General features: G+C 68.2%; 53 protein-coding genes and 1 tRNA gene (2 of these 54 cut by a window edge). 24 read left to right on the top strand and 30 right to left on the bottom strand.

Annotated elements, in window-relative coordinates; all coding sequences use genetic code 11:
• The 7 genes from DD542_RS06575 to DD542_RS06545 form a co-directional block, all read left to right on the top strand.
• Positions 1 to 128 carry the 3' end of a hypothetical protein gene (locus tag DD542_RS06575; protein ID WP_127804572.1) on the top strand. The gene continues 502 nt to the left of window position 1, outside the view, so 128 of the gene's 630 nt are visible here — the last part of the coding sequence; its start codon lies beyond the left edge, outside the window; it ends in the stop codon at positions 126 to 128.
• Entirely contained in the window at positions 125 to 646 is a 522-nt protein-coding gene (locus tag DD542_RS06570; RefSeq protein WP_127804570.1) for a TlpA disulfide reductase family protein, read from the top strand. Before DD542_RS06575 ends, DD542_RS06570 begins: the two co-directional genes overlap by 4 nt.
• Positions 647 to 894: 248 nt before the next feature.
• Positions 895 to 1353 (top strand): acetyl-CoA carboxylase biotin carboxyl carrier protein, encoded by a 459-nt coding sequence (gene accB / locus DD542_RS06565; protein WP_066153454.1) that lies wholly within the window; start codon positions 895 to 897, stop codon positions 1351 to 1353.
• Between the two features lie 15 nt (positions 1354 to 1368).
• The gene (accC, locus tag DD542_RS06560) at positions 1369 to 2718 is read left to right on the top strand and encodes an acetyl-CoA carboxylase biotin carboxylase subunit (RefSeq protein ID WP_066153451.1); all 1350 of its coding nucleotides are present in this window, start codon (positions 1369 to 1371) and stop codon (positions 2716 to 2718) included.
• A 16-nt stretch (positions 2719 to 2734) separates the two neighbouring features.
• Positions 2735 to 3619, top strand: coding sequence for a 50S ribosomal protein L11 methyltransferase (gene prmA / locus DD542_RS06555; RefSeq protein WP_127807304.1), 885 nt, complete (start codon positions 2735 to 2737; stop codon positions 3617 to 3619).
• A 48-nt stretch (positions 3620 to 3667) separates the two neighbouring features.
• On the top strand, positions 3668 to 4705 hold the full coding sequence (locus DD542_RS23890) for a zinc-ribbon and DUF3426 domain-containing protein (protein ID WP_127804568.1): 1038 nt from the start codon (positions 3668 to 3670) through the stop codon (positions 4703 to 4705).
• Between the two features lie 18 nt (positions 4706 to 4723).
• Positions 4724 to 5605, top strand: a complete 882-nt coding sequence (locus DD542_RS06545) for a carbohydrate kinase family protein (protein ID WP_066153445.1) — start codon at positions 4724 to 4726, stop codon at positions 5603 to 5605.
• 66 nt (positions 5606 to 5671) lie between these two features.
• Here the strand turns inward: DD542_RS06545 and DD542_RS06540 are convergent, their stop codons facing one another.
• The 8 genes from DD542_RS06540 to ccsA all read right to left on the bottom strand — a co-directional run bounded on the left by DD542_RS06540 (position 5672) and on the right by ccsA (position 15873).
• On the bottom strand, positions 5672 to 6259 hold the full coding sequence (locus tag DD542_RS06540) for a histone (protein ID WP_127804566.1): 588 nt from the start codon (positions 6257 to 6259) through the stop codon (positions 5672 to 5674).
• A 190-nt stretch (positions 6260 to 6449) separates the two neighbouring features.
• The gene (locus DD542_RS06535; RefSeq protein ID WP_127804564.1) at positions 6450 to 7598 is read right to left on the bottom strand and encodes a ribonucleotide-diphosphate reductase subunit beta; all 1149 of its coding nucleotides are present in this window, start codon (positions 7596 to 7598) and stop codon (positions 6450 to 6452) included.
• Between the two features lie 141 nt (positions 7599 to 7739).
• Positions 7740 to 10586: a ribonucleoside-diphosphate reductase subunit alpha gene (locus DD542_RS06530; RefSeq protein WP_241559695.1), complete on the bottom strand. Its 2847-nt coding sequence runs from the start codon at positions 10584 to 10586 to the stop codon at positions 7740 to 7742.
• A 332-nt stretch (positions 10587 to 10918) separates the two neighbouring features.
• The gene (gene ampD, locus DD542_RS06525) at positions 10919 to 11539 is read right to left on the bottom strand and encodes a 1,6-anhydro-N-acetylmuramyl-L-alanine amidase AmpD (protein WP_127804559.1); all 621 of its coding nucleotides are present in this window, start codon (positions 11537 to 11539) and stop codon (positions 10919 to 10921) included.
• Positions 11520 to 13001, bottom strand: coding sequence for a sigma-54 dependent transcriptional regulator (locus tag DD542_RS06520; RefSeq protein ID WP_127804557.1), 1482 nt, complete (start codon positions 12999 to 13001; stop codon positions 11520 to 11522). Before DD542_RS06520 ends, ampD begins: the two co-directional genes overlap by 20 nt.
• A gap of 6 nt (positions 13002 to 13007) precedes the next feature.
• Positions 13008 to 14801 (bottom strand): ATP-binding protein, encoded by a 1794-nt coding sequence (locus DD542_RS06515; protein WP_084397475.1) that lies wholly within the window; start codon positions 14799 to 14801, stop codon positions 13008 to 13010.
• 27 nt (positions 14802 to 14828) lie between these two features.
• Positions 14829 to 15065 carry a PP0621 family protein gene (locus DD542_RS06510; protein ID WP_127804555.1) on the bottom strand — a complete coding sequence of 79 codons (237 nt, stop codon included), beginning with the start codon at positions 15063 to 15065 and terminating at the stop codon, positions 14829 to 14831.
• A gap of 4 nt (positions 15066 to 15069) precedes the next feature.
• Positions 15070 to 15873 carry a cytochrome c biogenesis protein CcsA gene (gene ccsA / locus DD542_RS06505; RefSeq protein ID WP_127804553.1) on the bottom strand — a complete coding sequence of 268 codons (804 nt, stop codon included), beginning with the start codon at positions 15871 to 15873 and terminating at the stop codon, positions 15070 to 15072.
• Positions 15874 to 16020: 147 nt separating this feature from the next.
• Here ccsA and ffh point away from each other — a divergent pair, with 147 nt between their 5' ends.
• On the top strand, positions 16021 to 17391 hold the full coding sequence (ffh, locus tag DD542_RS06500) for a signal recognition particle protein (protein ID WP_066158836.1): 1371 nt from the start codon (positions 16021 to 16023) through the stop codon (positions 17389 to 17391).
• A gap of 46 nt (positions 17392 to 17437) precedes the next feature.
• Entirely contained in the window at positions 17438 to 18064 is a 627-nt protein-coding gene (locus tag DD542_RS06495) for a hypothetical protein (protein ID WP_127804551.1), read from the top strand.
• Positions 18065 to 18113: 49 nt separating this feature from the next.
• Here the strand turns inward: DD542_RS06495 and mdoH are convergent, their stop codons facing one another.
• The 11 genes from mdoH to DD542_RS06440 all read right to left on the bottom strand — a co-directional run bounded on the left by mdoH (position 18114) and on the right by DD542_RS06440 (position 30263).
• Entirely contained in the window at positions 18114 to 20096 is a 1983-nt protein-coding gene (gene mdoH / locus DD542_RS06490; RefSeq protein ID WP_127804549.1) for a glucans biosynthesis glucosyltransferase MdoH, read from the bottom strand.
• Positions 20069 to 21529 carry a glucan biosynthesis protein G gene (locus tag DD542_RS06485; protein ID WP_241559774.1) on the bottom strand — a complete coding sequence of 487 codons (1461 nt, stop codon included), beginning with the start codon at positions 21527 to 21529 and terminating at the stop codon, positions 20069 to 20071. The genes mdoH and DD542_RS06485 overlap by 28 nt, the downstream gene beginning before the upstream one ends.
• A 297-nt stretch (positions 21530 to 21826) precedes the next feature.
• The gene (locus DD542_RS06480; RefSeq protein ID WP_127804546.1) at positions 21827 to 23224 is read right to left on the bottom strand and encodes a sigma 54-interacting transcriptional regulator; all 1398 of its coding nucleotides are present in this window, start codon (positions 23222 to 23224) and stop codon (positions 21827 to 21829) included.
• A complete protein-coding gene (locus DD542_RS06475; RefSeq protein WP_164868358.1) occupies positions 23221 to 23910 on the bottom strand; it encodes a hypothetical protein in 690 nt (229 codons plus the stop codon). Before DD542_RS06475 ends, DD542_RS06480 begins: the two co-directional genes overlap by 4 nt.
• A complete protein-coding gene (locus DD542_RS06470; RefSeq protein WP_127804544.1) occupies positions 23900 to 25318 on the bottom strand; it encodes an ATP-binding protein in 1419 nt (472 codons plus the stop codon). The genes DD542_RS06475 and DD542_RS06470 overlap by 11 nt, the downstream gene beginning before the upstream one ends.
• Positions 25319 to 25322: 4 nt before the next feature.
• Positions 25323 to 26666, bottom strand: coding sequence for a tRNA (N6-isopentenyl adenosine(37)-C2)-methylthiotransferase MiaB (miaB, locus tag DD542_RS06465; RefSeq protein ID WP_127804542.1), 1344 nt, complete (start codon positions 26664 to 26666; stop codon positions 25323 to 25325).
• Between the two features lie 119 nt (positions 26667 to 26785).
• Positions 26786 to 27151, bottom strand: a complete 366-nt coding sequence (locus tag DD542_RS06460) for a hypothetical protein (RefSeq protein WP_241559693.1) — start codon at positions 27149 to 27151, stop codon at positions 26786 to 26788.
• 81 nt (positions 27152 to 27232) lie between these two features.
• Positions 27233 to 27793 (bottom strand): YaeQ family protein, encoded by a 561-nt coding sequence (locus tag DD542_RS06455; protein ID WP_066158810.1) that lies wholly within the window; start codon positions 27791 to 27793, stop codon positions 27233 to 27235.
• Positions 27794 to 27867: 74 nt separating this feature from the next.
• Positions 27868 to 27944: transfer RNA gene (locus tag DD542_RS06450), tRNA-Met, on the bottom strand.
• A gap of 36 nt (positions 27945 to 27980) precedes the next feature.
• Positions 27981 to 29399, bottom strand: coding sequence for a VWA domain-containing protein (locus DD542_RS06445; protein ID WP_127804540.1), 1419 nt, complete (start codon positions 29397 to 29399; stop codon positions 27981 to 27983).
• 75 nt (positions 29400 to 29474) lie between these two features.
• A complete protein-coding gene (locus tag DD542_RS06440) occupies positions 29475 to 30263 on the bottom strand; it encodes an enoyl-CoA hydratase (RefSeq protein ID WP_127804538.1) in 789 nt (262 codons plus the stop codon).
• A 152-nt stretch (positions 30264 to 30415) separates the two neighbouring features.
• On the opposite strand from DD542_RS06440, the gene DD542_RS06435 reads away from it, so the two are divergent.
• From DD542_RS06435 to DD542_RS06420, 4 genes are all read left to right on the top strand, one after another.
• Positions 30416 to 31222 carry an enoyl-CoA hydratase-related protein gene (locus DD542_RS06435; protein ID WP_127804536.1) on the top strand — a complete coding sequence of 269 codons (807 nt, stop codon included), beginning with the start codon at positions 30416 to 30418 and terminating at the stop codon, positions 31220 to 31222.
• 2 nt (positions 31223 to 31224) lie between these two features.
• Positions 31225 to 31665, top strand: a complete 441-nt coding sequence (paaI, locus tag DD542_RS06430; protein WP_079364478.1) for a hydroxyphenylacetyl-CoA thioesterase PaaI — start codon at positions 31225 to 31227, stop codon at positions 31663 to 31665.
• Entirely contained in the window at positions 31662 to 32957 is a 1296-nt protein-coding gene (gene paaK, locus DD542_RS06425; RefSeq protein WP_127804534.1) for a phenylacetate--CoA ligase PaaK, read from the top strand. The genes paaI and paaK overlap by 4 nt, the downstream gene beginning before the upstream one ends.
• Before the next feature lie 124 nt (positions 32958 to 33081).
• Entirely contained in the window at positions 33082 to 33654 is a 573-nt protein-coding gene (locus DD542_RS06420) for a hypothetical protein (RefSeq protein ID WP_079364480.1), read from the top strand.
• Between the two features lie 16 nt (positions 33655 to 33670).
• Here the strand turns inward: DD542_RS06420 and DD542_RS06415 are convergent, their stop codons facing one another.
• The 4 genes from DD542_RS06415 to DD542_RS06400 are packed head-to-tail and all read right to left on the bottom strand — an operon-like array spanning position 33671 to position 37900.
• The gene (locus tag DD542_RS06415) at positions 33671 to 35482 is read right to left on the bottom strand and encodes a M61 family metallopeptidase (RefSeq protein ID WP_127804532.1); all 1812 of its coding nucleotides are present in this window, start codon (positions 35480 to 35482) and stop codon (positions 33671 to 33673) included.
• The gene (locus DD542_RS06410; RefSeq protein ID WP_127804530.1) at positions 35479 to 35952 is read right to left on the bottom strand and encodes a DUF3429 domain-containing protein; all 474 of its coding nucleotides are present in this window, start codon (positions 35950 to 35952) and stop codon (positions 35479 to 35481) included. The genes DD542_RS06415 and DD542_RS06410 overlap by 4 nt, the downstream gene beginning before the upstream one ends.
• A gap of 29 nt (positions 35953 to 35981) precedes the next feature.
• The gene (locus tag DD542_RS06405) at positions 35982 to 36695 is read right to left on the bottom strand and encodes a DsbC family protein (protein ID WP_079364482.1); all 714 of its coding nucleotides are present in this window, start codon (positions 36693 to 36695) and stop codon (positions 35982 to 35984) included.
• A gap of 44 nt (positions 36696 to 36739) precedes the next feature.
• Entirely contained in the window at positions 36740 to 37900 is a 1161-nt protein-coding gene (locus DD542_RS06400) for an FAD-dependent monooxygenase (RefSeq protein ID WP_127804528.1), read from the bottom strand.
• A 33-nt stretch (positions 37901 to 37933) separates the two neighbouring features.
• On the opposite strand from DD542_RS06400, the gene DD542_RS06395 reads away from it, so the two are divergent.
• Positions 37934 to 38839: an MOSC N-terminal beta barrel domain-containing protein gene (locus DD542_RS06395; protein WP_127804526.1), complete on the top strand. Its 906-nt coding sequence runs from the start codon at positions 37934 to 37936 to the stop codon at positions 38837 to 38839.
• Between the two features lie 17 nt (positions 38840 to 38856).
• Here DD542_RS06395 and DD542_RS06390 read toward each other — a convergent pair whose 3' ends face one another.
• The 4 genes from DD542_RS06390 to DD542_RS06375 all read right to left on the bottom strand — a co-directional run bounded on the left by DD542_RS06390 (position 38857) and on the right by DD542_RS06375 (position 43156).
• Entirely contained in the window at positions 38857 to 39780 is a 924-nt protein-coding gene (locus tag DD542_RS06390; RefSeq protein WP_127804524.1) for an AraC family transcriptional regulator, read from the bottom strand.
• Positions 39777 to 41840 carry a molybdopterin cofactor-binding domain-containing protein gene (locus tag DD542_RS06385; protein ID WP_127804522.1) on the bottom strand — a complete coding sequence of 688 codons (2064 nt, stop codon included), beginning with the start codon at positions 41838 to 41840 and terminating at the stop codon, positions 39777 to 39779. The genes DD542_RS06390 and DD542_RS06385 overlap by 4 nt, the downstream gene beginning before the upstream one ends.
• A complete protein-coding gene (locus DD542_RS06380; RefSeq protein ID WP_127804520.1) occupies positions 41837 to 42307 on the bottom strand; it encodes a (2Fe-2S)-binding protein in 471 nt (156 codons plus the stop codon). Before DD542_RS06380 ends, DD542_RS06385 begins: the two co-directional genes overlap by 4 nt.
• A gap of 135 nt (positions 42308 to 42442) precedes the next feature.
• On the bottom strand, positions 42443 to 43156 hold the full coding sequence (locus tag DD542_RS06375; protein WP_066158766.1) for a nucleotidyltransferase family protein: 714 nt from the start codon (positions 43154 to 43156) through the stop codon (positions 42443 to 42445).
• A 66-nt stretch (positions 43157 to 43222) separates the two neighbouring features.
• Between DD542_RS06375 and ychF the strand changes: the two genes are divergently transcribed.
• Complete coding sequence (gene ychF, locus DD542_RS06370) at positions 43223 to 44314, top strand: redox-regulated ATPase YchF (RefSeq protein ID WP_066158763.1); 1092 nt, start codon at positions 43223 to 43225, stop codon at positions 44312 to 44314.
• Positions 44315 to 44322: 8 nt separating this feature from the next.
• Positions 44323 to 45096 carry an RNA pseudouridine synthase gene (locus DD542_RS06365; protein WP_127804518.1) on the top strand — a complete coding sequence of 258 codons (774 nt, stop codon included), beginning with the start codon at positions 44323 to 44325 and terminating at the stop codon, positions 45094 to 45096.
• On the opposite strand, the gene DD542_RS06360 is transcribed toward DD542_RS06365, so the two are convergent.
• Entirely contained in the window at positions 45069 to 46253 is a 1185-nt protein-coding gene (locus DD542_RS06360) for an MFS transporter (RefSeq protein ID WP_127804515.1), read from the bottom strand. The two genes, DD542_RS06365 and DD542_RS06360, sit on opposite strands and share 28 nt — an antisense overlap.
• A gap of 33 nt (positions 46254 to 46286) precedes the next feature.
• Entirely contained in the window at positions 46287 to 46769 is a 483-nt protein-coding gene (locus DD542_RS06355; RefSeq protein ID WP_127804513.1) for a YqaA family protein, read from the bottom strand.
• Positions 46770 to 46912: 143 nt separating this feature from the next.
• Between DD542_RS06355 and dusB the strand changes: the two genes are divergently transcribed.
• The 7 genes from dusB to DD542_RS06320 all read left to right on the top strand — a co-directional run bounded on the left by dusB (position 46913) and on the right by DD542_RS06320 (position 53322).
• Positions 46913 to 47953, top strand: a complete 1041-nt coding sequence (dusB, locus tag DD542_RS06350) for a tRNA dihydrouridine synthase DusB (protein WP_127804511.1) — start codon at positions 46913 to 46915, stop codon at positions 47951 to 47953.
• Positions 47950 to 48186, top strand: a complete 237-nt coding sequence (locus tag DD542_RS06345) for a helix-turn-helix domain-containing protein (protein WP_066158749.1) — start codon at positions 47950 to 47952, stop codon at positions 48184 to 48186. The genes dusB and DD542_RS06345 overlap by 4 nt, the downstream gene beginning before the upstream one ends.
• A gap of 36 nt (positions 48187 to 48222) precedes the next feature.
• Positions 48223 to 49821 (top strand): bifunctional phosphoribosylaminoimidazolecarboxamide formyltransferase/IMP cyclohydrolase, encoded by a 1599-nt coding sequence (purH, locus tag DD542_RS06340; protein WP_127804509.1) that lies wholly within the window; start codon positions 48223 to 48225, stop codon positions 49819 to 49821.
• 151 nt (positions 49822 to 49972) lie between these two features.
• The gene (locus DD542_RS06335) at positions 49973 to 50194 is read left to right on the top strand and encodes a hypothetical protein (protein ID WP_127804507.1); all 222 of its coding nucleotides are present in this window, start codon (positions 49973 to 49975) and stop codon (positions 50192 to 50194) included.
• 66 nt (positions 50195 to 50260) lie between these two features.
• The gene (istA, locus tag DD542_RS06330; protein WP_127804505.1) at positions 50261 to 51787 is read left to right on the top strand and encodes an IS21 family transposase; all 1527 of its coding nucleotides are present in this window, start codon (positions 50261 to 50263) and stop codon (positions 51785 to 51787) included.
• On the top strand, positions 51780 to 52163 hold the full coding sequence (locus DD542_RS24185) for an ATP-binding protein (protein WP_277750666.1): 384 nt from the start codon (positions 51780 to 51782) through the stop codon (positions 52161 to 52163). Before istA ends, DD542_RS24185 begins: the two co-directional genes overlap by 8 nt.
• A gap of 169 nt (positions 52164 to 52332) precedes the next feature.
• Positions 52333 to 53322, top strand: coding sequence for a hypothetical protein (locus tag DD542_RS06320; RefSeq protein WP_127804503.1), 990 nt, complete (start codon positions 52333 to 52335; stop codon positions 53320 to 53322).
• Between the two features lie 10 nt (positions 53323 to 53332).
• Here the strand turns inward: DD542_RS06320 and DD542_RS06315 are convergent, their stop codons facing one another.
• On the bottom strand, positions 53333 to 54871 hold the full coding sequence (locus DD542_RS06315; protein ID WP_127804501.1) for an AMP-binding protein: 1539 nt from the start codon (positions 54869 to 54871) through the stop codon (positions 53333 to 53335).
• An 88-nt stretch (positions 54872 to 54959) separates the two neighbouring features.
• Between DD542_RS06315 and DD542_RS06310 the strand changes: the two genes are divergently transcribed.
• Positions 54960 to 54988: the start of a bifunctional aminoglycoside phosphotransferase/ATP-binding protein gene (locus DD542_RS06310; RefSeq protein WP_127804499.1), read on the top strand. 1516 nt of this gene lie beyond the right edge of the window; the window shows 29 of its 1545 coding nt (coding positions 1-29); it begins with the start codon at positions 54960 to 54962; its stop codon lies beyond the right edge, outside the window.

The raw sequence follows: 54988 nt of genomic DNA, 5'->3' as shown, positions 1-54988 counted from the left end.
TGCTGGACCACGACGCCTTGCGCGGCGCGCTCAGGCCGGACGCGCAGGGGCGGCGCCCCAGGGGCGATGCACAGGAGGTGCGCGCCTTGCTGGCCGCAGACTCCGGTTCCCAGAGGGCAGCAGCATGAACCGGCGGACCTTGCTGATGGGGGGGCTGGGCGCGGCGGCTGCGGCGGCTGGTGCGGGCGTGGCCTGGTGGCGGCTGCGCCCGGGGCCGGTGCTCGGTGAGGCCGAAAACCAGTTCTGGGCGAGCGCGTTTCCTGATGTGTTGGGCGCTCCGGTGTCCATGGCGGGCTTCAGGGGGCGCCCCTTGCTCGTGAATTTCTGGGCCACCTGGTGTCCGCCCTGTGTGGAGGAGCTGCCGCTCATCAACACCTTCTACCGGGAGCACTCGGACCGCGGCTGGCAGGTGCTGGGGCTGGCGGTGGATCAGGCCGCTCCGGTGTCGCGGTTTCTGGCGCGGTTGCCGCTGGACTTTCCCGTGGCGCTGGCTGGCTTCGCCGGTTCCGACATGGCCCGAAGCCTGGGCAACCCCAGCGGAGCCTTGCCTTTCAGCGTGGTGTTTGACGTGGACGGGGCTGTGCTGCACCGCAAGCTGGGCAAGGTCAGTGCCGAAGAGCTGGCACAGTGGGCCCTTCTGGTCTGAGTCCGCCACCGGACGGGCGGTGCCCGTCAAACGTTGCGAACAGAATTAAAAAGCGGTTAAAGTCCCGCCAACTTTGACCAGTTCACGGGCCTGCCGCGGCCCGCCACCCGCTTCTTCGGGTGTGACGAGCGGCACTTCTGGTGTGGTCCGCCTCGTGTACACTGCGCACCCCGGCAAGACGGCAGTGCTTCGTTTGATCGAAAATAAGCGAAGTTTGACCAACTTGACTGCAATTCGTTGGAGAAATCATGGATCTTAGAAAACTGAAGACACTGATCGACCTGGTGTCCGAGTCGAACGTGTCCGAGCTGGAAATTACCGAAGCCGAAGGCAAGGTCAGGATCGTCAAGAGTGCTCCAGCGGCCGCAGTGGCCCAGGTTGTCGCCGCAGCGCCTGTGGCGGCGGTCGCAGCCCCCGTAGTGCAGGCCGTGGCCGATGCCGCGTCTGCAACTGCCGCTGCGCCGGCTCCGGCAGGGCACACGGTCAAATCGCCCATGGTGGGCACCTTCTACCGAGCGTCCAGCCCGGGTGCCAAGCCGTTTGCCGAGATCGGGCAGGCCATCAAGGAAGGCGAGACCATCTGCATCGTCGAGGCCATGAAGATCCTCAACGAGATTGAGGCCGACAAGAGCGGCACCATCACGCAGATCCTGGTCGAGAACGGCCAGGCGGTGGAATACGGCCAGCCGCTGTTCATCATCGAGTAAGGGGATCCTCGCCCCATGTTCAAGAAAATCCTCATCGCCAACCGCGGCGAAATCGCCCTGCGTGTGCAGCGTGCCTGCCGCGAGATGGGCATCAAGGCCGTGATGGTGTATTCCGAGGCCGATCGAGACGCCAAGTACGTCCGGCTGGCCGACGAGGCGGTCTGCATCGGCCCGGCGCCATCGGGTCAGAGCTACCTCAGCATGCCGGCCATCATCTCGGCCGCCGAGGTCACGGACGCAGAAGCGATCCACCCCGGCTACGGCTTCCTGTCGGAGAACGCCGATTTCGCCGAGCGCGTTGAGCGCAGCGGCTTCACCTTCATCGGCCCGACCCCCGAGTCCATCCGCATCATGGGCGACAAGGTCTCGGCCAAGCAGGCCATGATCCGCGCTGGCGTACCCTGCGTGCCGGGGTCCGAAGGCGCGCTGCCTGACGACCCGGCCGTGATCAAGAAGACCGCCAAGGCGGTGGGCTACCCGGTGATCATCAAGGCCGCGGGCGGCGGTGGTGGTCGCGGCATGCGCGTGGTGCACACCGAGGCGGCGCTGCTGCACGCAGTGCAGACCACCAAGGCGGAAGCCGCGGCGGCCTTCGGCAACCCCGAGGTGTACATGGAGAAGTTCCTCCAGAACCCCCGGCATATCGAGATCCAGGTGCTGGCCGACACGCACCGCAACGCGGTCTATCTGGGCGAGCGCGACTGCTCTATGCAGCGCCGCCACCAGAAAGTGATTGAGGAAGCGCCGGCGCCGGGTATTCCACGCCGCCTGATCGAAAAGATCGGCGACCGCTGCGCGGCGGCCTGCAAGAAGATCGGCTACCGCGGTGCGGGCACCTTCGAGTTCCTGTACGAAAACGGAGAGTTTTATTTCATTGAGATGAACACCCGTGTGCAGGTGGAGCACCCGGTGACCGAGTGGATTTCGGGTGTGGACATCGTGCGCACCCAGATCGCGGTCGCAGCCGGCGAGAAGCTGCCGTTCACGCAGCGCCAGATCCAGCTCAAAGGCCACGCCATCGAGTGCCGCGTCAACGCGGAAGACCCCTACAAGTTCACCCCGTCGCCCGGGCGCATCACCACCTGGCACATGCCTGGCGGGCCGGGTGTGCGCGTGGACTCGCATGCGTACACCAACTACTTCGTGCCGCCCAACTACGACTCGATGATCGGCAAGATCATCGTGCACGGCGATACGCGCGAACAGGCGCTGGCGCGCATGCGCACCGCCTTGTCCGAGTGTGTGGTCGAAGGCATCAAGACCAACATCCCGCTGCACCGCGAGCTGATGGTCGACGCCAGCTTCGTGGCCGGCGGCACCAACATCCACTACCTCGAAGAGTGGCTGTCGCAGCGTGAGCGCTGACGTGTCCGGTGGCTCGCTGTACGAACTGGTGCTGCTGGTGCCCGAGGCCGGTGTCGAGCCGGTCGGTGATGCCTTGGTGGCGCTGGACGCGCTGAGCGTCTCGGTCGAGGACGCCGATGCGCTGACCCCGGCCGAGCAGGCGCTGTTCGGTGAACCCGGCATGCCGCCACCCAAAGAAGGCTGGAACCGCTCGCGCGTGGTGGCGCTGTTTCCGGACGAGGCGGCGGCGCGCGAGGCGGCGGAGTTGCTGCTGCCGCAAGACTTCTTCGAGGGCTCGCAGGTGATGGGCGTGCGCGCCGTGGTGGACCAGGACTGGGTGCGCCTGACCCAATCGCAGTTCGATCCGGTCGAGATCACCCCGACCTTCTGGATCGTGCCGACCTGGCACGAGCCGCCTGCCGCTGCGAAGGAAGTGATCCGCCTGGACCCTGGCCTGGCCTTTGGCACGGGCACCCACCCGACCACCCGCATGTGCCTGCGCTGGATCGCTGCCCATGCACCGCAGGGACAGCGCGTGCTCGACTACGGTTGCGGCTCAGGCATCCTGGCCATCGGCGCGGCCAAGTTCGGCGCCGAACCCATCGTGGCGGTGGACATCGATCCGGCCGCCGTCGAGTCCACACGGCTCAACGCCGATGCCAACGGCGTGGTTCTGCGCACCGGCTTGCCCGATGCGGTCGACGGGCACTTCGATGTCGTGCTGGCCAACATCCTGGCCACACCGCTCAAGGTGCTTGCACCCCTGCTGTGCGAACGCGTGAAGGCGGGTGGTCATCTGGTGCTGGCCGGCATTCTGGCCCGGCAGGAGGACGAGTTGCGGGAGGCCTATGCGCCCTGGGTGCAGCTGCGCGTGAGCGACGAGGAAGACGGCTGGATTCTCATGACCGCCCGCAAGGCGTGAAGCGTTCCTGCCGCCGGGCGTGATGCGGGTGCCTGCAATAATTGCCGCATGAGTTTCACCACCCGCTGTCCGGCTTGCGGAACGACCTTCCGGATCGTTCCCGACCAGCTCAAGATATCCGACGGCTGGGTGCGTTGCGGGCATTGTTCCGATGTGTTCGATGCCACGCTGTTCCTGGAGGGAGACCCGGTGGCTGTATCCGCACCGGTGCAAGCCCCTTCCGTCGTCGCCGCCTCGCCGCCTCCAGTCCCTGTGGCGCACGATGACGCGGATGAGGAATGGCTGCTGCACTCGAAGCCATCGACCGACGAGCTGCCGTCAGGGCCGGGCCCAGCAAATGCCGACGACGGGTTTTCCGACGAGTTGCGCCGGTTCGCAGCGCAGGCCAAAGACGATGTCCAGGCTTCGGAAGTCTCCGTCGCACCCCCGGCTCCTGAGCCAACGTCTACCGAAGAGGCGGCGGCGACGGACGTGAGTCCGCCTCCTGCGCGCCCTCCGGTGGCGGCAACACAGCCACCGCCGGTGGCGGCGGAACCGGTGCGGGATGACGATGTGCCCGTGCTGACGGAACCCAGCTTCGTTCGGCAGGCCCGGCGGAAGGCTTTCTGGCAGTCCCCGGGGGTGCGCGTGTCCCTGGTGGCGGTGTGCTTCGTGCTGCTGGCCGGGCTGGTGGCTCAGTGGGCCGTGCACGACCGGGACCGGCTGGCGGCCCGGTATCCGTTCAGCGCGCCCCTGCTGGCGATGCTGTGCCGGCCTCTGGACTGCAGCATCGGTCCGGCCCGCGAGATCGAGGCGGTGCTCATCGACAGCTCCAACCTGGTGCGTCGCCTGGGCAACTTCTATTCATTCGACCTGGTGCTCAAGAACAGCGCCGCGCTGCCGCTGGCGGTGCCCGCGCTCGAACTGAGCCTGACCGATGCTCGGGACAACGTGATCGTCCGGCGGGTGTTTCTTCCGGCCGAGCTGCCGGGAGCACCAGAGGTGTTGCCGGCGCAAGGTGTGGTCTCCATGAGCCTGCGGCTGTCCATCGCTGACAGCGGTGTGTCTTCCATGACGGGCTACCGTGCCCTGGTGTTCTATCCCTGATTCCTTTTTCTTTTCATCATGTCCATCCTCATCTGCGGCTCCCTGGCGTTCGACACCATCATGACCTTCGAGGGGCGTTTCGCCGAGCAGATCCTGCCCAGCCAGCTGCACATCCTCAATGTGTCCTTCCTGGTGCCCGGCATGCGCCGGGAGTTCGGCGGCTGTGCCGGCAACATTGCGTATGGGCTGCGGCAACTGGGGTCTGATGCGGTGCCGCTGGCCATGGTCGGCAACGATGCGCAGGACTACCTGTCGCGGCTGCAGGGCCTGGGTGTGGACACGCGCTTCATCGGCACGACGGCGGACAACTACACCGCGCAGGCGATGATCATGACCGACCGCGACAACAACCAGATCACGGCGTTCCACCCCGGCGCCATGTCGCAGGCCCATGAAAACCGTGTGCCCGTTGACGCCGGCATCCGCCTGGCGATCGTGGCACCGGATGGCAGGGACGCCATGCTGGAGCATGCGCAACAGCTGCACGACGCGGGCATTCCCTTTGTGTTCGACCCCGGTCAGGGCCTCCCGATGTTCAACGGCGACGAACTGCGCCACTTCGTATCGATGGCCAGCTGGGTGGCGGTCAACGACTACGAAGGCAAGATGCTCAGCGATCGCACGGGCTTGAGCCTGTCGGAGATCGCTGGCCAGGTTCAGGGGCTGGTCGTGACGCTGGCCGAGCACGGCTGTGACGTGTATGCAGAAGGGCGCCAGACCCGGGTGGCTGGTGTGTCTGCGAGTGCGGTGGTGGACCCGACCGGTTGCGGTGATGCGTTCCGTGCCGCGCTGCTGCACGGGCTGTCGCAAGGTTGGTCGCTGGAGCGTTGTGCGGAACTGGGCAACCGCCTGGGGGCCACCAAGATCGCCAGCAGGGGTGGCCAGAACTACACGCTCTGACTGGGCGCGGCAATGAAAAAGCCCGGCGTTTTCACGCCGGGCTTGTCAATCATCCCGGAGGATGAATCAGGGCTTGCTGGACGTGGGGAACGGCCAGGCAGCCTGAGGGTTCAGCTTGGTTTGCGCTGCAGGGGCCGCAGGGGCTGCCGGCTTCTTGGCCGGCTCAGCTTTTTTTGCGGGGGCTGCCTTTTTGACGGCAGCCTTCTTGGGGGCAGCGGCTTTCTTGGCCGGAGCTGCGGCCTTCTTCGGCGCAGCTGCCTTCTTGGCCGGAGCGGCCTTCTTCGGTGCAGCAGCCTTCTTGGCCGGAGCGGCGGCCTTCTTCGGTGCAGCAGCCTTCTTGGCCGGAGCGGCCTTCTTCGGCGCAGCAGCCTTCTTGGCCGGAGCGGCCTTCTTCGGTGCAGCAGCCTTCTTGGCCGGAGCGGCCTTCTTCGGTGCAGCAGCCTTCTTGGCCGGAGCGGCCTTCTTCGGTGCAGCAGCCTTCTTGGCCGGAGCGGCCTTCTTCGGTGCAGCAGCCTTCTTGGCCGGAGCGGCCTTCTTCGGTGCAGCAGCCTTCTTGGCCGGAGCGGCCTTCTTCGGTGCAGCGGCCTTCTTGGCCGGAGCAGCGGCCTTCTTCACAGCGGCCTTTTTGGCCGGGGCTTTTTTCGCAGTTGCCATTGTTTTCTCCTTGATCAAGTTGCAAAGAGCACTTCGCGCGGCAAATCTCCGCGGAAGTGATTCAGGGACCTGGCGCCGTGGATGCATCCACGAAAGGCGCCAAGGCCTTGAATCTTGTGACAAAGCCCTGCCCCGGACGCTGGAACGTCTGGGGCAGGGCTTTGTGGTTCGGTGAGCATGGGATGAGGCATCAGTCCCAGGACAGCGCTCCGCCGGACTGGTATTCGATGACGCGGGTCTCGAAGAAATTGCGTTCCTTCTTGAGATCGATCATCTCGCTCATCCAGGGGAACGGGTTCTCTTCGTTCGGGAACAGCGGCTCCAGGCCGATCTGCGTGGCACGGCGGTTGGCGATGTAGCGAAGGTAGCCCTTGAACATGGAGGCGTTGAGCCCGAGCACGCCGCGCGGCATGGTGTCTTCGGCGTACTGGTATTCCAGGTCCACGGCCTTGAGGAACAGCTCCTTGATCTCGGCCTTGAACTGCGGGGTCCACAGCATCGGGTTCTCGAGCTTGATCGCGTTGATCAGGTCGATGCCGAAGTTGCAGTGCATGGACTCGTCGCGCAGGATGTACTGGTACTGCTCCGCGGCACCGGTCATCTTGTTCTGGCGGCCCAGCGCGAGGATCTGCGTGAAGCCGACGTAGAAGAACAGGCCTTCCATCAGGCACGCAAACACGATCAGCGACTTCAGCAGCGTCTGGTCGGCCTCGGGCGTACCGGTCTTGAAGTTGGGGTCCATGATCGCATCGATGAACGGGATCAGGAACTCGTCCTTGTTGCGGATGGACTGGACCTCGTGGTACGCGTTGAAGATCTCACCTTCGTCCAGGCCCAGGCTCTCCACGATGTACTGGTAGGCGTGGGTGTGGATGGCTTCTTCAAACGCCTGGCGCAGCAGGAACTGGCGGCACTCGGGCGCCGTGATGTGGCGGTAGGTGCCCAGCGTGATGTTGTTGGCGGCGAGCGAGTCGGCGGTGACGAAGAAGCCGAGGTTGCGCTTGACGATGCGGCGCTCGTCTTCGGTCAGGCCGTTGGGATCCTTCCAGAGCGCGATGTCGCGGCTCATGTTCACTTCCTGCGGCATCCAGTGGTTGGCGCAGGTGGCGAGGTACTTTTCCCAGGCCCACTTGTACTTGAACGGCACCAGCTGGTTGACGTCGGTCTGGCCGTTGATGATGCGCTTGTCGGCCACATTCACGCGGCGCTGCTCGCTGCTGTGCGCGGCGGAGGAAGAAGCGGGGGAGGACACTGCAGCTTGCGCACCCGATGAGGTGGGTGGCAATGTTTGAAGAGCGGGCTTCGAGGAGGGAGTGACTTGTTCGTCCCAGGTCAGCATGGTGGTGTCCAATTCAGCGGATTATCGAAGTGTCGGCATGAAATGCAAAGGACTCATGCGCGCGATGAATGCTTTGTGTTGCGGTGTCGCATCGAAAAAGCACACGGTGCGACACCTTCATCACGCGCATGAGCGCAGGCATCACTGGCAGGCTTCGCAGCCCGGGTCGTCGATCGCGCAGAACTTGATGTCGGTCGCGGGCTCGGAGGCCATTGCTGCAGCAGGTGCCGCGCTCATCGCAGGCTCGCCACCATGGGCCGACACCGCGTTGAGCTGGCCGGTGCGACCGGTGGATTTTTCAGCGTGCGTGGCCGAGGTGGTGCGCAGGTAGTAGGTGGTCTTGAGACCGCGCAGCCAGGCGAGCTTGTAGGTCTCGTCGAGCTTCTTGCCCGAGGCGCCGGCCATGTAGATGTTCAGGCTCTGCGCCTGGTCGATCCACTTCTGGCGGCGTGCGGCGGCTTCCACCAGCCACGTCGGCTCCACCTCGAACGCGGTGGCGTAGAGCGCCTTCACGTCCTGCGGCACACGGTCGATGGGGCGCAGCGAACCGTCGAAGTGCTTGAGGTCCATGACCATCACGTCGTCCCACAGGCCCAGGCGCTTGAGGTCCTTGACCAGGTAGCCGTTGATGACGGTGAACTCGCCCGACAGGTTGGACTTGACCGACAAGTTGCCGAAGCAGGGCTCGATGGACGCGTCCACGCCGATGATGTTGGAGATGGTGGCGGTCGGCGCGATGGCCACGCAGTTGGAGTTGCGCATGCCGTCCTGCGCGATCTTCTTGCGCAGCGCGTCCCAGTCCAGGCTGGCCGAGCGGTCCACGTCCACATAGCCGCCGCGCTCGCGCGCCAGCAGGTCCAGCGTGTCGGGCGGCAGGATGCCCTGGTCCCACAGCGAGCCGCGGTAGCTGCTGTAGCGGCCGCGCTCGCGTGCCAGCTCGGTCGAGGCCCAGTAGGCGTAGTAGCAGATCGCTTCCATCGAACGGTCGGCGAAGTCGACCGCCTCGTTGGAGGCGTAGGGAATGCGCAGTTCGTACAGTGCGTCCTGGAAGCCCATCAGGCCCAGGCCGACCGGGCGGTGGCGCAGGTTGGAGTCGCGCGCCTTCTTGACCGCGTAGTAGTTGATGTCGATCACGTTGTCGAGCATGCGCATCGCCGTGTTGATCGTCTTCTGCAGCTTGGCGTGGTCGAGCTGGCCGTTGCTGAGGTGGCGGTGCAGGTTGACCGAGCCGAGGTTGCAGACGGCGGTCTCGGTGTCGCTGGTGTTGAGCGTGATCTCGGTGCAGAGGTTGGAGCTGTGCACCACGCCGGCGTGCTGCTGCGGGCTGCGCACGTTGCAGGCGTCCTTGTAGGTGATCCAGGGATGGCCGGTCTCGAACAGCATCGAGAGCATCTTGCGCCACAGGTCGGTGGCCGAGACCTTCTTGTAGGGCTTGATCTCGCCGCGGGCAGCCTTCTCCTCGTAGGCCAGGTAGGCCTTCTCGAAGTCGGCGCCGAACAGGTCGTGCAGGTCGGGCACGTTGTTGGGCGAGAACAGGCTCCACTCGCCCTTTTCCATCACGCGCTTCATGAACAGGTCGGGAATCCAGTTCGCCGTGTTCATGTCGTGGGTGCGGCGGCGGTCGTCGCCGGTGTTCTTGCGCAGCTCCAGGAATTCTTCGATGTCCAGGTGCCAGGTTTCCAGGTAGGTGCAGACCGCGCCCTTGCGCTTGCCGCCCTGGTTCACCGCGACGGCGGTGTCGTTGACCACCTTCAGGAAGGGCACCACGCCCTGCGATTCACCGTTCGTGCCCTTGATGTGGGCACCCAGGGCGCGCACACGGGTCCAGTCGTTGCCCAGGCCGCCGGCGAATTTGGACAGGAGGGCGTTCTCCTTGATCGATTCGTAGATGCCGTCGAGATCGTCGGGCACGGTCGTCAGGTAGCAGCTGGAGAGCTGCGAGCGCAGCGTGCCGGCATTGAACAGCGTGGGTGTGGACGACATGAAGTCGAACGAGGACAGCACCTCGTAGAACTCGATGGCGCGGGCTTCGCGGTCGATCTCGTTGAGCGCCAGGCCCATGGCCACGCGCATGAAGAAGGTCTGCGGCAGCTCGATGCGGCTCTTGCGCACGTGCAGGAAGTAGCGGTCGTACAGGGTCTGCAGGCCGAGGTAGTCGAACTGCAGGTCGCGCTCGGGCTTGAGCGCGGCGCCCAGGCGTGCCAGGTCGAACTGCAGCAGCTTCTCGTCCAGCAGCTCGTTCTGCACGCCCTTCTTGATCGCCTGCGGGAAGTAGTCGGCGTAGCGCTCACCCATCTGTGCGGCGGGCACCTCTTCGCCCAGCACTTCCTTGACCACGGTGTGCAGCAGCAGGCGCGCGGTGGCGTAGGTGTAGTCCGGGTCCTTTTCGATCAGGGTGCGCGCGGCCAGGATGGCGGCCTTGTAGACCTCCTCGATCGGCACGCCGTCGTACAGGTTGCGTTTGGTCTCCGCGACGATGGGATCGGCCTTGACGTCCTGGCCCAGGTTGGCGCAGGCGGCCTCAATCAGGCCCTGCAGGCGCGCAATGTCCAGCGGCACACGCTGGCCGCCATCCATCACATGCAGCGTGGCTTCGGCGGGCTTGGCCGCTTCGGCCTGATGGGCGCGTTCCTGTGCCCGGCGCTCGCGGTACAGAACGTAGGCGCGGGCGACCTCGTGGTGGCCACCGCGCATCAGGCCTAGTTCGACATGGTCCTGCACGTCCTCGATGTGGAAGGTGCCGCCGCCGGGGCGCGAGCGCATCAGTGCGCGCACCACCGTCTGGGTCAGCGCGTCCACGGTCTCGCGCACGCTGGCCGACGCCGCGCCCTGGGTGCCGTGCACTGCCAGGAAGGCCTTCATCATGGCCACCGCGATCTTGCTCGGCTCGAACGGCACGACCGCGCCGTTGCGACGGATGATCTGGTACTGGGTCAGCACGGAGGCGCCAGCGGGCTCGGTGGTGGAGCCGGTGCTGCCGGTGGGCATGTGGGGGGTGTTCGGGGAGGCTGTGGGCGTGGCGGTCAGCATGGTTCCTCTTTCGTTTGTGTTGTGGCGCCGAAGGTTCGGCTGGTGCGGCGCACACTATATCTGGTGCCTGGTGGTGGTTCAAGCCACTACCGGTAGTGTTTTGATAAAAAGTGCATGCTGGTTTTCGTCTGGCAAAAAGCCATCGGAAAGGCGGTGCGTTCAGGCCTGGCGTGGTGCGGCGCCGGTGCGTGGCTTGGACTCAGGAACCGAGCGCCGACGCGCATTTCGTGCGGATTCCGCGCGGAAATCCGCGTCTTTGCTGGCAATGTGCGGAGCGACGTTGGCGCCGGTCAGGCGGTGGAGGCGTCCGGATCGAATGTGGCGATCACACACTCGGGAAAGCACCGATGGTCCCAGGCCAGGCAGCGCTGCAACCGTGCCCAGTCGAAACCGGGGCCGGGGTCGAGCTTGCGACCGGGGGCGATGTGCTCGTGGCCGGCGATGTGGGTGATCGGGTAGCGGTCGGCCAGTTGCCGGCACAGGTCGGCCAGCGCACGGTACTGCGCATCCTCGAAGGTCTGGCCTTCGAGGCCCTCCAGCTCGATGCCGATCGAGTCGTCGTTGCAGCGCTCGCGGCCGCGCCAGCACGACACCCCCGCGTGCCAGGCGCGCCGGTCCGCGTCCACGAACTGCACGACCTGCCCGTCGCGGCGCACGAAAAAGTGGGCCGAGACCTCCAGCCCCCGGATCTGCTCGAAGTAGGGGTGGGTCGACCAGTCGAGCCGGTTGGTGAACAGCCATTCGACTTCCGGCCCGCCGTACTGCCCGGGTGGCAGGCTGATCGAATGCAGGACGATGAGGTCGACGACGGCGCCCGCGGGGCGGTCGTTGGCGTTGGGCGAGAGCACCTGCCGCGCGGTGCGCAGCCAGCCCCCCGACCAGTCGCCTGTTTCAGGTGGTGCTGTCGTCATCGTCGGACGGCATGGTGATGCCCAGGCGCTGGATGCGGTAGCGGATCTGCCGCAGGTTGAGCCCCAGGCGGTTGGCCGCGGCCGTGCGGTTGTAGTCACATTCCTTGAGCGCCTTGAGCAAGACCTGCCGCTCCTGCTCGTCCAGGTAGCCCTGCAGATCGTCGGGAATGGTGTCGGGCTGGGGGGTGGGCACCTCGGCGGCCTCCACCGGTTCGCTGGGCGGCCGGGTGGCCGTGAAGCCGGCGTCCACATCGCCCGGGTCCGCGAAGTCCTGCGCCTGCAGCTGGCTGCCGGAGCTCAGCGCCAGCGCCCGCTGCAGCAGGTTCTCCAGCTCGCGGACGTTGCCCGGCAGTTCGCGGGCCTGCAGCCAGGCGAGGGCATCGGCAGTGAGGGTGGGGATCGGCTGGCCGGATTCGCTGCAGATGCGCTGCAGCAGGGCATCGACCAGCCCGGGCAGGTCTTCCCGCCGTTCCCGCAGCGGTGGTGTGCGCAGGCCGATCACGTTGAGCCGGTAGAACAGGTCCTGCCGGAACTCGCCGTCCCGGACCAGGGCCGCGAGGTCCTTGTGGGTGGCGCTGACCAGCCGCACGTCGACCGCTTCCTCCTGCACACCGCCCAGCGGACGCACGCGCCGCTCCTGGATCACACGCAGCAGCTTTGCCTGCATGCCCAGCGGCAGGTCGCCGATCTCGTCGAGGAACAGGGTGCCGCCGCGGGCCGCCTGGAAGTAGCCTTCCCGGTCGTGGCTGGCACCGGTGTAGGCGCCTTTGCGCGCGCCGAAGAACTCGGCCTCGATGAGGTTGTCCGGGATCGCCCCGCAGTTGACGGCCACGAACGGTCCGTCGGAGCGGTGGCTGCACTCGTGCACGGCCCGCGCCACCAGTTCCTTGCCGGTGCCCGATTCGCCGAGGATCAGCACCGGGGCCATGCTGGTCGCCACTTTTTCGATGCGCTGACGGATCTGCTGCATGCTCGCCGAGGCGCCGACGATGCGCCGCAGCGCCTGCACGCCGGCCGGCGGCGGGGGGGCGGTGCGCGGGGGGTCGTTCACCGTGCCGCGGCGCGGCGCGCCGGCCGCCGGATGGCGCTGGCTGTGCAGGGCGGCCTGCACTGCGGCGCGCAGCTGCTTGAGGTCCACCGGCTTGGTCAGGTAGTCGAAAGCCCCGCTCTTGAGCGCCTCGACCGCGTTTTCGGCCGACCCGTAGGCCGTGATCACGATGGTCTTTTCGGTGCGCTGCTGCTCGCCCAGTTCGCGCAGCAGCTCCAGGCCCAGGCCGTCGGGCAGGCGCATGTCGGAGATCAGCACATCGAAGCGCCGCTGGCCCAGCCACTCCCGGGCCTGGGCGAGGTCGGGCGCCGACACGACCTCATGGCCTTCGCGCAACAGGGTGAGTTCGTACAGGGTGCGCAGGTCCGGTTCGTCGTCGACGACCAGCACACAGGCGGTGGAGGAGGCGGACATGGGCACTCAGAGCGTGGACAGGGACGGTGGTCCGTTGGTGGACGGGCGCGAGGGTGGGGGCACCGAGTCCCCCGGAGGATAGGTCAGGCTCTGCTGGACCGGGGCCCGCACGCCGCCCTGCAGGGTGGGGACCAGGATGTAGAACTCGTTGCCCTCCTTCTGGTCGAGCCGGCTGCGCTGGTAGGCGATCTGCGCGCCGTAGCGCTCGCACAGCTCCCGGCAGATGTACAGGCCCAGTCCGCTGGACCGGCTCTCGGAAGAAAAGAAGGGTTCGAACAGGTGCTTGAGCACGCCAGGCTCCAGCGGCGCGCTGTCGCTCCACACCGAGATGCGCACCCGGTCCGACCCGCTGGGCTGCGTGATCACCCGCACCGATGAGGGGCGCCGGCTGGCGTGGCGCAGGGCGTTGTCCAGCAGGTTGATCAGCAGGCGCCTCAGGTGTTCGGGGTCGAACGCGATGTGCGCGCCTGGCGCGTGCGGGTGCACACCCAGAACGCCCTGCGCCTGCGCCCCGCGGTTCCATTCATGGGTGATGTAGCGCACCGTCTGGTCCAGGGGCAGGGCCGGCGCCGTCTCGCCCTGGCTGGGCTGCGCACGGGCCACATTGAGGATGTCGTCCACGATCTTGGCCAGGCGCTGCGCGTTCTGGTCGATCATGCGCGTCAGCCGCTTCTGCCCGGCCTCGGTGACTTCTTCGTCCAGCAGCGCATTGGCCTGCGTGATCGCCGACAGCGGGTTGCGGATCTCGTGCGCCACCGCGGCCGACATGCGGCCCATGGAGGCGAGTTTTTCTGTTCGCACGCGCGCCTCGACCTCGCGCAGGTCTTCCAGGAACAGCACGCAGAGCTCGATGGGGCGGGCGCTCTGGGCGCTGGTCAGCCGCGTGCGCGCGAACAGGCGGTGGGTGGTGAGTTCGTCCAGGTCCACCCGGACCTCGGATTCGAGCTCCTGGCCCCGCAGGAAGGTCTGGTCCACCAGCCGCGCCAGCTCTTCCCAGCCGGAGCGCGCCGACAGCAGCAGCTTGGCGGCATGGGGGTAGGCCTCGCCCATGAGCATGCCCTGCGCCGCGGGATTGGCATTGCGCACCACACCATGGCGGTCGACCACCAGCACCCCTTCGCTCAGGCTCTCGATGATCAGTTCGTTGACCTGGGCCTGTGCGCGGGCCGCGGCTTGGCTGCTGCGGGCGCGGGCCTCCTCGCGTGCCAGCCGCTGCGCCAGCTGGCTGGCCAGGATGGCGACCAGGAAAAAGCCGGTGCCCGTCAATCCAGACTGCAGGAAGCGCGAAGTCGACACCTCGCTGAGCAGCGGGGCGCTGATCGCCGCTTCGCCCAGCAGGTACAGCGTCACCACGGCGGCGGTGGCCAGTGCCAGGGTCATGGAGCCCAGGATGGCCGCCATCAGCACGGGCAAGGCGAACAGCGGCGTGTAGTTGATGCCGGCCTGCTCGAAGTACTGCAGCACGCCGAAGGCGGCCAGGTCGACCCCGATGGTCAGCAGCCATTGAACACCCAAGGCCTGTCCCGGGGCCGGGGGGCGGGTCGAAAACAGCACGGCCAGCGCCGCACTCAGGTGCAGCGCGCACACCGCCACCAGCCACGATGGCCCGGCGCCCGGGCTGCTCAGCAGAAACACCTGCAGCGCCAGCAGCACGAAGGCGATGAGCACCCGGGCCCGCATGAAAGCGCGCCACAGGCGCACATAGGCCCGCACCTGGTGGTGGCGGTCCTGCGCGCTGTTGCCGGCTTCCAGCGTGGAAAACCAGGAAGGGGCGAACTGGGAGGACGGTTCCTTGGGCATGTCAGGGCGGTGGCCGCGTGTCGCGCATTACCGCACCGAGGCCTCGTGCTGGCGGCGGTGTTCTGCGCAGCAGTACCGGCCCCGGGTGCCCTGCACGACCTCTGCTTCGGGCACATGGGTGCCGCACTGGGCGCAGGCGATCATGGCCACCGGGCCGCGTGGCGCCCTGGGCTTGGGCGTGTCGTCGCGTTCTGCGGTCTGGCGGTTGTTGCGCCAGATCCAGAAGGCGAACAGCAGCACCAGCAGGACAAGCAGGTATTTCATCGGGTCACCCGGCGCGCTGCAGCACCACTTCGAGCACGAAACGCGAGCCGGCATAACCCAGCAGCAGGAATCCGGCCCCCAGGTAGAGCATGCGGATGGCCACCCGGCCGCGCCAGCCCAGCCGCCAGCGCCCGAGCAGCAGCACGCCCATGGTCAGCCAGGCCAGCGCCGAGAAGGCTGTTTTGTGGTTCCACACCCAGCGCTGGTTGAGCAGCTCGGAGAACCAGGCACCCACCAGCAGGGTCGCGGTGAGCAGCACGAAGCCCGCGGCCACGAAACGGAAGGTCAGCCGTTCCAGCGTCAGCAGCGGCATGGCGGTGTCGCCGGTGTCGCCCATGCGCATCGCCTTGTCGGCCCGCTGCATCAGCCAGGCGTGCACCACCGCGGCGGCGATGAGGCCATAGGACGCGATGCCCAGCGCCCAGTGCAGCGGCATCCAGCTCGACGGCAGGGCGTGGTATTGCGAGCCCGGGAAAAACAGTGCCAGCAGCACGGCCAGGGTGCCCAGCACGGCCAGCGTCCAGCGGGCCTTGAGCTGGGGGTACATGCGGCTCTCGATCAGATAGACCGTGAGCACCAGCCAGGCCGTCACCGACAGCGCCGGGGCAAACCCGAACCGGGCCGGCGTCTCCATCAGCGCCGTGCCGAGCACGAACAGGTGCAGCACCCACGCGGTGGCGAGCACGTTGCGGGTCTGCCGCTCGCTCAGCCGGGGATGCGCCCAGGCCAGAAAGGCATACGCCAGTGCCGCCACCGCCGACAGCAGCGCCGCAGGCGGGTTCGAGGTGAGGGCTGGCAGGAGGGTCATGTCGGGGAATGGAGGCCGGTGGCCAGTGGGCGGGCGGCTAAAATCGCCACTGGAGTTTAAAGCGTCTTGGCCGTGCGAACCGCCGGTTCCGCCACGCGACCGGGCCCTGGCGTCCCGCCGCCACCACCCCCACTTTCTCACCGCACCATGGCCTCAGCCCTTTCCGACCGCCTGTCACGCATCGTCAAGGAAATGCGGGGCCAGGCCCGCATCACCGAGAGCAACGTCACCGACATGCTGCGCGAGGTGCGCATGGCCCTGCTGGAGGCCGACGTGGCGCTGCCGGTGGTGCGCGATTTCATCGCCCGCGTGAAGGAAAAGGCCCTGGGCCAGGACGTGGTGGGTTCGCTCACTCCCGGGCAGGTGCTGGTCAGCGTGGTCAACCGCGAACTGGCGGCCACCATGGGCGATGGTGTGTCGGACATCAACCTGGCGGCCCAGCCGCCCGCGGTGATCCTCATGGCGGGCCTGCAGGGCGCTGGCAAGACCACGACCACCGCCAAGCTGGCCAAGCACCTGATCGAGAAGCGCAAGAAAAAAGTGCTGACCGTCTCGGGCGACGTCTACCGACCGGCCGCCATCGAACAGCTCAAGACGGTGACGGCGCAGGCCGGGGCCGAGTGGTTCCCGAGTTCACCCGACCAGAAGCCGCTGGACATCGCCCGGGCCGCGCTGGACTACGCGAAAAAGCACTATGTCGACGTGCTGCTGGTCGACACCGCCGGCCGTCTGGCGATTGACGAAGCGCTGATGCGCGAGATCCAGGAATTGCATGGCGCGCTGAACCCCGTCGAAACCCTGTTCGTGGTCGACGCCATGCAGGGCCAGGACGCGGTCAACACCGCCAAGGCCTTCAAGGACGCGCTGCCGCTGACCGGCATCATCCTGACCAAGATGGACGGCGACTCGCGCGGCGGCGCGGCGCTGTCGGTGCGTCAGGTCACGGGTGCGCCGATCAAGTTCGCCGGTGTGAGCGAGAAGATCGACGGCCTGGAGGTGTTCGACGCCGAGCGCCACGCCGGCCGCATCCTGGGCATGGGCGACATCGTGGCCCTGGTCGAGCAGGTCACCGCCGGCGTGGACATGGCGGCAGCGCAGAAGCTGGCAGCCAAGGTCAAGAGCGGTGGCGACTTCGACCTCAACGACTTTCTCGACCAGTTGCGGCAGATGAAGCAGATGGGTGGCCTGTCCAGCCTGATGGACAAGCTGCCCGGCAACCTGGCCGCCAAGGCCAGCGAGGCCGACCTCAGCCGCGCCGAGAAGGACATCAAACGCAAGGAGGGCATCATCTGCAGCATGACGCCCAAGGAGCGCAGCAAGCCCGATCTCATCAAGGCCACGCGCAAGCGCCGCATCGCCGCCGGTGCCGGTGTGCATGTGCAGGAAGTCAACCGCCTGCTCAAGGAATTCGAGCAGATGCAGGGCATGATGAAAAAGATGAAGGGCGGCGGTCTGATGAAGATGATGAAGCGCATGGGCGGCATGAAGGGCATGCCCAAGCTGCCCGGCATGGGTTGACCGAAGTCAAGCGGGTCACGCCCTCCCACGCCCATACTCGCGTCCCATGTGGACGGCTCTGAACCTGTTGATGGCGGTGCTTTGTGTGGCGGTGGCCCTGTGGCTGCGGCCCTGGCGCATGCTGCGCGGCCCGCTGTTCACGCCCGCGCTGGCGTCCCTGGTGCTGCTGCCCTGGTTGTGGCTGTTGCCGCAGAAGATGCCGCAGGGCCTGCAGGTGCAGCTCTCGGGTGCCTGCCTGCTGGTGCTGATGCTCGGCTGGCCGCTGGCGGTGCTGGTGCTGGCGGGCGTCGCGGCGGTGGTCTGGGTTGTGGGCCAGGCTGAACCGGTGGTGGTGCTGCAGCAGTGGGTGTGGACCGGACTGGTGCCGGCCACGCTGGCGCTGGGCATCGGCGCAGTGATGCGGCGCTGGCTACCGCCCAACCTGTTTGTGTACACCCTGGGCCGTGCGTTTCTGGGCACAGCCGCCGCGGTGTTTCTCTCCGGCCTGCTGTTGGAGGGCCTCCAGTGGCTGGCCGGCGAGCCCGCCCGTGACCTGTCCCTGGTCGCGCGCTGGCTGATGGCCTGGGGCGACGCCTTCCTGACCGGCATGTTCGGCGCCATCTTCGTGGCCTTCGTGCCGCAGTGGCTGGCGACCTGGTCGGACCAGCGCTACCTCCAGCCGCCCAAGCCATGAAAAAAGCCGCCCGGGTGGGGCGGCTTCGCGGTACTCGCAGGCGTGTGATTTACGCGGCCTTCAGCGCCAGGCGGCTGGCGTGGCGCCAGGCGCGGCGCAGCACGGCGGGTGACCACGACTCTTCGGGAATCAGCAGCGCGCCGCGGTTGCGCACCCAGGTGCCCAGTCCCACGTGGCCGGTCAGCACCGTGACGGGCACCGACAGCAGCAGCGGCAGGGCCACCGGCAGCAGCCAGGGCAGGGCGTCGGGGTTGATCAGGCTGGCCAGCGCCAGCAGGGAGGCCACGACCAGCGACACCGGTGCCAGACGCGCCAGCGCATCGCCCCAGGCCACGCCCACGGCTTCCCGCGGCGGCGATTTCCACTCCAGCTTGATGCCGGTGATGGCGACCACGACAAAGATGGAGTGCCCCACCATGCGGATGGGGGCCAGCAGCACCGCCATCACGCTTTCCAGCACGGCGCTGCCGAGCAGCAGGCCGGTGCCGCCATAGCTGCGCTGCTCGCCCTTGAGCAGCACCGCCAGCACGCCCAGCACCCGGGGCAGGAACAGCAGGCACAGGGTCCAGGCCCAGAGGCCGCCGGCCTTGCCGGGCATCGCCTGCCAGGCGTCGGGCAGGCTGGGGCCGGAGACCAGCATGGCCATGCCCAGCAGCAGGAAGGCCAGCCACATCGGGGCCGAGAGGTAGGACATGGTGCCGATGGCGAACATGGCGCGGTGCACGCGGTGCAGGCCGGGTTCGGCGATCAGGCGCGCGTTCTGCAGGTTGCCCTGGCACCAGCGGCGGTCGCGCTGCAGCTCGGACAGCAGATCCGGCGGCTGCTGCTCGTAGCTGCCGGTGAGGTCGGAGACCAGCCAGACGTGGTAGCCGGCGCGGCGCATCAGGGCGGCCTCGACGAAGTCGTGGCTCATGATGCCGCCGGACATGCCACCCGTGCCCTTGATCGGCGCCAGCGCGCAGTGCTGCATGAAGGGCTCGATGCGGATGATGGCGTTGTGGCCCCAGTAGTGCGACTCGCCGAGCTGCCAGAACTGCATGCCCAGGGTGAACAGGCGGCCGGTCACGCGGCTGGCGAACTGCTGGGCGCGGGCGTGCAGGGTCTGGTGGCCGATGGCCTGGGTGGCGGTCTGGATGATGCCGGCGTCGGGGTGGGCTTCCATCAGCTTGACCAGCGAGGTCAGGCAGTTGCCGCTCATCACGCTGTCGGCGTCCAGCACCACCATGTAGCGGTAGTCCTTGCCCCAGCGGCGGCAGAAATCGGCCACGTTGCCCGCCTTGCGGTGGGTGCGGCGCTTGCGCAGGCGGTAGTAGACCTCCACGGCCGGCTGGCCGGGCTGCGACACCAGGGCGGCGCGCAGCTGTTCCCAGGCTTCGCGTTCGGCGGCGATGGTCGAGGCGTCGTTGCTGTCGGACAGCACGAAGACGTCGAACTGGCGCGCGTGGCCGGTGGACGCCAGCGACTCGCAGGTGGCGCGCAAGCCGGCGAACACGGTGGCCACGTCCTCGTTGCAGATCGGCATGATGATGGCGGTGCGCGCCTCGGGGTTCATGGCGTGGTCGCGCACCGAGGCCGCCGAGATCGAGTGCCGGTCGCCGAACAGCATCACCCAGGCGCCCATCAGCGCGGTGACGAAACCGGTCACCACCCAGACGGAGAGCACGACGAACAGCACGGTGTACAGGCTCTGCAGCCAGGGCGAGCTGCCGGAGGGGTGTGCGGCGCTGAACAGCACCGCGGCCAGCACCGTGCTCACCACGGTGAGCAGCAGGAAGGCCAGGCGGCGGCGCTCGGCCGCGCGTTGCCATGCGGCCATGGGCACGACGCTGCGGGGCTCGCGGGGCGGCAGCAGGCGGCTGGCCGTGGCCAGCACGCCGGAACCCAGGCCGTTCCAGAAACCGCGCCAGGGGCGCGGCGCCATGGAGCCGCGGTTGAGCGGTGGCGCGGTCACCGCGTTGGGGTGGCGCTCTTCGCGCAACAGGCTGCGGGCGTGCAGGGGCGCGCTCACTCGGGCAAGACGGCGTGTGTCCATGTTTCGCTCAGGGTGTTGTTCTGGTGTTGGAGGAAGACGCGCAGCTCGACCGGACGGGCCGGGTCGAGCCGCTCGACGCGCAGGGTGACGCGCCAGCCGCGCTGGGTCGGGTTGGGGTAGGCCAGGGCTTCGACGATGCGGCCGTTGGCGTCGGCGCTGGCGACGGCGCGCACGGCGGCATCGGCCGGCAGGGCTTCCAGCGCCGGGCCGGCGAAGTCGAGCACGAACTGCGGCTGGCGCTGCTGCTCGCTGGCGCTCAGCTTGGTGTAGCCGTAGCCGCGGCGCGACTGCACCACCCATGCACCGGGCGGCGTCTGCTGGGCCTCGCCCTGCCAGGACAGCTCGTAGGCGAAATCCAGCGGCTGGCCGGGCGCCGGCAGCGTGGCCGGCACCCAGTAGGCGACGATGTTGTCGTGGGTCTCGTCGGGTGTGCGCAGCTGCACCAGCTCGACCCGGCCGGCGCCCCAGTCGCCCAGCGGGCGCACCCAGGCGCTGGGCCGGCGCTCATAGCGGGCCTCGATGTCCTCGTAGCTGGCGAAGCGCCGGTCGCGCTGCATCAGGCCGAAGCCGCGCGGCTGGCGCATGGTGAAGCTGCTGACCGAGATCTGGGCGGGGTTCTGCAGCGGGCGCCACAGCCACTCGCCATCGCCGGTGTGCATCATCAGGCCGTCGGAGTCGTGCACCTCGGGGCGGAAATCGTTGTCGTTGGGCTGGTTCTCGCCGTGCAAAAACATGCTGGTCAGCGGCGCCAGGCCCAGGGTGTTCACCGGGCCGGCGCCGGCGCGCAGGAACAGCCGGGACGTGACGGTCATGGTGGTGCTGGCGCCGGGGCGGATCACGAAGCGGTAGGCACCGCTGGCGCGCGGCGAGTCGAGCAGGGCCAGCACGGTGACCTCGGTGGCGCCGGGCGCCGGGCGCTGCAGCCAGAAGTCGGTGAAGCGCGGGAATTCCTCGCCCTGGCCGCCCACGGTGTCGATGGCCAGGCCGCGCGCCGACAGGCCGTACTGCTGGCCGGCGCCGAGCGCGCGGAAGTAGCTGGCGCCCAGGAACACCACCAGTTCGTCCTTGTAGGCCGGGTTGTTCAGTGGGTAGTGCAGGCGGAAGCCCGCGTGCCCGAGGTCGCCCCAGGCCGTCGGGTCGACGGTGTTGCGGCCCATGTTGTAGTCCGCGCTGCGGTAGGGCAGGTCGGTCACGCCCTCGGGCGCGAGCTCGTGCAGGCGCACCGCCCGCTTCTGGTAGAGGCCGAGGTGGAAGAACTGGGCCTCGAACGGCAGCGACTGGTCGCGCCAGAGCGAGCGCTCGGTGCGGAAGCGGATGTCCCGCATCTGGTCGTAGTCGAGCGCGGCCAGGTCCTCGGGCAGCTTGTCGCCAACCGGTTGAAACGGCGTCTGGGCGCGCTGGCGGGCGAGTTCGCCCAGGGCGTTCCAGTCCATCGCCTGAACCGCGCTCCAGCCCGCGGCCAGGCATGCAAACAGCAGCGCGCCCAGGCCTCGCTGGAGCGCGCGCGAAGAAGAATGACGGGAAGTGGTGGACCAAGGCATGCCCTTTAAGGGCAAACCCTATGCCAGGTCGAAAATTTCCAATCGAATCAACGGCTTGTGATGAAGGGCAGGAAAAACCACCGGTTTTGGCCGGGAAAAGGGGCGCGCACAGGCCCTTTTTGTCGCTGTTCGGCGACAGTGCCAGCCAGGGGAGAAAAAAAACCGTTGTGAATCAACGGTTTTGGCTTGTCACAAAGTAGCGACAGGGTCTGTGCCGTCGCCGCCGTCCGCGTCGCTCTTGAACAGCCCGGGGGTCAGGGCGTGCTTCTGCAGCAGGCGGTAGAACTCGGTGCGGTTGCGCTGCGCCAGCCGGGCCGCGTCGGCCACGTTGCCGTCGGTCATCTTCAGCAGGCCCACCAGGTACTCGCGCTCGAAGCGCTGGCGCGCCTCGGCGAAGCTCAGCACCTCCACCGAGGGCGTGCGCAGCGCGCGCTGCACCAGGGCCAGCGAGACCAGGGGCGTGGTGGAGAGCGCGCAGACCTGTTCGACCACGTTGTAGAGCTGGCGCACATTGCCCGGCCAGCTGGCCATGGTCAGCGCCTTCAGGGCCTCGGGCGCAAACCCGGAACTGCGCTTGCCGTACTTGGCGGCCAGCTGCGCCAGAAAGTGGTTGGCCAGCAGGGGAATGTCCTCGCGCCGCTCGGCCAGGGTCGGCAGGTGCAGCGTCACCACGTTGAGGCGGTAGTACAGGTCTTCGCGGAACTGGCCCTGGGCCATCGCCGTTTCGAGGTCGCGGTGCGTGGCCGAGATGATGCGCACGTCGACCGGGATCGACTGGCTCGACCCCAGCGGGCGCACCGCCTTCTCCTGCAGCACACGCAGCAGCTTGACCTGCAGCGCTGGGGGCATGTCGCCGATCTCGTCGAGCAGCAGGGTGCCGCCGTCGGCCGCCTGGAACAGGCCCTTGTGGTTGGCGTGGGCGTCGGTGAAGGCGCCCTTCATGTGGCCGAACAGCTCGGATTCGAGCAGGGCCTCGGGAATCGCGCCGCAGTTCACCGCCACGAAGGGCTTGCGCGCGCGCCGGCTGGCGCGGTGGATGGCACGCGCCATCAGCTCCTTGCCGGTGCCGCTGTCGCCGCGCAGCAGCACGCTGGCATCGCCCTGCGCCACCAGGCGCGCTTCGGCCAGCAGGTCGGCCATGCGGCTGGAGCGGCTGACGATCTCGGCGCGCCAGGTCTCGTCGGCCGGGCTGGCGGGCAGCGTGGGCGCGCTCAGGGCCAGGGCCTGGGCGATGCGCTCCAGCAGCTCCTTGGCTTCGTAGGGCTTGGTGAGGTAGGTGAACACGCCGCGCCGCGTGGCCTCGACCGCGTCGGGGATGGTGCCGTGGGCGGTCAGCAGGATCACCGGCAGCGAGGGGTGGCGGTTGCGGATCTCGTCGAACAGCGCCAGGCCGTCCTTGCCGGGCAGGCGCACGTCGGAGAGCACCAGCTGGGGACGGTCGATGTCGAGCTGGCTGAGCGCCGCTTCGGCCGAACCGACGGCGGTGACCTGGTAGCCCGCCGCGCCCAGACGCATGGACAGCAGCCGCAGCATGTCGGCGTCGTCGTCGACGACCAGCAGGCGGGCGCGGGCTGGGCTGGTGGTCATGGCGAAGGGCGTGTGCCGGGCGCGGGCGCGCGCGGGGTCAGGCTGCGCTCAATGGCGCGCATGGCTTCGAGCCGGTCGTTGAGCACGTCGATGCGGCGCTGCGATTCGCGCAGCTGCTGCGCCAGCCGGTCGGCCTGGTCTTCCAGCCGCCGGGCTTCGTGCAGCCGGCCGGCCAGCAGCCGCGCCAGCGGGCGCAGCTCGATGGCTTCGGGCGCGTTGCTGGCGGCCACACGCTGCAGCAGGCCGAGCGCGCGTGCGGTGTCGACGGGCACGTGGGTCTGCGACAGCACCAGGGCCAGCTGCATCTGCCGTTCGGCCGAGGCGCCGGGCTCCCCGATCAGGGCCTGTTCGGCCGCCAGTTCGCCGGGGCCCATGGTGCGCAGGCGGTCGGCGTAGAGCAGGGCCGCCGCGAGCGGCGAGGTGGCGACCGGCGGTGTGGCGGGCGTGGCAGGCGCGGTGCCGCGGGCGGTGGCCGGCGGCTCGGGCGGCGGCGGTGGCGGGATGAGCACTTGCGGACTCTGGTCGGGCCCCGGGGTGCCGGCCAACGGCGGTGGCGGGAGCAGGTCGACCGGTGCCCCGGGCGGGGTGGCGCAGGCGGCGAGCACCAGCGCCAGGCAGAGCACCGGCAAGGTCCGGAGGGATGTGGCGGTGCGGCGCAGGCGCTGGGGCCGGAGGTCAGGATGCATGGGGCAGTTCGATGCGGAAGTGGGCGCCGGGGCCGTCGGGCAGGAGCTCGATGCGACCCCCGTGGGCCAGAATGTACTCGTGCACGATGGACAGCCCGATGCCCGTGCCCTTGACCGCGTCGGCGGGCTGGCGCTCGCCTCGGTAGAAGGGCTCGAAGATGCGGCCCCGGTCGTCGGGCGCCACCCCCGGCCCCTGGTCCTGCACGTCGATCTGCACCCGGCCGGCCGCCGTGGCCAGCGCCACGCGGATCTGGCCGCCGAAGGGCGAGAAGCGGATGGCGTTGGACAGCAGGTTGCCGATGGCCGAGGCCATCTTGTCGCGGTCGACCGGCAGCACCACGGCGGGTCCTTCGACCTGCACATCAAGCTGGTGCGACTGCCAGCGCAGGCGCTGCGCCTCGACCTGGCTTTCCACCAGCGCGCGCATGTCGGTGGACTCGCGGCGAAGCTGGCGCGCCTCGAAGGCGGCGGCGTTGAAGCGCAACAGCGCCTCGATCTGCTGCTGCAGCGCCTGGGTGTTGCCCTGCAGGATGCGCACCACCTCGGCCTGGTCGGGGTTGAGCGAGCCGGCCACGCCGTCGCCGAGCACGGCCACACCTTCGTGCAGCGAGGCCAGCGGCGTCTTGAGTTCGTGCGAGATGTGGCGCAGGAAGCGCGCCTTGTCGGCGTCCAGCTCGGTCAGGCGCAGTCGCAGCCACTCCAGCTGCTGGCCCACGCTGCGGATGTCGGGCGGGCCCGGCACCTCGATCGGCACGTCCAGCCGGTTCTCGCCCAGGCCGACGATGGCCTTTTCCAGCCGGCGCAGCGGGCGCGCCAGCCAGATGCCGAAGCCGAAGGCCATCGCCACCGCGAGCGCGATCGAGCCGCCCACCTGCACCGCCAGCTGCTGGCGGTTGCGCTCGAAGCGCGTCTGCAGCGCGGCGTTGCGGCCGCCGATGATGGCCTGCACCTGCTGAGCGATGGCGGCGCTGTGGCCGTCCAGTTCGCGGAAGGCGCGGGCCACCTCGCGCTCGCGGTCCAGCGCGGTTTCGGGCTCGCCGTCCAGCAGGGTGGTGACGTCAGCGAGCTGCTGGCGCCAGCTGCGCACCAGGTCGGGCGAGACCTCGTTGTCCTGCAGCCGCACCAGGATGTCGCGCGCCTGGCCGGCGGCCTCCTCGAAGCGCTGGCGCAGCTGCGCGTCGCGCAGCACCAGCGACTGGCGCGCCGAACGCTCCATGGCCACGCTGCGTTCGGACAGCGACTGCGCCGCGGTGCTCAGTTCGATGGCCTGCGTCGCACCGTCGCGGCTCTGCGCCATCAGGCTCTCCAGCGTGAACAGCGCACGCAGGGCGCTGGTCCCCAGCAGGGCGCCGATGAGCAGGAACGCCAGCAGCAGCAGCTGCGGGAACGAGAAGCGCAGCCACTTCATGAGCTCAGGCAGGCTCGCGCAGCAGGACTTTACCGCGCAGGGAGTGCGGCAGCGCCTGCGTGATCTTCACGTCGATCATCTGGCCGATCAGGCGGGCGCTGTTCGGACCGCCGTCGAAGTTGACGATGCGGTTGCACTCGGTGCGGCCCATGAGTTCGGCTGCGTTCTTGCGCGACGGGCCTTCGACCAGGATGCGCTGCACCGTGCCTTCGCGGCTGGCGCTGATGCGGCGCACGTTCTCTTCCAGCACCGCCTGCAGGTGCTGCAGGCGTTTGAGCTTGACCTCGTGCGGCGTGTCGTCCGGGAGGTTGGCCGCCGGCGTGCCGGGGCGCGGGCTGAAGATGAACGAGAAGCTGCTGTCGTAGCCGACGTCGGTGATCAGCTTCATCATTTTCTGGAAGTCTTCTTCCGTCTCACCCGGGAAGCCGACGATGAAGTCGCTGCTCATGGACAGGTCGGGCCGGATCGCGCGCAGCTTGCGGATCGTGCTCTTGTATTCCATGGCGGTGTAGCCACGCTTCATGGCCATGAGGATGCGGTCGCTGCCATGCTGCACCGGCAGGTGCAGGTGGCTCACCAGCTTGGGCACCTTGGCGTAGGTGTCGATCAGGCGCTGGGTGAACTCGTTGGGGTGGCTGGTGGTGTAGCGGATGCGCTCGATGCCCGGGATGTCGGCCACGTACTCGATCAGCATCGCGAAGTCGGCGATCTCGTCCGTGTCGCCCATCCGGCCGCGGTAGGCGTTCACGTTCTGGCCCAGCAGCGTCACTTCCTTGACGCCCTGATCGGCCAGGCCGGCCACCTCGACCAGCACGTCCTCGAACGGGCGGCTGACCTCTTCACCGCGGGTGTAGGGCACCACGCAGTAGCTGCAGTACTTGCTGCAACCTTCCATGATGGAAACGAAGGCCGAGGCGCCTTCCACGCGCGCGGGCGGCAGGTGGTCGAACTTCTCGATCTCGGGGAAGCTGATGTCCACCTGCGGCTGGTTCAGCCGATCGCGTGCCTTGAGCATCTCGGGCAGGCGGTGCAGGGTCTGCGGGCCGAACACCACGTCCACGAAAGGCGCGCGCTTGATGATCTCGGCGCCCTCCTGGCTGGCCACGCAGCCGCCCACGCCGATCAGCACACCCTTCTTCTTGAGGTGCTTGACGCGGCCAAGGTCGCTGAACACCTTCTCCTGCGCCTTCTCGCGCACCGAGCAGGTGTTGAACAGGATCAGGTCCGCCTCTTCGGGGTCCTGGGTTTTCTCGAAGCCCTCGGCGGCGCCGAGCACGTCGGCCATCTTGTCCGAGTCGTACTCGTTCATCTGGCAGCCAAAGGTTTTGATGAAGACTTTTTTGGACATAGGAATCACCCCCTGCGCCGCTGACGCGGCTTCCCCCTGGAAGGGGGACCGCACTGGCGGCCCGGCTGAGCCGGTTCCGCGGTGCGCCTGGGCTTTGGGGGCCTGTGGGGTTGGATGGGTTACTGGCCGGCGCGTTTGCGCTTCTCGGCCGCTTCGGCTTCGGTCAGGATCCAGACGTCGTGGACCATGCCGTGGGGCTCGACGGTGTAGTTCACCAGCAGCTCTTTGCCGACGATGGCGCTGGAGAGGACGAGCAGGTTGTCGGGGCCCTTGATGCGGGCGCCCGGCGAGAGCTGGGCGGCCTTGCCGTCCATGCTGATGACCGGCGGCTGGGTCACGACCAGGGTTCCGCGCAGGGCGCTGGCGGGGAAATTGCGCGGGGCGTTCTGTGCCTGCGCCAGGGAGGTCAGCGCACACAGGCCGGCGCCGGCCAGGGCCAGGGCCAGGGCGGTGCGTCGTGTGGCGAGGGAAAGGCAGCGGTTCATGGTGTAGATCCAGAGGCTGAAGGGGGCACGGCGGCGGTCGCCGTCGCGGGCGCCGATTGTCTCACGCAGTGCGGTGGCCGGTCATTTCCAGCGCACGGGCTCGATGTGCACGCTGCCCAGGTGGCTCGACAGCGTGAGCGCGCCGTCCTGCACCGTGGCTTGCAGCTGCATGCTGCGTTCGGCCATGGCCGCCAGCGCAGGCGCCACCTCGGTGGGCAGGCGCCAGACCTGCAGTTTGTCCAGGCGGGTCAGCTTGTTCTCGATGCCTTTCCACCACACGTCGGCGGCCGAACTGAAGGCGTAGACGATCACCGCGTCGGCCTGGCTGCAGGCCTTGGACAGGGGCTTGTCCTCGGGCTGGCCGACCTCGATCCAGACCCGCTTGCGGCCGGTGAAGTCGGTCAGCGAGGCGTCCGGATCGTCCGGGTCGGACAGGCCGGCGCCGAAGGCCAGGGTGCCGTCGCCGCCGCAGGTGTCCTGCAGCTCGTGCGCCTGCAGCGCCATCGCCACCAGGCGGACCATCATGCGCTCGTCGGTCTCGCTGGGGTGGCGGGCCAGGGTGAGCGCGTGGTCGGCGTAGTAGCCGTGGTCGATGTCGGCGATCTGCAGATTCGCCTTGAAGATGGTGGACTTGATGGCCATGGTCGCTCCGGTGCCGCAAGAGAATCCGGGCAAGAAAAAACCCCTGAAAACAGCGTCTTCAGGGGTTCCTTGTCTGGTGGCGATAGGTGGACTTGAACCACCGACATCAGCATTATGAATGCTGCGCTCTAACCAACTGAGCTATATCGCCGAAGCCCAGCATTATAAGCCCATTTTTTCGAAGCGCTCAAGCCCCCTTGCGCGACAACGGGGCCAGTTCTTCGCGGATCAGCCGGCCGATCAGCTTGTCCAGGGTGGCCACCGAGTAGTTTTTCACGTCGTGCACCGTTTCGCGGCCCGGCCCGCTGGCGGGGTCGTCGGCCCGGTCGTAGGTCAGGAACACGAAGCGGCCGCCGGTGTACTGGGCGATCTGGCGCTGGATGAACTCGCCCTGCGGGTCCAGGCCGCTGGCGCCGACGCTGAACAGCTTGATGCCTTTGCCCAGCGCCACCTGCATCGCTGCGTCGTAGCGCGGCCGCTCGGGGCCTATCTGCGGTGGCGCGTCCGCCAGCAGCACCACCATGCGGGTGGCGCCGTCGCCGCGCCAGCTCAGCCGGTGCACCGTCTCGTGCAGCGCCTCGCTCATGGCCTCGGGGGTGTCGCCGCCGCCGTCGGCCTGCAGCTGGTTGAGCACCTTCTGGAAGGCGCCGAGGTCGTCGGTGAAGTCGTGGCTGCGCAGCACGAAGGGGTCGGTGGTGTCGCGATAGGCCACCAGGCCAAAACACAGGTCGGGGCGGCTGGGCAGGCGCGCGGCGTCGGCGGCGATGCTGTGCAGGCTGCTCTTGAGCTTCTGGATCTCGTCGGCCATCGAGCCGGTGGCGTCGATCAGGAACACCAGGTCCAGGCGCGCGCGCTGGGGCGCGATGTCGCTGGCCAGTTGCAGCTCCAGCGCGTCCTTCTGGCCGCGGCGCAGCAGGCCCTGGGCGATCTGCCCGCCGTGGGTGGCGGTCACCTCGTACAGCGTCGACGCCCCGGCGTCGAAAGACCGGGGGTGCAGCCAGACGCGACCCGCGCTGTCGGTGCGCGCCCGCAGCAGCGCGCCCTGGGGCGAACGCACCTGCACCTGCGCGTCGGGCACGCCGCGGCCGGCTCGGTCCCGCACCGTGAGCAGGTGGCGCTCGCTGATGTCGCGCGCCTGGTGGGGCACCTGGGTGCGGGCGCGGAAAGCCAGGTACTCGGCGAAGTCGGCGTTGTCGTCGACCATGCCGGCGGTCACGACAGCAGCACGGTCGGGGCGCACACCGGAGGGAGTGGGGGCCGGCGCGACAGCCATCGCCTCGGGCGCGGTTTCCATCGCCATGGCGGCGGGTGACGCGGCCTTGGCCACCGCATCGCGCGAGGCGACCTCCGCGCGGGAGCGGGGCAGGGCTTTGCTGTAGCGCACGGAGGGTTCGGCGATCTCGGGCCGGCCGGCCACCTCGTGGGTGCGCATCGGGCGCTTGCAGTGGGTGGCGCCGGGCGGCGCGAAATCGGGCTGGGCGGATACCGCAGCGGCCGGGGCCGCCGCCGCTGTGGGCTGTGCGGTGACGGGCATACCGGAAAGCAGCAGCTGGCCGCCGAGCAGGGCGGTCAGCAGGCGGGACAGCCGGGGATTCTGGAGAGGCATCGTGAACTCCGTGGAGGTGGGTGATGCCACTGAAACGAACCGGCGGGCCGGACGGGGTTAAACCCCGCGAAAAAATCAGCCGTGCTTGAACACCGCCTTGCGCTTGTTCACGAACGCGTCCATGCCTTCCTTCTGGTCCTCGGTGGCGAACAGGGCGTGGAACATGCGGCGCTCGAACATCACGCCGTCGGCCAGGCCGCCTTCGAAGGCACGGTTCACGCATTCCTTGGCCGCCATCACGCTGGGCAGCGAGAACTCGCAGATCTGCAGCGCGGCGCCCAGGGCTTCGTCCATCAGCTTGTCCAGCGGCACCACGCGGCTGACCAGGCCGGCGCGCTCGGCTTCGGTGGCGTCCATCATGCGGCCCGTGAGGGCCATGTCCATGGCCTTGGACTTGCCGACCGCGCGCGGCAGGCGCTGCGTGCCGCCGGCGCCGGGGATGATGCCCAGCTTGATCTCGGGCTGGCCGAACTTCGCGTTGTCGGCGGCGATGATGAAGTCGCACATCATGGCCAGCTCGCAGCCGCCGCCCAGGGCGAAGCCGCTGACGGCCGCGATGACCGGCTTGCGCACGCTGCGGATGGTTTCCCAGTTGCGGGTGATGTAGTCGCCCTTGTAGACGTCGGCGAAGCTGTACTTGGCCATGGCGCCGATGTCGGCACCCGCCGCGAAAGCCTTTTCGCTGCCGGTCACGATCATGCAGCCGATGCCCTCGTCGCCGTCGAAGGCCTTGAGCGCGGCGCCCAGCTCGTTCATCAGCTGGTCGTTCAGCGCGTTGAGCTGCTTGGGGCGGTTGAGCGTCACGATGCCGACACGGCCCTCGGTGCGCACGGTGATCAGTTCGGGGGTGGCGTTTTCGCTCATGGTGTGTCCTCGGGTGGTGGGGGATGATTGACGTGAACGTCAACTATAGCCGCCCCGTTTTCGGGTGCAGCACCCAAGGGAAAACATTAACCGACCGACGGGTCGGTTAATGACAGAATGGCCCGTTCAAGAACGACAGGAGACAGGCTTTCATGAGTTCCTCCCCAGAAGACAGCAGCGTTCTCTATATGGAACACGGCGCCGTGGCGCAGGTCACGCTCAACCGGCCCGACGCCCTCAACAGCTTCACGCGCCAGATGCACCGCGACCTGTGGGCGGCGCTCGACCGCGCCGAGGCCAACCCGGCGGTGCGGGCGCTGGTGATCACCGGCGCTGGCCGCGGCTTCTGCGCCGGCGCCGACCTGTCGGAGTTCGACTTCGAGCCCGGCCCGGACCTCGTGCAGCGCGCCGATCCCGGCCCGGTGATCGACCAGGCCTTCAACCCGACCGCGCGGCGCATCCAGTCGCTGCGCATGCCGGTGATCGCGGCGGTCAACGGTGTGGCGGCGGGCGCGGGCGCCTCACTGGCCATGACCTGCGACATCGCCATCGCGGCGCCCGGCGCGAGCTTCATCCAGGCCTTCAGCAAGATCGGCCTGATCCCCGACGCTGGCGGCAGCTGGTTCCTGGTGGAGCGGCTGGGCCTGGCGCGCGCCATGGCGCTGGCGATGACGGGCGACAAACTCCCCGCCGCGCAGGCCAAGGAGTGGGGAATGATCTGGGACGTGCAGGACGACCCACTGGAAGCCGCGCTGGCGCTGGCCGAGCGTCTGGCGGCCATGCCCACCAAGGCCCTGGTCGCGACCCGCGCACTGCTGCGCGACGCGTCCACCCGCACGCTCGATGAGCAGCTGGACGCCGAGCGCGACACGCAGTCGGCCCTGGGCAAGACGCACGATTACATCGAAGGCGTGATGGCGTTCCGTCAGAAGCGCGCGCCTCAGTTCAAGGGGGAATGAGGATGACGCCGCAAGAACGCGCGACCAAGGTGGGCGAAACCATGTTTGCGGTGGATGTCGCGAGCAAGGACACCATGGGCATGGAGTTGCTGACGGTCGAGCCTGGCCGGGCGGTGATCCGCATGGCCGTACAGCCGCTGCACCTCAACGGCCACCAGATCTGCCACGGCGGCTTCATCTTCACCCTGGCCGACTCGACCTTCGCCTTCGCCTGCAACAGCCACAACAAGAACGCGGTGGCCGCCGGCTGCAGCATCGAGTTCCTCAAACCGGCGCACGCCGGCGACGTGCTGACCTGCGAAGGCGTCGAGCAGACCCTGCAGGGCCGGCACGGCATCTACGACATGAAGGTCACCAACCAGAAGGGCGAAGTCGTGGCCATGTTTCGCGGCAAGAGCGCGGTGATCCCCGGCCAGGTGTTTCCGGAGGAGGCAGGCGCATGAACCACTTTCCGCTCGAACCGATCGAGAAGGCCAGTGTCGATGAGTTGCGCGCGCTGCAGCTCAAGCGCCTGCAGGCCACGCTGCGCCACGCATACCAGAACTCGCCGGTCTACCGCCGCAAGTTCGACGAGGCCGGCGTGCATCCGGACGACTGCAAGAGCCTGAGCGACCTCGCCAAGTTTCCCTTCACCACCAAGAAGGACCTGCGCGACAGCTACCCCTTCGGCATGTTCGCGGTGCCGCGCGAGCAGTGCGCGCGCATCCACGCCAGCAGCGGCACCACCGGCAAGCCGACCGTGGTCGGCTACACGCTCAAGGACATCGACACCTGGGCGACGGTGGTGGCGCGCAGCATCCGCGCCAGCGGCGCACGGCCCGGCGACCTGGTGCACGTGAGCTACGGCTACGGCCTGTTCACCGGCGGCCTGGGCGCGCACTACGGCGCCGAGCGGCTGGGCCTGACCGTGGTGCCCTTCGGCGGCGGCCAGACCGAGCGCCAGGTGCAGCTGATCCAGGACTTTCGGCCCGACATCATCATGGTCACGCCCAGCTACATGCTGGCGATTGCCGACGAGTTCCAGCGCCAGGGCATCGACCCGCGCGAGAGCAGCCTGCGCATCGGCATCTTCGGCGCCGAGCCGTGGACCAACGACATGCGGCTGGCGATCGAACACCGCATGCGCATCGACGCCGTGGACATCTACGGCCTGTCGGAGGTGATGGGGCCGGGCGTGGCCAACGAGTGCGTCGAGACCAAGGACGGCCCGACCATCTGGGAGGACCACTTCTACCCCGAGATCATCGACCCCGAAACCGGCGAGCCGGTGGCCGACGGCGAGATGGGCGAGCTGGTGTTCACCAGCCTGACCAAGGAGGCGCTGCCCATCATCCGCTACCGCACGCGCGACCTCACGCGGCTGCTGCCCGGCACCGCGCGCACCATGCGCCGCATGGAAAAAATCACCGGCCGCAGCGACGACATGATGATCGTGCGCGGCGTCAACGTGTTCCCGACCCAGATCGAGGAACTGATCCTCAAGCGCCCCGAACTGACCGCGCACTACCAGTGCGTGCTCACGCGCGAGAACCACATGGACTGCCTGACGGTGGCGGTGGAGACGCGGCCGGGGCTGTCACCGGACAGCATCGAGGCGCGCGCGGCGGCCGAGCTGCTGCGGCACGAGATCAAGGTCTACGTCGGCTCCAGCGTCGAGGTGTCGCTCCAGCCCGAAGGCGGTGTGGAGCGCAGCCAGGGCAAGGCCAAACGGGTGGTCGACCGACGGCCGAAGTGAGTTCTGCCGGGCACTTGCGGATGTGTGGCCAGGCTGCTTTGTGTAGTTCTTTGGACTGCGGGTTAAACCCCGCTATCCGATTGGGAGCACGGTGGCTAAATTGATTGCCATCTGTTGAGGTTTCATGGACAAGAACACTTTGTTCGTCAAGACCGAGAAGGGCCGGGACGCAATGGCGCGCCGGGTGCCGGAGCTCGGTCCCCGCCTGCGGTCCATGCTGATTCTGGTGGACGGCAAGCGCAACGCTGCCGAACTCGACAAGCTCGGGGCGGGACTGGGGGGCGCAGCCGCGTTGCTGGAGCAGCTGCTGGCCCACGACTGGATCGCGCCTCATGATTCCCATGGACCCTCGGTCCAGTACGCGGCACCGCTGGTCAATGGCCAGCTCCCCGTGGCACCAGTGCCAGCTGCTGCCGAGGCCGGCATTCCCGCCCTGCAACCAGCGCCTGTCGCTTCCCAGCCGCTTGCGGGGTCGGTGCTGCCCTTTGTGGACGCCCGGCGTCTGGTGGTCCGTTTCATCAACGACGCCGCCGGACCCATGGGCGAGCTGACGGCGATCAAGGTCGAGTCCTGCAAGACGGCGCCCGAGTTGCAGGCCCAGCTGCCCCGCGTGCGCGAAGCACTGCAGAACTACCGTGGCGCGGCCACGGTGCAGCGGTTCGACCAGGAGATCGTGCCGCAACTGCCGCGCCACTGAGGCGGCCGGGCGCTGCTCAGCCGGTGGAGCAGCGGGTCAGCCAGTCGCCCAGGCGGGCAGCGTCCTCGACCGTCAGCCGCACGGCGGTGTCGTCGGCGGGCCAGGTCAGCGAGCAGCGCAGCAACCGCCCGTCGCGCGAAACCAGGGCCGTGAGCGCGCTGCGGGTGCCGCGCAGGGCCGCCACTTCGTCGAGCTTGCGCACGCGCCAGGCCTCGGCCGGCAGGCCGCGCCGCGCGGGGGCGAATTCCACGCCCAGCCACTCGTCGCCCGCCGCCAGGCCGGCCGCCTCGCCCGCGCCGCCGCGCAGCACGTTCTTGACCGTCAGGCCACTGCTGTCGGCTGCAACGCGCAGGCCTAGCGATTGCGCCAGCGGCGCCTTGTCGCGGTGCACCTTGGCGCCGGCCGCCGCCAGCAGGTCCAGCACCGGCAGGTCGGCCGTGCCGTGCACCCACTGGGCCAGTTCGGCGGCGAAACTGCGCTTGCCGAGCTGGCGCAGCACCGTGGACAGGTCGGACTCGCGCATCGGCCCGCCCTGCGTGCGATGCCAGAGTGCGCGCATCACCTCGTCCAGCGAACCGCGGCCTTCGGCACGCAGCGTCAGGTCCAGACACATCGCCACCAGCGCACCTTTGGTGTAGTAGCTGATGGTGGCGTTGGGCGTGTTTTCGCCCACTCGGTAGTAGCGGGTCCAGGCGTCGAAGCTGGCCTGGGCCACGCTCTGCACGCGCTGGCCCGGGCTCTGCTGCACCTGGTTGATGGTCTTGGTCACCAGCTGCAGGTAGGTGGCGTCGTCGATCAGGCCGGCGCGGCGCAGGAACAGGTCGTCGTAGTAGCTGGTGAAACCTTCGAAGAACCACAGCAGCTCGGTGTGGTTCTCGCGCGTGTAGTCGTAGCGTTTGAATTCGGCCGGCCGCAGGCGCTTGACGTTCCAGGTGTGGAAGTACTCGTGGCTGATCAGGCCCAGCAGCGTGGTGTAGCCGTCGGTGGCCTTGAGGGCGGCGGGCTTGGCGTCCTTGGCGCTGATCTTGGGCAGGTCGGTGCGCTGGGCGATGAGCGCGGTCGAGTTGCGGTGTTCCAGCCCGCCGTAGCCCTCGCCGCTGGCGTGCAGCATGAAGACGTAGCGCTCGTAGGGCGGTTGGCCGTCGCCGTGCCAGAAGCGGATCTGCGCCTCGCAGATGCGGCGCGTGTCGTCCAGCAGGCGCTGGCCGTCGAACCAGCCGCCCGCGCCGCTGACCACGAAGCGGTGCGGCACGCCGCAGGCGCTGAACTCGCCGCTCCAGAACGTGCCCATCTCGACCGGGCAGTCGGCCAGTTCGTCGTAGTTCTGGGCCAGGTAGGTGCCGAAACCCCGTTCGTCGGCCTTCACCGGGCGCAGGCCGGTGGCCACCTGCCAGCCGGCGGGCGCGTCGCCCGGCTGGATCTCGATGGCGTGCGGCTCGTCCTCGCGGCCGGCCACCATCAGGCACAGGCTGGTGGCGTTGAAGAAACCGCGCGTGGTGTCCAGGAAGGCGGTGCGCACCGAGGCGTCGAAGGCGTAGACCTCCCAGCGCAGGCTGAGCGTGCGCTGGCCGTCGTTGTCCACCTGCCAGCGGTGCTTGTCGAGCTGTTTCACCGCCAGCGCCTCGCCGCCCTGCGTCGCGCTCAGGTGCTGCAGGTGCTGCGAAAACTCGCGCACCAGGTAGCTGCCCGGAATCCAGACCGGCAGCATGAGCTTCTGAGACCTGGCCGGGCGGTCGATGTCCAGCGTGACGGCGAACAGGTGGGCGCGGTGGCTCAGCGGCTCGACGCGGTAGCGCAGGCCAGGGGTCGTGGTTTTGTTGCGGCTCACAGGGCTCCCGCGCCGATGAAGCAGCTCAGCGCTGCGATGGAGGAAAGTCGGAAGCGCAGCGTGAGCCAGGCCTCCAGGCCGGCGCGGCGGTAAAGCGTGCGGTCGGCCAGGTAGCAGATGATCAGCATGAAGCCCAGCCAGGCCAGACCCGCAAAGGCGGGCATCAGCAGCCCGGGCCAGGCCAGCAGCGAGGGCACGATGCCCCAGAGAAAGTGGTTGCGCTGGTGGTGCGGGACGTGTGGCAGCCCACGTTCATGGCGGCCACCGAGCCAGCCGATGCCCCAGTGAATGCCGCCGAGGAACGAGATGATCAGCGCCGCGTAGCCGGTCATGGCGATGGCCACCCAGGGCTGCAGGGCCACGTCCACCAGCCACAGCAGCGCCGCCAGCATGACGAAGGGGATCAGACCGGCCTGGCCCAGGGTGCGGGCCAGCGCCGCGTCGTCGGGGTCGTGCAGGGGCAGGGTCATCGGCGAGGCGGCGTCTTCGTGGAGGCGGGTTACTTGGCTTCGGCCAGCAGCTTCTCGACGCGGTCGGCGCCGATGGCGCCCGGCACGCGGGTGCCGTTGGCGAAGATCAGGGTCGGCGTGCCGGTGATGCGGTTCTTCTTGCCGAACTCCAGGTTGCGGGCCAGGGCGGCGGTGTCGCAGTTGGCGGCCGCCGGCGTCACGTCCTTGACCATCCAGTCCAGGAAGGCCTTGCCCTTGTCCTTGGCGCACCAGATGTTGCGCGACTTGTCGACCGAATCCTGGCTCAGGATCGGGTAGAGGAAGACGTGCACGGTGACGTTGTCGATCTTGGTCAGGTCGCGCTCGAAGCGCTTGCAGTAGCCGCAGTTCGGGTCTTCGAACACGGCCACCTTGCGCTTGCCGTTGCCGCGCACGATGGTGAAGGCGTCCTTGATCGGCAGGTCCTTGAAGTCGATCTCGGTCAGCTTGGCCTGGCGCTTCTCGGTCAGGTCTTCCTGGGCACGCACGTCGATCAGGTTGCCCTGGATCAGGAAGTTGCCCTGCGCGTCGGTGTAGAAGATCTCGCTCTGGTTGACGCGCACCTCGTACAGGCCTTCCATCGGGGTCTTGCTGATCTCGTCGATGGGCGGCAGCTTGGGCAGGCGCTCGGTCAGGTTCTTGCGGATGGTGGCTTCCTGCGCGAAGGCACCCAGGCTGGCGAGGGCCAGGGCGAGCGCAATGGCGGAAGTGGTGAGGAATTTCATGGGTTCGCCTGTGGCGTGAAGGTTGATCGGGGGCCGACAGCGGTTCAGGCCGTCTGGCCCATGGCCTTGCGGGCCAGCCAGTGTTTCAGCGGTCCGAGACGGTCGACGCCGCTCATGCCCCAGTTGCGCAGCGCCTGCACGCGGCTGTCGGTCTGGCCGAACAGCCCGAACAGGCCATCGGTCAGCCAGCCCATGGCGCCCACCTCGGCCTGCCGTGCGCGCTCGTAGCGGCGCAGCAGCTTGAGGTCGCCCAGTTCGCGCCAGAACTCGCGCTCGTGGACCACGCGCGCCAGTTTTGCCGCGTCGGCCAGGCCGACGTTCAGGCCCTGCCCGGCCAGCGGGTGCATGGCGTGGGCCGCGTCACCGGCCAGCGCCACACTGCCCTGCGCCGTCTGCGCGATCCAGCGCCGGGCCCAGGAAAGCTCCAGCGGCCAGGCCTGGGCCGGACCCTGCAACTGCATGCCGCCCAGCGCCGAACCACAACGTTCCTGCACCGCCTGTGCCAGCGCCTGGGGATCGGCGGCCAGCCATTCTTCGGATTGCTGAGCAGGGACAGACCAGACCAGCGCCACGGAGTTCCCCTGCGCACCGTCCAGCGGCAGCAGGGCGAGGATTTCTCCACGGGCGAACCACTGGCGCGCGACGCCGCCATGGGGCTGTTCGGTGGTCAGGCGGGCGGCCACCGCCTTGTGCGGGTAGGGGCGGACGTCGAATTCCAAGCCCAGTTCCTCGCGGGTGGCGCTGCGCTTGCCCTCGCAGACCACGGTCAGCGCGGCCGGCACGGGTTCGTTCACACGCTCGATGCCACCCTGGAAGCCGATGGCATCGGCCAGGCGCTTTTCCAGCGCCGGCACGTCCACGATCCAGGTCAGCGCCTCCACGCCCTGGTCGGCGGCCGAGAAATGGAGGTCGCCGCCGTCGTCGCCGTGCACCTCCATGCGGCTGACGGGCGTCACGGCCGCGGGCCCGGCGTCGCCGTCTTCGGGCCAGGCCCGCAGCGACTGCAGCAGGGCGCGGGCGCTGGTGTTGAGGGCATAGGCCCGAACGTCGGGGGCGGCGGCAGGGGGGCGGGGAGAAGCCACCAGCGCCACCTTCAGGCGCTCGCGCGCCAGCAGCAGGGCCAGGGTCTGCCCGACCACGCCGGCGCCACGGATGCACACATCAAAACGCCGCGCGGCGGCCGGAGACGGGGAGGGGAGAGCCATCCGGGGATTTTAGGAGCAGGCCACAATCCGGGCATGAACACCCTCACCGAGTCCCCTGTGGCCGCCGCCGACGTCCAGGCCCGCATCGCCCAGCTCTGGGTCTACCCCGTCAAGTCCTGCGCGGGCGTGCCGCTGGAGCAGGCGCTGCTCACGCCGACCGGCCTCGAATGGGACCGGGCCTGGATGGTGGTGGACGCGCAGGGCGAGTTCGTGACCCAGCGCGAGCTGCCGCGCATGGCGCTGATCCAGCCCGCGTTCAAGCTCGACCAGCTGGTGCTGCGCGCGCCGGGCATGCTGGCGCTGCACCTGTCGCTGGATGGCGTGGAGTCGCCGCGCCGCGTGCGGGTCTGGGACGACGAGGTCGACGCCTGGGACATGGGCGACCTGGCGGCGCAGTGGTTCTCCGACTTCCTCGGGCCGGACGCGCCTCAGGACCTGAAAAAACTGCGCCTGGTGCGCTTCGACCCCGAGGTGAAGCGCCTCTGCAGCCTGAAATGGACGGGCGGCCGCGAGTCGGTGACGCAGTTTGCCGATGGCTTCGGCGTGCTGGTGGCGAGCACGGCCTCGCTGGACGAGCTGAACGCGCGGCTGGAGAAGGCGGGCGAAGCGCCGGTGGACGCGCGGCGCTTCCGGCCGAACATCGTGCTGTCGGACGTGGAACCGCACGATGAGGACCGCATCGCCGGCTGGCGCGTGCAGGCCGAGGGCGGCGTGGCCGCGCTGGAAAACGTCAAGCCCTGCGCGCGCTGCCCGATCCCGAACATCGACCCGGCCACCGCCACCTCGACCCCGGCGGTCAGCGACGCCCTGCAGGCCTACCGGCAGGACCCGCGCCTGAACGGTTCCATCACCTTCGGCATGAACGCCATCGTGCTGGAGGGCGACGGGCTGGTGCTGAAGGTCGGGCAGGCCGTGGGCGCCGACTGGCAGTTCGACTGACGGCGGCCCGGCGCCGCTCAGCCGGCGCGGGCGAACTGCGCCCGGTAGCGGGCCGGTGTCATGGCGGTGGATTGCCGGAACTGCCGTGAAAAGTGCGGCTGGTCGGCGAAGCCGCAGTGGTAGCCCACCTCGGCCACCGACAGACCGCTGGTGGTGAGCAGGTCCGCCGCACACTGCACCCGGGCGGCGGTCAGCAGGCCGGAGAAGCACAGCTGCCGCCGGGCCAGGTGGCGCTGCAGGCTGCGGGCAGACAGCGCACAGACGCGGGCCAGGTCGTCCACCCGCCATGGGCGTCCGGGGTCGGCGCGCAGGGCGGTGTGCAAGGCCTCGAGCCACCGGTCGCCGGACGCCGGGTGAGCCTCGGGCGGGTGTGGGTCCCCGGCCACATCCGCGGCATCCCAGCGCAGTTCCCAGGTGTGCAGGGTCTGCGGCCAGGGGCCGTCGCGCCATTGGCCGTCCCGCCGCAGCCAGTGCCGGCCGCCCACCGGGCGGGCCTGCACCGGCCGCCCCGCCACCCGCTCGCACAGGGCGACCAGCAGGCCGAACACCAGCACGTCCTCGGCCGCGGTGGGTCGCTGGCCGGGCGACAGGGACAGGTGCTGCAGCCGCACGCGACCGGGGCCCAGGGCCTCCACGCGGGTGCGGTGCCGGGCATGGACAAAGCGTTCCAGCCGCTGCCACCGCGCCAGCAGGTCCCAGGGGTCCGTCGCGAGCACCAGCGCCCGCAGTGTGGGTTCTTCGGGCAGCTCCCGGATCGCGTCGCCGATGCGCGCCAGGCCCGCCGGGCCGATCGACGGCCACAGCCCCGCCAGCAGGGCGCGCTTGTCGTCCAGCGCCACAAGCCCATGCCGCGCCGCAACCGGCGGCGGTGGTGCGTGGCCCTGGTGCCGCAGGCCGTGGGCCACCAGCCGGAGCATCGCGGCCGAGGCAAAGTCGTTCATGGGCCGCGCCTGGCCAGCAGCGAGGGTTGCAGGGGAAAGCGGGTGAGGCGCACGCCGGTCGCATCGCGGATGGCGTTGGCAATGGCGCCGGCCGAGGCCACGATGGCGGTTTCACCGGCCCCGGCGGGCGGTCCGTCGTCGTCGATCAGCACGATGTCCATGGGCGGAGTGTCGCGCAGGCTCGGCAACGGCGCCTCGCCCAGGCTGCCGGCGGCGATGCGCGAGCCGGCCGCCGTCAGTTCGTCGTGCAGCACCATGCCCAGGCCCCAGACCAGGTTGCCTTCGCACTGGGCGCGCACCTGGTCGGGGTTGATCACGGTGCCGCAGTCGTGGGCGCAGCGCAGCCGGGTCACCACCACCGTGCCGTCGGGCGCCACGCGCACCTCCGCGAGCACGGCGGCATGGCTGCTGGCCTTGTAGGTGCCGCAGGCCACGCCGCGTCCGACGCGGTCGCTCCCGGCGGCGGGCGCTGGCGCCGGCACCCCGTCGACCACGGTGCGCAGCACGCGCGCCAGGCGCGGCTCGCCGATGTGGCGCAGCCGGAACGCCACCGGGTCGGCGCCGGCCAGGCGGGCGCACTCGTCGATGGCCGACTCGATGGCCAGCGCGTTGGGGCCGGCGCCCAGGCCGCGCCAGGGGCCGGTGAACACCGGCAGCCGCGTCACCGCGAACTCGGTGCGGCGGCGCTGGGCGCGGTAGGGCAGGTCGGCGCCGCGCGCCACGCCGCGGTCGCCCACCAGGTCGGCCAGCCGCTGCATCCAGACCGGCATGCCGGCGTTGGTGAACAGGATGTGGCTGCTGGAGAACGCGTGCCACCAGTCGACCAGCTCGCCGTTGCGCACACGGGCGCGGATGCGGTGGCTCGACGGCGGCCGGTGGAAGCCCTGCCGGTACTCCTGGGCGCGGGTCCACTGCACCTTGACGGGCGCGCCGATGGCGTGGGCCAGCACGGCGGCCTCCAGCTCCACCGTGCACAGGGTGCGCCCGCCGAACGCGCCGCCCACCCGGCATGCCTGCACGCGCACGCCGGCCTCGTCCAGCCCGAGGCTGCGGGCGATCACGTCGCGTACATAGAACGCGTCCTGTGTGCCGACCCAGACCTCCAGCACGCCGTCCGCGCCCTTCGCGGCCACCGCGGCGCGCGGCTCGATGGCGTTGTGCGCCGCCAGCGGCGTGTCGATGCGCAGGTCCAGGTCCCAGGCAGCGCTGCGGTCGATGGCGTCGTCGTGGATCTGGTTCCCCAGCCTGCCGCCGGCCAGGTGCCGGTCGATGTCGATCAGCCGGTCGATGTCGGCCTGCTCGAACGCGTCGTCGTGCTGCCAGCGGGGTGCCAGCGCGGCCTCGATCCGGTCCAGCGTCCCGGGGGTGCGCGCCACGATGCCCAGCCCCGGACTGAGCCGCTGCATCAGGCGCTCGTCCTGCACGAGGGCCACGAACCCCGGCACGGCGCGCGCCGCGGCCTCGTTCCAGCCCGCCAGCCGCGACGGCCGGTCGGCGGAAACCGGGGCGCGCAGCACCCGGCCGAACACCATGCCGGGCAGGCGCACGTCGGCCGCGTACAGCGGGGCGCCGGTGACGATGGCGCGCCCCTGTTCCAGCGGCACGCGCCGGCCCACGAGGCGGGCGCCGGACCGGAACGCGCGCAGCTCGTTCATCGGTCGGGGCTCGGCGCTGCGCACGCCCGTGGTGTGGCCGGCCGCGAGTGCGTCGCGCAGCGTGGCGCAGGCCTGCGCGAGCGGCAGCGCGAAGTCCTTGACCGATTCGCTGCCCACGGTGGCGCGCACGCGGGGTATGTCCTGGGTGTGCGGCAGCCGCAGGGTGACGCGGTCCCAGTCCACACCGAGTTCGTCGCAGGCCACCTGCTTGAGCGCGGTGGCGATGTTCTGGCCCATCTCGGCGCGCGGCAGCAGCAGCTCGTAGCGGCCGTTGGCGTGGCGGACCCAGCCCAGGGCATCCTCGTAGGCCGCCGCCGGGCGCTTGGGGATCACCGGGATGGCGCAGCCGGCGACAAAGCCCACGGCCAGCACACCGCCTGCCTGCAGGAAGTGCCGCCGCTTCATTGCCCGCTCCCGGTGGCCTGCGCGGCGCGCAGCACCGAGGCCCGGATGCGCTGCTGGGTGCCGCAGCGGCAGAGGTTGCCGGACAGGGCCGCGTCGATGTCCGCCGCGTTCGGCGAAGGGCGCTGCCGCAGCAGCGCCACCGTGGCCATGATCTGCCCCGACTGGCAGTAGCCGCACTGCGGCGTGGCCTGGTCCAGCCAGGCCTGCTGCACCGGGTGCAGGTCACCGTCCGGGGCTGCCAGGCCTTCGATGGTCTCCACGCGGGAGGCACCCACCGCCACCACCGGCGTGAGGCAGGCGCGTCGCGGCTGGCCGTCGATCAGCACCGTGCAGGCGCCGCACTGGCCCGCGCCGCAGCCGAATCGGGTGCCGGTGAGGCCCAGCGCCTCGCGCAGCACCACCAGCAAGCTTTCGTCCTGCCAGTCGGGCGGGACCTCCCGGACGCTGTGGTTGACCTGGATCTGCATGAGGGTCTCCGCGTGGTGAACACGCGTGCAATGTGCCGCACACAGGCCGGTGCGGTCTTGAACAATCGCGCCACGCCCGCGCCGACGCAGAAGGCCGCTCCAGGGCGGAGCGGATCACATGGATGCCGAGGCTGCCTATGAGGCGGTGGGGTGCCGGGTTGGCAACGGTGCTTCGACCAGCGGACCGGCTGGCCAGCGCAGTCGCTGGCCGGTGCGCGCGGCCAGCGACTCGATGTCGTCCGGGCTGTCCACGTCGGTCCGGTAGCGCGTGTTGGTGGTGGCCCAGCGGTGCACGGCCTGCGGGTGGGCCTGCTGCCATTGCCTGCAGCCCACGCGCGCCTCGCTGGCCAGGATCTGTTCGCGCACTGTCTGGCTGAACACCACCGGGTTGCCGGGCAGGCCGTCCACCGTGGGCTGCACGACCTCGGTGTCGGCGGGCCGCATCCGGTAGGCGCCGATCAGGTCGCGGATGTCCTGCGAATGGATCAGGGGCTGGTCGGCCAGGGCCACCAGCACGGCGTCGATCTGGCCGGGCAGCGCCTGCAGGCCCAGCCGCAGCGACGAGATCTGGCCTGCGTCCGGGTCGGGGTTGTGCGCCAGCGTGACCGGGAAGTCGCGTACCACCGGTTCGATGCGGTCGGCGTAGTGGCCCAGCACCACCACCAGCTCGTCCGCACCCGCGCCCGAAAGCGCGGTCAGCAGGCGCCGGATCAGCGGCACCCCGTCCAGTTCCAGCAGGCACTTGGGTTGGTGGCCCATGCGCGAGGCCGACCCAGCCGCCAGCAGCACCGCGCCGATGCGCGGGGGTGGCGGGTGGTGTGGCAAGGGGGACGTTGCGGGGATGGCCATGGGCGTCCAGATTAACCGTTTCAGGCCCGTCGCTTACACTTTCGGGTTGATTTTTCGAGGTATTCCATGAGTCTCCAATGCGGCATCGTCGGCCTGCCCAACGTCGGCAAGTCCACCCTTTTCAACGCCCTGACCAAGGCCGGCATCGCCGCTGAAAACTACCCCTTCTGCACCATCGAGCCCAACACCGGCGTGGTGGAAGTGCCCGATCCGCGCCTGGCCCAGCTGGCCGAGATCGTCCAGCCCGAGCGCGTGGTGCCCGCCATCGTGGAGTTCGTGGACATCGCCGGCCTGGTGGCCGGTGCCAGCACCGGCGAAGGCCTGGGCAACAAGTTCCTGGCCCACATCCGCGAGACCGACGCCATCGTCAACGTGGTGCGCTGCTTCGAAGACCCGAACGTGATCCACGTCGCCAACAAGGTCGACCCGATCGCCGACATCGAGGTGATCCAGACCGAGCTCTGCCTGGCCGACCTGGCCTCGGTGGAAAAAGCCATCCACCGCATCAGCAAGGTGGCGCGCGCGGGCGACAAGGAAGCCATCAAGCAGCTGGCCATCCTGGAAAAGTGCCAGACCGCGCTCAACGACACCCAGCCGGTGCGCACCATCGACTTCAGCAAGGAAGAACGCGCCCAGCTCAAGCAGTTCTTCCTGATCACCGCCAAGCCGGCCATGTTCGTGGCCAACGTGTCGGAAGACGGTTTCGAGAACAACCCCTTCCTGGACCGCCTCAAGGCCTTCGCCGAGAAACAGAACGCGCCCGTGGTCGCCATCTGCGCCAAGATCGAAGCCGAACTCTCCGAGATGGACGACGCCGACCGGCTGGAATTCCTCAAGGAACTGGGCCAGGACGAGCCGGGCCTGAACCGCCTGATCCGCGCCGCCTACAAGCTGCTGGGCCTGCAGACCTACTTCACCGCAGGCGTGAAGGAAGTGCGCGCCTGGACCATCCACGTCGGCGACACCGGCCCGCAGGCGGCCGGCGTGATCCACACCGACTTCGAGAAGGGCTACATCCGCGCCCAGACCATTGCCTTCGACGACTTCATCGCCTACAAGGGCGAGCAGGGCGCGAAGGATGCCGGCAAGATGCGCGCCGAGGGCAAGGACTACGTCGTCAAGGACGGCGACGTGATGAACTTCCTGTTCTCGTCCTAATCTCTGACATGTCCGACACCGGCCGGCCCGAACCGCAACGCCTGGCCAAACGCCTGGCCGCGCAGCTGCCCTGCTCGCGCGGCGACGCCGAGCGTTACATCGCCGGCGGCTGGGTGCGGGTCGATGGCGTGGTGGTTGAAGAACCCATGGAGCGGGTGCGTGACGAACAGGTGGTCACCCTCGATCCGAAGGCCAAGCTCGAATCGCTGGCCTCTGTGACGCTGATCTGGCACAAGCCGGCGGGGCATGTCCTGCCCGAGGCACCGCTTCTCCCCGACGACATCGCTGCGCGCTGGTTCACCCCGGAGCTGCGCTTTGCCGGCGACCGTTCGGGCGTGCGCCCGCTCAAGGCGCACCGCCACAAGCTGCTGCCGGTGGCGCCGCTGGGCGAATTGTCCAGCGGCCTGATGGTGTTCACCCAGAACCCAGGCGTGGCGCGCAAGATGACCGACGACGCCACCCAGCTGGAGCACGAATGGCTGGCCGAGGTGGCGGCCGATCCGGCGCTGGAAGACGGTGCGCGGCGCGACGAGGTGCTCCGGTCGCTGGGCAAGCCCGCGTTCTTCGACGGCTGGGCGGTGCCGACGGCACGCGCCAGCTGGCAGAGCGAGTTTCGGCTGCGGCTGGCGATCAAGGGCAACCGGCCTGGCCAGGTCCCACATCTGTGCGAACGCGCCGGGCTGCAGCTCACCGGCTTGCGGCGTCTGCGGCTGGGCCGCATCGCCCTGGCCGGGCTGCCGGTGGGGCAGTGGCGCTACCTGATGCCATACGAACGCTTCTGAGCCTTCGAGGCGCGAGCGCTCAGGCCCATGGCCAGCAGCATCAGCGCCAGCCCGACCCAGTGCAGCCGCAACATGTGGCCTTGCGCAATCAGCGCGCCGCCCAGCGCGGCGCCCAGTCCCTGGCCGGCGTATATCGCCGAGGTGTTGAGCGCCACGGACGCCGGCGCCAGCACTGGAGACAAGTGCACCAGGCGCGCCTGCTGGGCCGAGTTGCTGGCGAAGCAGCCCAGCGCCCAGGGCACCATCACCAGGGCCTGCGCCACCAGCCCCGCATGACCGAGGGGCCAGAACATGAGGCTGGTGGCCATCAGCAGCAGGGAAATCTGGACGGCACGCGGAGCGCCCAGCCGGTCGACCCAGCGGGTGAGCGCGATGTTGCCGAACAGGCCGAAGGCACCGAACCACAGGAACAGCATCGAGAGCACCGCAGCGCTGGCCGACAGCGTCTGCTGCAGATAGGGCGCGAAGTACGCGAACAGGATGAACTGTCCGAACGCGGACAGCAGGGTGACACCCAGCGCCAGCACCAGCGGCGCCGACCCCAGCGTCTGGCCCCAGGCGGCCCGTGACAGGGCCGCCGGCCGCACGCCGTCGGGCATGGCGCGCCAGACCCAGGCGGCGCTGCCGACGGCCAGCACCGCGACCAGCGCGAATGCCCAGCGCCAGCCCAGCACGCCGCCGATCCAGGCCGACAGCGGCATGCCCAGCACCGAGGCCACCGACCATCCCAGGAACACGAAGGAAATGGCGCGCCCGCGCTGCGCCTCGGGCACCAGCAGGCCGATGCAGGCGGCCGCCTGCGGGGTGAAGACGGCTGGCGCCACCACCGCCAGCACGCGCAGCGGCAGCAGCGAGAGGTAGCTGGGAGCGAGGGCGCTCAGTCCCATCAGCAGCGCGTACCAGAGCAGGGTCAGGGTGAGCAGGCGGCGCCGGTCCCAGCCGGCGACCAGGGTGGCGAACAGCGGTGCGCCCAGGCCCATCATGATGGCCGCCGCGGTGATCAGCTGGCCGGCCTGAGGGATCGACACGCTCAGCGACTGGCTGATGTCGGTCAGGGTGCCCGGCACCGCCATCACGCCGGTGCCGATCACGAAGTTGCCGGTCATCAGCGCCCAGAGGGCGGACGGCGGGCGCGCATGGTGAGACGGGGTGGACATCGGTGCAGTATCGCGGGCGGGTGGGGCTGTCGGTCAGAACGACAGTCCCCCCGGGAACACCCACAGCAGCAAGGCCGTGAGCACGATGTAGCGCAGCAGCTTGCCCACGGCCATCCACGCGACACAAGGCCAGAACGGAAAGCGCAGCCAGCCCGCCACCGCGCACAGCGGGTCGCCGATCACTGGCAGCCAGGCCATCACGCAGGCCTTGGGGCCGAAGCGCTGCAGCCAGTCCAGCGCGTGCAGTTCGGTGGACTTGTGGCGCGCCCGGTCGACCACCCGGTGGGCGCCGGCGCCGATGAACCAGTTGAGCGCGCCGCCTGCGGTGTTGCCCACCGTGGCCACCGCGATGGCCGGCCAGAACAGCCCCGGGTTGAGCTTGAGCAGGCCGAACAAGGCGGCTTCCGAACCGACCGGCAGCAGCGTGGCCGACACGAAGGACACCACCAGCAGGGCGCCCAGGCCGGCCTCGGGCATGGCCAGCCAGTGCAACAGGGAACTCAGCCAGTCGGACATGTGCGGGGTGTGGGTATCAAGGTGCAACCAGTGGTCGGGATATCGTCTGCTGAAAAAACAGGCAGATACAATGCGCATCCCCTTCGCGCGGGCGACGCCGCCTTCGCCGCGACACCCACCCTCCAGACCATTCTCCCATCGCCATGCAACTGGGTCCGTACACCCTGCCGAATGCCCTGTTCGTTGCGCCCATGGCGGGGGTGACGGACCGGCCGTTCCGCAAGCTGTGCAAGCGGCTGGGCGCGGGGTATGCGGTCAGCGAGATGGTCACCAGCCGGCCCGACCTGCAGGACAGCCTCAAGACCTCGCGCCGCGCCGACCACAGCGGCGAGCCCGGCCCCATCGCGGTGCAGATCGCCGGCACCGACGCGCAGATGATGGCCGACGCCGCGCGATACAACATCGACCGCGGCGCGCAGATCATCGACATCAACATGGGCTGCCCGGCCAAGAAGGTCTGCAACAAGTGGGCCGGTTCGGCCCTGATGCAGGACGAGGCGCTGGCACTGCAGATCGTCGAGGCGGTGGTCGACGCGGCCGCGCCGCACGGCGTGCCGGTCACGCTCAAGATGCGCACCGGCTGGTGCGCCGACGTGAAGAACGCGCCGGTGATTGCGAAGGCCGCCGAAGCCGCCGGCGTGCAGATGCTGACGGTGCACGGCCGCACGCGCGAGCAGGGCTACAAGGGCTTCGCCGAACACGAGACCGTGGCCGCGATCAAGCGCGCCGTGCGCATTCCCGTGGTGGCCAACGGCGACATCGACAGCCCGCACAAGGCGGCCGAGGTGCTGCGCCACACCGGCGCCGACGCGATCATGATCGGCCGCGCGGCCCAGGGTCGGCCCTGGATCTTCCGCGAGATCGCGCACTTCCTGGCGACCGGCCAGGATCTGCCGGCGCCCGACCTGATGGAAGTCAAGGCCTGGCTGCTCGATCACCTGGAAGATCACTACAGCCTGTACGGCGAGTACACCGGCGTGCGCAGCGCGCGCAAGCATCTGGGCTGGTATGCCCAGGCGCTGCCCCTGCCCGCGGGCGAGGCCGCGACGTTCCGCCAGCGCGTCAATGCGCTCACGACCGCCCAGGCGCAGCTGGACTGCGTGCGCGACAGCCTCGACGCCTGGGCCGCGACCGGCCAGCAACAAGACAAACACACCCGAGAAGACTGGAAACTGGCAGCATGAGCAACCACAACCTGCACGACTGTGTGCGTGCCAGCATCGAAAGCTATTTCCGCGACCTCGACGGCACCGACCCGGCCGGCCTGCACGACATGCTGGTCAAGGCGGTGGAGAAGCCCCTGCTCGAAGTCGTGATGCAGCAGTCGCAGAACAACCAGTCGCGCGCCGCGCAATGGCTGGGGCTGAACCGCAACACGCTGCGCAAGAAGCTGCTCGAACACAAGCTGATCGACTGAACGATCCCCCGTTTTTCAAACCTCCCGACCTATCCCATGCGCGCACTTCTCTCCGTCTCCGACAAGACCGGCATCGTCGAATTCGCCCAGGCCCTGCACGGCCTCGGCGTGACCCTTCTCTCCACCGGCGGCACCGCCAAGCTGCTGGCCGACAAGGGCCTGCCCGTCACCGAGGTGGCCGAGGTCACGAACTTCCCCGAGATGCTCGACGGCCGCGTCAAGACCCTGCACCCCAAGGTGCACGGTGGCCTGCTGGCCCGCCGTGAGCTGCCCGAGCACATGGCCGCACTGAAGGAGCACGGCATCGAGACCATCGATCTGCTGGTGGTCAACCTCTACCCGTTCGAGGCCACGGTAGCCAAGGCCGGCTGCACCCTGGCCGACGCGATCGAGAACATCGACATCGGCGGCCCGGCCATGGTGCGCAGCGCCGCCAAGAACTGGAAGGACGTGGGCGTGGTCACCGACGCCGGCCAGTACGAGGCCGTGATCGCCGAACTCAAGGCGGCTGGCAAGCTCTCCGACAAGCTGCGCTTCGCGCTGTCGGTCGCGGCTTTCAACCGCATTGCGCAGTACGACGGCGCCATCAGCGACTACCTGTCGTCGGTGACGTTTGAAGAAGAGAAGCTGGCCGAAAGCTATGTGCCGGCGCGCAACCTGTTCCCCGGCCAGTCCAACGGCCAGTTCATCAAGCTGCAGGACCTGCGCTACGGCGAGAACAGCCACCAGCAGGCCGCGCTGTACCGCGACCTGTACCCGGCCCCCGGCTCGCTGGTCACCGGCGTTCAATTGCAGGGCAAGGAACTGTCCTACAACAACATCGCCGATGCCGACGCCGCCTGGGAGTGCGTCAAGAGCTTCGAGGCACCGGCCTGCGTGATCGTCAAGCACGCCAACCCCTGCGGCGTGGCCGTCGGCAAGGATGCGCACGAGGCCTACGCCAAGGCCTTCCAGACCGACCCGACCAGCGCCTTCGGCGGCATCATCGCCTTCAACCGCACGGTGGACAAGGCCGCGGCCGAGGCTGTGGTCAAGCAGTTCGTCGAGGTGCTGATGGCACCCGACTTCACGGCCGAAGCGCTGGAGATCTTCAAGCCCAAGGTCAATGTGCGCCTGATGAAGATCGCCATGCCCAAGGGCGGCGCCAGCGCCTGGGACCAGGGCCGCAACGCCATGGACGCCAAGCGCGTGGGCTCGGGCCTGCTGCTGCAGACCGCCGACAACCACGAGCTGGCACTGGCCGACCTGAAAGTCGTCACCGTCAAGCAGCCCACGTCCGAAGAGCTGCAGGACCTGCTGTTCGCCTGGAAGGTGGCGAAGTACGTGAAGTCCAATGCCATCGTGTTCTGCAAGAACGGCATGACCATGGGCGTGGGCGCGGGCCAGATGAGCCGCCTCGATTCCGCCCGCATCGCCAGCATCAAGGCCGAGGCCGCGAAGCTGAGCCTGCAAGGCACGGTCGTCGCGAGCGACGCCTTCTTCCCGTTCCGCGACGGTCTGGACGTGGTGGTGGACGCGGGCGCGACCTGCGTGGCTCAGCCGGGCGGTTCGATGCGCGATCAGGAGGTCATTGATGCGGCGAATGAGCGCGGTGTGGCGATGGTGTTCACGGGGGTGCGCCACTTCCGCCACTGAGGCGCGGTCCCGACTGAACGCAAAAGGGCTCTTCGGAGCCCTTTTGCGTTGTTAAGAGCAAGATAAGTCGCAGCAGATACAAACGCAGCACCCGTCGTGACGGGGTGTTGAGCGCCAGACCGGCCCGGCCCCGTGACCCACAAGTCCTGCCATGCGCTCTGCTTCGTCCTTCGCCCCTTCCGATTCGTTCAACCGCTCGTTCGGCCTCCTGGTCATGGCGGTGTGTGTGGCTGGTGCCGTGATTGCGCAGACCCGTCACGCGGTCATCGGCTGGAGCGTGGCCGCGGTGGTCGGCGCCTTGTGCATGGGGGCTCTGGCCCTGTGTGTTGATTCATTTCCAAAGCTGGGCCATTTCGGGACGTGTTCACGTTGAAATCTGAGCCACGTTGCCGCTCTATCGTGCTGAGTTTTTCAGCACGGGGGAGCAGGAGTGATCAACGTGAGCACATTGAGCAAGTTGCGCCGCCTCGTGCTGAGGCAGGACGTGTCGGTGCGCGAGGCCAGCCGCAGGCTGGGCATCTCGCGCAATACAGCCACCAAGTGGCTCAAGGACGGACAGATGGTCGAGCCCCGATACCCGCAACGGGTGTCGGCCCCCAGCATCCTGGACCCGTACAAGGAGCAGTTGAGCCAATGGCTCAAGGCCGATAGCCATCGCAGCAAACGCGATCGGCGCGGGATCAAGGCGATGTTTGAAGCGCTGCGGGCGCAGGGCTACAGCGGCAGTCGGGGGCCGGTGTACGCCTTTGCCCAGCGCTGGCAGCAAGAGCAAGGCAACGCGGCGCGTGGTGCAGGGTTCGTGCCGCTGAGCTTCGAGTTGGGCGAGGCGTTCCAGTTCGACTGGAGCTGCGAGTACCTCTTCATCGGCGGTCTGCGCCGCCGCCTGGAGGTGGCACACACCAAGCTGGCGGCCAGTCGCGCCTTCTGTCTGGTGGCCTACTACAGCCAGGCGCACGAGATGCTGTTCGATGCACATGCGCGGGCGTTCGCTCTCTTCGGTGGCGTGCCACGGCGGGGCATCTACGACAACATGAAGACCGCGGTCGACAAGGTCGGCCAGGGCAAGCAGCGCAGCGTCAATGCGCGTTTCGAGGCCATGACCGGGCACTACCTGTTCGAGCCGGAGTTCTGTAACCGGGCCGCCGGCTGGGAGAAGGGCGTCGTCGAGAAGAACGTCCAGGACCGGCGCAAGGACATCTGGCGTGAGGCCAGTGAGCGGCGCTGGGGATCGCTTGACGAGATCAACGACTGGCTGGAGCAAGCCTGTGTGAAGGCCTGGGGCGAGATGAGTCACCCAGAGTGGGGACACCTCACGGTGGCCGACGTCTGGCAGGACGAACGTGCACGCCTCATGCCCAACCCCCGGGCGTTTGATGGCTATGTGGAGCAGCCGGTGCGGGTCTCTGCCACTTCGTTGATCCACTTCCAGCGCAACCGCTACAGCGTGCCATGCGAGTGGATCCACGCGGTGGTCAGTCTGCGGGCCTACGCAGATGGCCTGCTGGTGGTCGGTCCCGATGGGCGACGGGTGCGCCTGCAGCGCAGCTTCGAGCGGGACCAGACGCTCTACGACTGGATGCACTACATCGCGCTGATCGAGCGCAAGCCCGGCGCGCTGCGCAACGGCGCACCCTTCAAGACCATGCCCGAGCCGCTGCAGGAGTTGCAGCGCCAGCTGCTGCGCCACAGCGGTGGCGACAGGGTGATGGCGCAGGTGCTCATGGGGGTGAGCCTGCATGGGCTCGAAGCCGTGCTGGTGGCGGTAGAGCTGGCACTGCAGTCGGGGCGAGTGAGTGCCGAGCACGTGCTCAACCTGCTCTCGCGCTTGCAGGAGCAGCGCATGCCTGAGCCACCGGTGGCCACCATGCTCACGCTCAACACGCCGCCACTGGCCAACCTGCAGCGCTACGACGCGCTGCGCAACGCCCAGCCTCACGAGGCCTCACCGGAGTCCGACCATGCATGACCTCATGGATGCCTTCAAGGCTCTGGGCTTGCACGGCATGGCCAGTGCCTGGCCGGAGGTGCTGGGCACTGCACGCATGAAGTCGCTGGATCACGAGGCCGTGCTGCACCAGCTCATCAAGGCAGAGACCGCGCAGCGCGAGGTGCGCTCCATGGCTTACCAGATGCGCGTGGCGCGGTTCCCGTCGCATCGCGACCTCGCCGGCTTCGACTTCGCCCACACGCTCAATCGTTCCATCGTCTCCACGATCTCCTTCGTGGGGACGATCCTCGATTACCGCCTTCGCTTCAAGATGGGTTTACCGGACGCATACAGCGCGGCTACGCGCGAGTCAGCCTGGAAACCGGCAGCACGCCGCCGTTTGATGCGGCGATAGCGATGTACCAGCGCTTCGGGTTTGTGGAATGTGGTCCGTTTGCGGATTACCGGGAGGATCCGTTTAGTCGGTTTATGAGTACGGAGCAAATATGAACAGCAAGCTTCAAAATCTGATGGCATCTAATTTGCTGAAACAAGAACGTCAATAACTATCAAAGAGTTCAAAAATGGAACTACCCTACAAAAGACGCCAGAAGCAAAAAAGCCAAATTATCCCGGAAGCTCACACCAACACGCAAGGAAGGGCACCCAAGGTCGTTTCCACAATTTTGTCACTATTCTCAAAAACCCTACTCACCTTTTTCGCATCTCTTGCGGGTGCAGTCATCGCAAGTTTTGCAAGCATCTACTTCACACTAACAACACTTGAGGCGTTTAAAGCTGAAGAGTCACTAAGGCAGTTTGCAATATCAGATCTCTATCGCCCTCTCAGAGAAAAGACATCCGAATGCCTGACGATTAGATCGAACGCCTTGGGTGCGCTTTCTGCATACTCAGGAATACTAAAGAGTATCAATGGCTACGCCAACGAATTCATGAAGAATGAAGCTCTGCGATCAGCAAATCTATCTGGAGCAGAAGCACTGCTCAAGCCAATACTTGATCAGCTATCTGAGTACGCCAAGAAAGCCATGGAGGGTCAAACGGCCGCAAATCACTGCAAGCACACACTGAACAACATGGCTGCCGAAGCGGCTACCGTACTAGGATTAAACAAAGAATATTCAGAGCTATATTCAAAGCAAATAAAGCGCCACCCAAAGGTGGTAAGCATGATGCGAGAAGACGATATACTTTTATCAGTGATTACCAGCCCATCTCGAACAGTAGCTCTCGGAATCGCATTCAAAGATGGAGTTGAAGGAGACAAGGGCAGAATGATATCTGCCATGTCAAAGTTGAAGTCTTCGCTCGAAAAATCGGTACGACAAAGCGAGGCAGCATTGACATACGAAAGAGAAATGACCTCACTCGCATACAGGGAAGACTCAGAAGTATCTCAACTATTTCTCTCAAACCTCAAACATCGCTTTGAACTAACTCCAAAATCCACCCTCGCTCAGGCTGCGATAGAGGCAAAGCAGCTGTTTTTGCCATCTGATAAGCAAGGCAATGGGCCTGAACGAGCTGAAAAGCTAGATCGCGCGCAGAAATAGCGACAGTTCGCTATGCGGCGAGATTTCGCAACACCGTCTTCAACACCTTCCCATAGTTGTTCTTCGGCAGCGCCTCCACAAACTCATACCGCTTGGGCCGCTTGAAGCGGGCGATCTGGTCCAGGCAGAAGGAATCGAGCGTCTTGGCATCCAGCGCCGCCCCCGCCTGCGGCACCACAAACGCGACCACGATTTCGCCCCATTCGGGGTCGGGCGCGCCGACCACGGCGACTTCGGCCACGCCGGGCGCGTGCAGCAGCACCTCTTCCACCTCGCGCGGGTAGATGTTTGATCCGCCGCTGATGATGAGGTCCTTGCTGCGGTCCTTGAGGGTCAAAAAGCCATCGGCGTCGAGCGCGCCCATGTCGCCGGTCCAGAGCCAGCCGTCGCGGATGGCGGCCTGGGTGGCCTCGGGGTTGCGCCAGTAGCCGGCCATGACGCTGTCGCCTTTGATCAGCACTTCGCCCACCTCGCCTGCGGGCAGTGACTGCCCGTCAGGCCCCGAGACGCGGACGCGCACGGGGGTCTGCGCCACGCCGACGGAGGCGATGCGCGCCTCGTGCCGCGGGTGGGCGGTGTCTGCCAGGTGGGCGCGGCCGAGGGCGGTGCCGGTCATGGGGCTTTCGCCCTGGCCGTAGATCTGCACGAAGCGCGGGCCCATGGTGCGCAGCGCGCGGCGGATGTCGGCGGCGTACATGGGTGCGCCGCCGTAGACGATGGTCTTGAAGCTCTGGCCGCACTGTTCGGGTGTGAGGCCCTGCGCTTCGGCTTCGTCGACGATGCGTTTGACGATGGTCGGCGCGGCGAACTGCGAGAGGGGCCCCAGCTGGCGGCCAAGGTCAAACAGCTCGACCGCGTCGAAGCCGCCCGAGGCGGGCACCACGTGCCGCGCGCCGGCCATGAGGTGCGGAATGGCGTAGAGCCCCGCCCCGTGCGACATGGGCGCGGCGTAGGCGATGGCGTCCTGCGGAGCGACGTTGTCCACGTCGTTGAAGTAGCCCAGCCCCATGGTGAGCAGGTTGCGGTGCGTGATCATCACGCCCTTGGGCCGGCCGGTGGTGCCGCTGGTGTAGAACAGCCAGGCGGTGTCGTCGGGGGCGCGTTCCTCTATATATATGTGGTCCCCGCCCTTCCCTGGGTCCTCGTTGATCCAGGCGTCGCATTCGGCGCTGTCCACCTCCATCACGCCGTCGAGCCCGGTGAGTTCCGCCGGGTCGGGCACGATGTCCGCCGTGACGAAAGCCCACCGTGCCCCGGCGTTCTCCACGATCCACTGCACTTCCTTGAGGTGCAGCTTGGCGTTCACCGGCACCGCCACCAGCCCGGCCCACCAGGCGCCGAACAGCAGTTCCAGGTAGCGCGGGTGGTTGCGCATGAAGAGCAGCACGCGGTCACCGGGCGTCAGGCCCACCGCGCGCAGGTGAGCACCCACTCGCGCAGCGCGCTCGGCCCATTGGGCGTGGGTGGCCACGGCCTGTGTGCCGCTGAAGATGGCCGCGCGGTCGGGGTGTTCGAGCGCCTTGCGCTGCAGCAGGTGGGCGAGGTTCATGGGGCCGCCTCCGTTGGTTGGGGTCTGGAAGGGGCATTTTCAGGTGGCGTCAGGCAGCCGCAGGGTGCGCGGCCTTACAGTGGTTCGCATGAGCGACACCCTGCCCCCGTTGATCGC

This window comes from Hydrogenophaga sp. NH-16 (genome assembly GCF_004006415.1).
Classification (GTDB): domain Bacteria; phylum Pseudomonadota; class Gammaproteobacteria; order Burkholderiales; family Burkholderiaceae_C; genus Hydrogenophaga; species Hydrogenophaga pseudoflava.
This window is presented reverse-complemented; position numbering and strand designations above follow the sequence as displayed.

What these genes read in the sequence shown, in the direction of transcription:
- DD542_RS06570 (WP_127804570.1), top strand. Translation starts at nt 125, where the DNA reads ATGAACCGGCGGACCTTGCTGATGGGGGGGCTGGGCGCGGCGGCTGCG.
- DD542_RS24185 (WP_277750666.1), top strand. Translation starts at nt 51,780, where the DNA reads ATGCATGACCTCATGGATGCCTTCAAGGCTCTGGGCTTGCACGGCATG.
- DD542_RS06535 (WP_127804564.1), bottom strand. Translation starts at nt 7,598, where the DNA reads ATGCTGACCTGGGACGAACAAGTCACTCCCTCCTCGAAGCCCGCTCTT.
- DD542_RS06365 (WP_127804518.1), top strand. Translation starts at nt 44,323, where the DNA reads ATGTCCGACACCGGCCGGCCCGAACCGCAACGCCTGGCCAAACGCCTG.
- DD542_RS06455 (WP_066158810.1), bottom strand. Translation starts at nt 27,793, where the DNA reads ATGGCCATCAAGTCCACCATCTTCAAGGCGAATCTGCAGATCGCCGAC.
- DD542_RS06355 (WP_127804513.1), bottom strand. Translation starts at nt 46,769, where the DNA reads ATGTCCGACTGGCTGAGTTCCCTGTTGCACTGGCTGGCCATGCCCGAG.
- DD542_RS23890 (WP_127804568.1), top strand. Translation starts at nt 3,668, where the DNA reads ATGAGTTTCACCACCCGCTGTCCGGCTTGCGGAACGACCTTCCGGATC.
- DD542_RS06530 (WP_241559695.1), bottom strand. Translation starts at nt 10,586, where the DNA reads ATGCCCACCGGCAGCACCGGCTCCACCACCGAGCCCGCTGGCGCCTCC.
- DD542_RS06540 (WP_127804566.1), bottom strand. Translation starts at nt 6,259, where the DNA reads ATGGCAACTGCGAAAAAAGCCCCGGCCAAAAAGGCCGCTGTGAAGAAG.
- accB (WP_066153454.1), top strand. Translation starts at nt 895, where the DNA reads ATGGATCTTAGAAAACTGAAGACACTGATCGACCTGGTGTCCGAGTCG.
- DD542_RS06545 (WP_066153445.1), top strand. Translation starts at nt 4,724, where the DNA reads ATGTCCATCCTCATCTGCGGCTCCCTGGCGTTCGACACCATCATGACC.
- DD542_RS06315 (WP_127804501.1), bottom strand. Translation starts at nt 54,871, where the DNA reads ATGAACCTCGCCCACCTGCTGCAGCGCAAGGCGCTCGAACACCCCGAC.
- DD542_RS06515 (WP_084397475.1), bottom strand. Translation starts at nt 14,801, where the DNA reads ATGCCCAAGGAACCGTCCTCCCAGTTCGCCCCTTCCTGGTTTTCCACG.
- DD542_RS06400 (WP_127804528.1), bottom strand. Translation starts at nt 37,900, where the DNA reads ATGGCTCTCCCCTCCCCGTCTCCGGCCGCCGCGCGGCGTTTTGATGTG.
- DD542_RS06510 (WP_127804555.1), bottom strand. Translation starts at nt 15,065, where the DNA reads ATGAAATACCTGCTTGTCCTGCTGGTGCTGCTGTTCGCCTTCTGGATC.
- DD542_RS06440 (WP_127804538.1), bottom strand. Translation starts at nt 30,263, where the DNA reads ATGAGCGAAAACGCCACCCCCGAACTGATCACCGTGCGCACCGAGGGC.
- mdoH (WP_127804549.1), bottom strand. Translation starts at nt 20,096, where the DNA reads ATGGACACACGCCGTCTTGCCCGAGTGAGCGCGCCCCTGCACGCCCGC.
- DD542_RS06435 (WP_127804536.1), top strand. Translation starts at nt 30,416, where the DNA reads ATGAGTTCCTCCCCAGAAGACAGCAGCGTTCTCTATATGGAACACGGC.
- ccsA (WP_127804553.1), bottom strand. Translation starts at nt 15,873, where the DNA reads ATGACCCTCCTGCCAGCCCTCACCTCGAACCCGCCTGCGGCGCTGCTG.
- DD542_RS06485 (WP_241559774.1), bottom strand. Translation starts at nt 21,529, where the DNA reads ATGGACTGGAACGCCCTGGGCGAACTCGCCCGCCAGCGCGCCCAGACG.
- DD542_RS06475 (WP_164868358.1), bottom strand. Translation starts at nt 23,910, where the DNA reads ATGCATCCTGACCTCCGGCCCCAGCGCCTGCGCCGCACCGCCACATCC.
- paaI (WP_079364478.1), top strand. Translation starts at nt 31,225, where the DNA reads ATGACGCCGCAAGAACGCGCGACCAAGGTGGGCGAAACCATGTTTGCG.
- DD542_RS06345 (WP_066158749.1), top strand. Translation starts at nt 47,950, where the DNA reads ATGAGCAACCACAACCTGCACGACTGTGTGCGTGCCAGCATCGAAAGC.
- dusB (WP_127804511.1), top strand. Translation starts at nt 46,913, where the DNA reads ATGCAACTGGGTCCGTACACCCTGCCGAATGCCCTGTTCGTTGCGCCC.
- ampD (WP_127804559.1), bottom strand. Translation starts at nt 11,539, where the DNA reads ATGACGACAGCACCACCTGAAACAGGCGACTGGTCGGGGGGCTGGCTG.
- purH (WP_127804509.1), top strand. Translation starts at nt 48,223, where the DNA reads ATGCGCGCACTTCTCTCCGTCTCCGACAAGACCGGCATCGTCGAATTC.
- DD542_RS06460 (WP_241559693.1), bottom strand. Translation starts at nt 27,151, where the DNA reads ATGAACCGCTGCCTTTCCCTCGCCACACGACGCACCGCCCTGGCCCTG.
- DD542_RS06480 (WP_127804546.1), bottom strand. Translation starts at nt 23,224, where the DNA reads ATGACCACCAGCCCAGCCCGCGCCCGCCTGCTGGTCGTCGACGACGAC.
- DD542_RS06335 (WP_127804507.1), top strand. Translation starts at nt 49,973, where the DNA reads ATGCGCTCTGCTTCGTCCTTCGCCCCTTCCGATTCGTTCAACCGCTCG.
- DD542_RS06520 (WP_127804557.1), bottom strand. Translation starts at nt 13,001, where the DNA reads ATGTCCGCCTCCTCCACCGCCTGTGTGCTGGTCGTCGACGACGAACCG.
- DD542_RS06405 (WP_079364482.1), bottom strand. Translation starts at nt 36,695, where the DNA reads ATGAAATTCCTCACCACTTCCGCCATTGCGCTCGCCCTGGCCCTCGCC.
- DD542_RS06420 (WP_079364480.1), top strand. Translation starts at nt 33,082, where the DNA reads ATGGACAAGAACACTTTGTTCGTCAAGACCGAGAAGGGCCGGGACGCA.
- DD542_RS06360 (WP_127804515.1), bottom strand. Translation starts at nt 46,253, where the DNA reads ATGTCCACCCCGTCTCACCATGCGCGCCCGCCGTCCGCCCTCTGGGCG.
- paaK (WP_127804534.1), top strand. Translation starts at nt 31,662, where the DNA reads ATGAACCACTTTCCGCTCGAACCGATCGAGAAGGCCAGTGTCGATGAG.
- DD542_RS06445 (WP_127804540.1), bottom strand. Translation starts at nt 29,399, where the DNA reads ATGCCTCTCCAGAATCCCCGGCTGTCCCGCCTGCTGACCGCCCTGCTC.
- DD542_RS06410 (WP_127804530.1), bottom strand. Translation starts at nt 35,952, where the DNA reads ATGACCCTGCCCCTGCACGACCCCGACGACGCGGCGCTGGCCCGCACC.
- DD542_RS06390 (WP_127804524.1), bottom strand. Translation starts at nt 39,780, where the DNA reads ATGAACGACTTTGCCTCGGCCGCGATGCTCCGGCTGGTGGCCCACGGC.
- DD542_RS06375 (WP_066158766.1), bottom strand. Translation starts at nt 43,156, where the DNA reads ATGGCCATCCCCGCAACGTCCCCCTTGCCACACCACCCGCCACCCCCG.
- DD542_RS06385 (WP_127804522.1), bottom strand. Translation starts at nt 41,840, where the DNA reads ATGAAGCGGCGGCACTTCCTGCAGGCAGGCGGTGTGCTGGCCGTGGGC.
- ffh (WP_066158836.1), top strand. Translation starts at nt 16,021, where the DNA reads ATGGCCTCAGCCCTTTCCGACCGCCTGTCACGCATCGTCAAGGAAATG.
- ychF (WP_066158763.1), top strand. Translation starts at nt 43,223, where the DNA reads ATGAGTCTCCAATGCGGCATCGTCGGCCTGCCCAACGTCGGCAAGTCC.
- accC (WP_066153451.1), top strand. Translation starts at nt 1,369, where the DNA reads ATGTTCAAGAAAATCCTCATCGCCAACCGCGGCGAAATCGCCCTGCGT.
- DD542_RS06470 (WP_127804544.1), bottom strand. Translation starts at nt 25,318, where the DNA reads ATGAAGTGGCTGCGCTTCTCGTTCCCGCAGCTGCTGCTGCTGGCGTTC.
- DD542_RS06395 (WP_127804526.1), top strand. Translation starts at nt 37,934, where the DNA reads ATGAACACCCTCACCGAGTCCCCTGTGGCCGCCGCCGACGTCCAGGCC.
- DD542_RS06320 (WP_127804503.1), top strand. Translation starts at nt 52,333, where the DNA reads ATGGAACTACCCTACAAAAGACGCCAGAAGCAAAAAAGCCAAATTATC.
- DD542_RS06495 (WP_127804551.1), top strand. Translation starts at nt 17,438, where the DNA reads ATGTGGACGGCTCTGAACCTGTTGATGGCGGTGCTTTGTGTGGCGGTG.
- DD542_RS06380 (WP_127804520.1), bottom strand. Translation starts at nt 42,307, where the DNA reads ATGCAGATCCAGGTCAACCACAGCGTCCGGGAGGTCCCGCCCGACTGG.
- miaB (WP_127804542.1), bottom strand. Translation starts at nt 26,666, where the DNA reads ATGTCCAAAAAAGTCTTCATCAAAACCTTTGGCTGCCAGATGAACGAG.